The sequence below is a fragment of the Stenotrophomonas sp. genome, assembly GCF_032061965.1.
GTDB lineage: Bacteria > Pseudomonadota > Gammaproteobacteria > Xanthomonadales > Xanthomonadaceae > Stenotrophomonas.
In genome coordinates, this window is sequence record NZ_DAMBEF010000024.1 from 1 (window position 1) to 50,612 (window position 50,612).

Annotated in this window: 50 protein-coding genes; 9 read left to right on the forward strand and 41 right to left on the reverse strand. The window is 64.0% G+C overall.

The features are described from left to right. Nucleotides 1–272: 272 nt before the first annotated feature. On the forward strand, nt 273–668 hold the full coding sequence (locus RT460_RS12920) for a hypothetical protein (RefSeq protein ID WP_313319368.1): 396 nt from the start codon (nt 273–275) through the stop codon (nt 666–668). Nucleotides 669–701: 33 nt separating this feature from the next. Here the strand turns inward: RT460_RS12920 and RT460_RS12925 are convergent, their stop codons facing one another. After that, nucleotides 702–3,569, reverse strand: coding sequence for an ATP-binding protein (locus tag RT460_RS12925; RefSeq protein ID WP_313319369.1), 2,868 nt, complete (start codon nt 3,567–3,569; stop codon nt 702–704). A 270-nt stretch (nt 3,570–3,839) separates the two neighbouring features. On the opposite strand from RT460_RS12925, the gene RT460_RS12930 reads away from it, so the two are divergent. Next, entirely contained in the window at nt 3,840–5,072 is a 1,233-nt protein-coding gene (locus RT460_RS12930) for an EAL domain-containing response regulator (RefSeq protein WP_313319370.1), read from the forward strand. Between the two features lie 170 nt (nt 5,073–5,242). Next, the gene (locus tag RT460_RS12935) at nt 5,243–5,920 is read left to right on the forward strand and encodes a response regulator transcription factor (RefSeq protein ID WP_313319371.1); all 678 of its coding nucleotides are present in this window, start codon (nt 5,243–5,245) and stop codon (nt 5,918–5,920) included. 27 nt (nt 5,921–5,947) lie between these two features. Here the strand turns inward: RT460_RS12935 and RT460_RS12940 are convergent, their stop codons facing one another. Then, nucleotides 5,948–6,175, reverse strand: a complete 228-nt coding sequence (locus tag RT460_RS12940; protein ID WP_313319372.1) for a hypothetical protein — start codon at nt 6,173–6,175, stop codon at nt 5,948–5,950. Nucleotides 6,176–6,384: 209 nt separating this feature from the next. On the opposite strand from RT460_RS12940, the gene RT460_RS12945 reads away from it, so the two are divergent. Beyond that, nucleotides 6,385–6,681: a hypothetical protein gene (locus tag RT460_RS12945; RefSeq protein ID WP_313319373.1), complete on the forward strand. Its 297-nt coding sequence runs from the start codon at nt 6,385–6,387 to the stop codon at nt 6,679–6,681. A 108-nt stretch (nt 6,682–6,789) separates the two neighbouring features. On the opposite strand, the gene fliP is transcribed toward RT460_RS12945, so the two are convergent. From fliP to RT460_RS13130, 37 genes are all read right to left on the reverse strand, one after another. Further along, the gene (fliP, locus tag RT460_RS12950; RefSeq protein WP_313319374.1) at nt 6,790–7,572 is read right to left on the reverse strand and encodes a flagellar type III secretion system pore protein FliP; all 783 of its coding nucleotides are present in this window, start codon (nt 7,570–7,572) and stop codon (nt 6,790–6,792) included. Between the two features lie 2 nt (nt 7,573–7,574). Continuing rightward, nucleotides 7,575–7,982 (reverse strand): flagellar biosynthetic protein FliO, encoded by a 408-nt coding sequence (gene fliO, locus RT460_RS12955; protein ID WP_313319375.1) that lies wholly within the window; start codon nt 7,980–7,982, stop codon nt 7,575–7,577. Beyond that, the gene (gene fliN, locus RT460_RS12960) at nt 7,979–8,326 is read right to left on the reverse strand and encodes a flagellar motor switch protein FliN (RefSeq protein ID WP_313319376.1); all 348 of its coding nucleotides are present in this window, start codon (nt 8,324–8,326) and stop codon (nt 7,979–7,981) included. Before fliN ends, fliO begins: the two co-directional genes overlap by 4 nt. Beyond that, complete coding sequence (gene fliM / locus RT460_RS12965; protein ID WP_313319377.1) at nt 8,319–9,335, reverse strand: flagellar motor switch protein FliM; 1,017 nt, start codon at nt 9,333–9,335, stop codon at nt 8,319–8,321. The genes fliN and fliM overlap by 8 nt, the downstream gene beginning before the upstream one ends. A gap of 9 nt (nt 9,336–9,344) precedes the next feature. Then, nucleotides 9,345–9,860 carry a flagellar basal body-associated FliL family protein gene (locus tag RT460_RS12970; protein ID WP_313319378.1) on the reverse strand — a complete coding sequence of 172 codons (516 nt, stop codon included), beginning with the start codon at nt 9,858–9,860 and terminating at the stop codon, nt 9,345–9,347. Nucleotides 9,861–10,014: 154 nt separating this feature from the next. Beyond that, nucleotides 10,015–10,497, reverse strand: a complete 483-nt coding sequence (locus RT460_RS12975; RefSeq protein WP_313319379.1) for a transposase — start codon at nt 10,495–10,497, stop codon at nt 10,015–10,017. Between the two features lie 180 nt (nt 10,498–10,677). After that, nucleotides 10,678–11,718, reverse strand: a complete 1,041-nt coding sequence (locus RT460_RS12980; RefSeq protein ID WP_313319380.1) for a flagellar hook-length control protein FliK — start codon at nt 11,716–11,718, stop codon at nt 10,678–10,680. Continuing rightward, entirely contained in the window at nt 11,715–12,185 is a 471-nt protein-coding gene (gene fliJ / locus RT460_RS12985; RefSeq protein WP_313319381.1) for a flagellar export protein FliJ, read from the reverse strand. The genes RT460_RS12980 and fliJ overlap by 4 nt, the downstream gene beginning before the upstream one ends. Continuing rightward, nucleotides 12,182–13,567 carry a flagellar protein export ATPase FliI gene (fliI, locus tag RT460_RS12990; RefSeq protein WP_313319382.1) on the reverse strand — a complete coding sequence of 462 codons (1,386 nt, stop codon included), beginning with the start codon at nt 13,565–13,567 and terminating at the stop codon, nt 12,182–12,184. The genes fliJ and fliI overlap by 4 nt, the downstream gene beginning before the upstream one ends. Further along, nucleotides 13,564–14,205: a FliH/SctL family protein gene (locus RT460_RS12995; protein WP_313319383.1), complete on the reverse strand. Its 642-nt coding sequence runs from the start codon at nt 14,203–14,205 to the stop codon at nt 13,564–13,566. Before RT460_RS12995 ends, fliI begins: the two co-directional genes overlap by 4 nt. Beyond that, nucleotides 14,202–15,188: a flagellar motor switch protein FliG gene (gene fliG / locus RT460_RS13000; RefSeq protein WP_313319423.1), complete on the reverse strand. Its 987-nt coding sequence runs from the start codon at nt 15,186–15,188 to the stop codon at nt 14,202–14,204. Before fliG ends, RT460_RS12995 begins: the two co-directional genes overlap by 4 nt. A gap of 10 nt (nt 15,189–15,198) precedes the next feature. Further along, on the reverse strand, nt 15,199–16,842 hold the full coding sequence (fliF, locus tag RT460_RS13005) for a flagellar basal-body MS-ring/collar protein FliF (RefSeq protein ID WP_313319384.1): 1,644 nt from the start codon (nt 16,840–16,842) through the stop codon (nt 15,199–15,201). A 12-nt stretch (nt 16,843–16,854) separates the two neighbouring features. Continuing rightward, nucleotides 16,855–17,211 carry a flagellar hook-basal body complex protein FliE gene (gene fliE / locus RT460_RS13010; protein WP_313319385.1) on the reverse strand — a complete coding sequence of 119 codons (357 nt, stop codon included), beginning with the start codon at nt 17,209–17,211 and terminating at the stop codon, nt 16,855–16,857. 499 nt (nt 17,212–17,710) lie between these two features. Next, entirely contained in the window at nt 17,711–19,177 is a 1,467-nt protein-coding gene (locus RT460_RS13015; protein WP_313319386.1) for a sigma-54 dependent transcriptional regulator, read from the reverse strand. After that, complete coding sequence (locus tag RT460_RS13020; RefSeq protein ID WP_313319387.1) at nt 19,170–19,550, reverse strand: response regulator transcription factor; 381 nt, start codon at nt 19,548–19,550, stop codon at nt 19,170–19,172. The genes RT460_RS13015 and RT460_RS13020 overlap by 8 nt, the downstream gene beginning before the upstream one ends. A 14-nt stretch (nt 19,551–19,564) precedes the next feature. Beyond that, nucleotides 19,565–20,974, reverse strand: coding sequence for an RNA polymerase factor sigma-54 (rpoN, locus tag RT460_RS13025; protein ID WP_313319388.1), 1,410 nt, complete (start codon nt 20,972–20,974; stop codon nt 19,565–19,567). Nucleotides 20,975–21,230: 256 nt separating this feature from the next. Beyond that, nucleotides 21,231–21,863, reverse strand: coding sequence for a response regulator transcription factor (locus RT460_RS13030; RefSeq protein ID WP_313319389.1), 633 nt, complete (start codon nt 21,861–21,863; stop codon nt 21,231–21,233). A gap of 79 nt (nt 21,864–21,942) precedes the next feature. Beyond that, the gene (locus RT460_RS13035; protein ID WP_313319390.1) at nt 21,943–22,512 is read right to left on the reverse strand and encodes a PilZ domain-containing protein; all 570 of its coding nucleotides are present in this window, start codon (nt 22,510–22,512) and stop codon (nt 21,943–21,945) included. Next, nucleotides 22,509–22,820: a hypothetical protein gene (locus RT460_RS13040; protein ID WP_313319391.1), complete on the reverse strand. Its 312-nt coding sequence runs from the start codon at nt 22,818–22,820 to the stop codon at nt 22,509–22,511. The genes RT460_RS13035 and RT460_RS13040 overlap by 4 nt, the downstream gene beginning before the upstream one ends. Nucleotides 22,821–22,824: 4 nt before the next feature. Further along, nucleotides 22,825–23,244 carry a flagellar export chaperone FliS gene (gene fliS, locus RT460_RS13045; protein ID WP_313319392.1) on the reverse strand — a complete coding sequence of 140 codons (420 nt, stop codon included), beginning with the start codon at nt 23,242–23,244 and terminating at the stop codon, nt 22,825–22,827. A gap of 131 nt (nt 23,245–23,375) precedes the next feature. Next, nucleotides 23,376–24,737, reverse strand: a complete 1,362-nt coding sequence (gene fliD / locus RT460_RS13050; protein WP_313319393.1) for a flagellar filament capping protein FliD — start codon at nt 24,735–24,737, stop codon at nt 23,376–23,378. A gap of 226 nt (nt 24,738–24,963) precedes the next feature. Next, a complete protein-coding gene (locus RT460_RS13055) occupies nt 24,964–26,172 on the reverse strand; it encodes a flagellin (RefSeq protein WP_313319394.1) in 1,209 nt (402 codons plus the stop codon). A 170-nt stretch (nt 26,173–26,342) separates the two neighbouring features. Then, a complete protein-coding gene (locus RT460_RS13060) occupies nt 26,343–26,594 on the reverse strand; it encodes a hypothetical protein (RefSeq protein ID WP_313319395.1) in 252 nt (83 codons plus the stop codon). A 52-nt stretch (nt 26,595–26,646) separates the two neighbouring features. Further along, nucleotides 26,647–27,876 (reverse strand): flagellin, encoded by a 1,230-nt coding sequence (locus RT460_RS13065; RefSeq protein WP_313319396.1) that lies wholly within the window; start codon nt 27,874–27,876, stop codon nt 26,647–26,649. 259 nt (nt 27,877–28,135) lie between these two features. Next, a complete protein-coding gene (locus tag RT460_RS13070) occupies nt 28,136–29,347 on the reverse strand; it encodes a flagellin (protein WP_313319397.1) in 1,212 nt (403 codons plus the stop codon). Nucleotides 29,348–29,428: 81 nt separating this feature from the next. Continuing rightward, entirely contained in the window at nt 29,429–30,631 is a 1,203-nt protein-coding gene (flgL, locus tag RT460_RS13075) for a flagellar hook-associated protein FlgL (RefSeq protein WP_313319424.1), read from the reverse strand. Continuing rightward, entirely contained in the window at nt 30,628–32,505 is a 1,878-nt protein-coding gene (flgK, locus tag RT460_RS13080) for a flagellar hook-associated protein FlgK (protein WP_313319398.1), read from the reverse strand. Before flgK ends, flgL begins: the two co-directional genes overlap by 4 nt. A gap of 11 nt (nt 32,506–32,516) precedes the next feature. After that, a complete protein-coding gene (flgJ, locus tag RT460_RS13085) occupies nt 32,517–33,707 on the reverse strand; it encodes a flagellar assembly peptidoglycan hydrolase FlgJ (protein WP_313319399.1) in 1,191 nt (396 codons plus the stop codon). Between the two features lies 1 nt (nt 33,708). After that, nucleotides 33,709–34,833 (reverse strand): flagellar basal body P-ring protein FlgI, encoded by a 1,125-nt coding sequence (locus tag RT460_RS13090; protein ID WP_313319400.1) that lies wholly within the window; start codon nt 34,831–34,833, stop codon nt 33,709–33,711. Between the two features lie 8 nt (nt 34,834–34,841). Next, on the reverse strand, nt 34,842–35,531 hold the full coding sequence (gene flgH, locus RT460_RS13095; RefSeq protein ID WP_313319401.1) for a flagellar basal body L-ring protein FlgH: 690 nt from the start codon (nt 35,529–35,531) through the stop codon (nt 34,842–34,844). 23 nt (nt 35,532–35,554) lie between these two features. Then, nucleotides 35,555–36,340 carry a flagellar basal-body rod protein FlgG gene (gene flgG, locus RT460_RS13100; RefSeq protein WP_313319402.1) on the reverse strand — a complete coding sequence of 262 codons (786 nt, stop codon included), beginning with the start codon at nt 36,338–36,340 and terminating at the stop codon, nt 35,555–35,557. A 404-nt stretch (nt 36,341–36,744) separates the two neighbouring features. Then, nucleotides 36,745–37,494, reverse strand: a complete 750-nt coding sequence (locus tag RT460_RS13105) for a flagellar basal body rod protein FlgF (protein ID WP_313319403.1) — start codon at nt 37,492–37,494, stop codon at nt 36,745–36,747. Nucleotides 37,495–37,676: 182 nt separating this feature from the next. Further along, nucleotides 37,677–38,897, reverse strand: coding sequence for a flagellar hook protein FlgE (gene flgE / locus RT460_RS13110; protein WP_313319404.1), 1,221 nt, complete (start codon nt 38,895–38,897; stop codon nt 37,677–37,679). A 32-nt stretch (nt 38,898–38,929) separates the two neighbouring features. After that, nucleotides 38,930–39,601: a flagellar hook capping FlgD N-terminal domain-containing protein gene (locus tag RT460_RS13115; RefSeq protein ID WP_313319405.1), complete on the reverse strand. Its 672-nt coding sequence runs from the start codon at nt 39,599–39,601 to the stop codon at nt 38,930–38,932. Nucleotides 39,602–39,624: 23 nt separating this feature from the next. After that, the gene (gene flgC, locus RT460_RS13120; RefSeq protein ID WP_313319406.1) at nt 39,625–40,032 is read right to left on the reverse strand and encodes a flagellar basal body rod protein FlgC; all 408 of its coding nucleotides are present in this window, start codon (nt 40,030–40,032) and stop codon (nt 39,625–39,627) included. A 9-nt stretch (nt 40,033–40,041) separates the two neighbouring features. Continuing rightward, nucleotides 40,042–40,443 carry a flagellar basal body rod protein FlgB gene (gene flgB, locus RT460_RS13125; RefSeq protein WP_313319407.1) on the reverse strand — a complete coding sequence of 134 codons (402 nt, stop codon included), beginning with the start codon at nt 40,441–40,443 and terminating at the stop codon, nt 40,042–40,044. Between the two features lie 147 nt (nt 40,444–40,590). Then, nucleotides 40,591–41,544 carry a chemotaxis protein gene (locus RT460_RS13130; protein ID WP_313319408.1) on the reverse strand — a complete coding sequence of 318 codons (954 nt, stop codon included), beginning with the start codon at nt 41,542–41,544 and terminating at the stop codon, nt 40,591–40,593. A gap of 111 nt (nt 41,545–41,655) precedes the next feature. On the opposite strand from RT460_RS13130, the gene flgA reads away from it, so the two are divergent. The 4 genes from flgA (at nt 41,656) to RT460_RS13150 (ending at nt 44,295) form a co-directional block, all read left to right on the forward strand. After that, complete coding sequence (gene flgA / locus RT460_RS13135) at nt 41,656–42,300, forward strand: flagellar basal body P-ring formation chaperone FlgA (RefSeq protein ID WP_313319409.1); 645 nt, start codon at nt 41,656–41,658, stop codon at nt 42,298–42,300. A 63-nt stretch (nt 42,301–42,363) separates the two neighbouring features. Then, entirely contained in the window at nt 42,364–42,666 is a 303-nt protein-coding gene (gene flgM, locus RT460_RS13140; RefSeq protein WP_313319410.1) for a flagellar biosynthesis anti-sigma factor FlgM, read from the forward strand. Beyond that, the gene (locus tag RT460_RS13145) at nt 42,663–43,001 is read left to right on the forward strand and encodes a flagellar protein FlgN (protein ID WP_313319411.1); all 339 of its coding nucleotides are present in this window, start codon (nt 42,663–42,665) and stop codon (nt 42,999–43,001) included. The genes flgM and RT460_RS13145 overlap by 4 nt, the downstream gene beginning before the upstream one ends. Before the next feature lie 73 nt (nt 43,002–43,074). Beyond that, nucleotides 43,075–44,295 carry an ATP-binding protein gene (locus RT460_RS13150; protein ID WP_313319412.1) on the forward strand — a complete coding sequence of 407 codons (1,221 nt, stop codon included), beginning with the start codon at nt 43,075–43,077 and terminating at the stop codon, nt 44,293–44,295. Between the two features lie 19 nt (nt 44,296–44,314). Here the strand turns inward: RT460_RS13150 and RT460_RS13155 are convergent, their stop codons facing one another. Both RT460_RS13155 and RT460_RS13160 read right to left on the reverse strand, forming a co-directional pair. Further along, a complete protein-coding gene (locus RT460_RS13155; RefSeq protein ID WP_313319413.1) occupies nt 44,315–46,045 on the reverse strand; it encodes an EAL domain-containing protein in 1,731 nt (576 codons plus the stop codon). Nucleotides 46,046–46,073: 28 nt separating this feature from the next. Beyond that, nucleotides 46,074–47,327 (reverse strand): sensor histidine kinase, encoded by a 1,254-nt coding sequence (locus RT460_RS13160; RefSeq protein WP_345785084.1) that lies wholly within the window; start codon nt 47,325–47,327, stop codon nt 46,074–46,076. A gap of 103 nt (nt 47,328–47,430) precedes the next feature. On the opposite strand from RT460_RS13160, the gene RT460_RS13165 reads away from it, so the two are divergent. Continuing rightward, a complete protein-coding gene (locus RT460_RS13165) occupies nt 47,431–50,208 on the forward strand; it encodes an EAL domain-containing protein (protein ID WP_313319415.1) in 2,778 nt (925 codons plus the stop codon). Nucleotides 50,209–50,612 lie beyond the last annotated feature (404 nt).

The following is a 50,612-nucleotide window of genomic DNA, read 5'->3' on the forward strand; positions in this document are numbered from 1 at the left end:
AACCGCTGACCTCCTGCATGCCATGCAGGCGCTCTCCCAGCTGAGCTATGGCCCCGTTGTTGCGTTGTTGCCGAGAACGAAATAATAGCGGGGCTTCTTTTTTCCCGCAAGCAATTTGTGAAAAAAAATCTTCACATCTTTGCCTGGCGCCGTGCCGCTCTCCCACACCATGCCAACTGCTGCACCCACCGCGTGCAGCGGCGGTTGCTGGCTGTATCTGCCTGATCCAATGCCGATGCTTTGGCGACCATCGACCAAGGCGCCGGAAGAGGATGAAAAAGGTCTGTGCTTTCGTTGTGACGCTGGTGCTGTGGACAGCGATGCCCGGCGCATCGGCGCAGCATGTCTTCAAATGTGAAACCGAGGCTGGGCCGGTCTACCAGTCGGCAGCTTGCGAGGGGCGCGCGTTGGCGCGTTGGGACGCGGTTCCGGAAGCCATCGACCCACAGGTTGCGCAGCGCGTAGCCGCCTTGCGGGAGGCATTGGACAGCACGCATCGGCGCGCGCCACGGTCGCGCAACCGTTCCAGCCGGGCTGCGCGTCCTGCGCTCAGCGCATGTCAGCGCGAACGTCAGGGACGGGCCAAGGCGTATGCAGCGGCGGGATTGAAACGGGACTTTGCGATGTCCAGCTATTGGGACAACCGTGTCCATGATGCGTGCCGCTGATGCGGCCTGTTCGTGGCCCGACCGGGCGGCAGGCTAGGCGGGCGCCCGCGCGTGCAGGCTTGCCCTGGCCAGTGCTTCGAATCTGTCGAGATGGTCGGTAAACGTCTGGATATCGAAAGGATGGGATTCCAGCAACAGCTCCATGCCCCGGCACATATCCGCAGCCTGGGTTTCGTGAACGAAGGCGAGCGCGCCGCGCAGCGCATGTAGCCGATTGCCGATCTCGCTGAGCGACAGGGCTGGGGTCTCTGCGAGGGTAGAGCGGATAGCCCGCACCGCAGTGTCCAGGCTGGCAAGCAACGGTGCATGCACGGTTGCCGGCAAAGGACCTTTCCCGATGGAGGCGGCGTTGTGCTGCAAGGCACTGGAAACCTGATGGTTGCCCAGGCGCTGGAAGGTCGCGACCAGTGCATCCAGCAGGATTGGCTTGGTCAACACGGCGTCGATTCCCGCATCGCTACATCTCGTGCGTTCGGTCTCCGAGGCGTGGGCGGTGATGGCGATGATGGGCACGCGTACCTGTTGATCGCGCAGGCTACGTGCCAGCGTATAGCCATCCATGCCGGGCATGTTCAGGTCGGTCATGATCAGGTCGTGTTGCCTTTCAGCGAACAGGGCCAAACCCGAGGCGCCATCTTCAACCTGGTCGGAGCTGCAGCCGAGCGCAAGCAGCTGCAGGCGCAGCAGGTCACGATTGGCTGCCAGGTCGTCTACCACCAGCACATGAAAGCCCTGCGGTATGGCCAGAGCCGGGGTTTCAGCTGCGGCGTGATGAGCTGGCTCCGCTGAGAGCGGCAAGGGTAGGGTGACGATGAACGTGCTGCCTTTGCCCGGTTCGCTGACGGCGCGAATGCTGCCGCCCATCAATCCGGTCAAACGCTTGCACAGTGCCAACCCGAGCCCCGTCCCACCATAACGGCGCGAAATGGATGCATCCGCCTGACTGAACGTCTGGAACAGGCCCTGCAACTGGGCCTGGGTCATGCCGATGCCGGTGTCGCTTACACCGATGATCAGCGCAGCGTTTTCAGCAGTGTCATCGGCCAGATACATTTCCAGCAGGACGTCGCCGTGCGCGGTGAACTTGATGGCGTTGCTCAGCAGGTTGTAGACGATCTGTGCGATCCGGTTCGGATCGCCCACATAGGCCGGTGCGATGGTTTCATCGAGGCTGAGCTCAAGTGCGAGCCCTTTGTCTTCGGCCACAGCACGAAATATGCCTGCCGCCTGCAGAGCGATATTGCGCGGATCGAACGCTATCAACTCAAGAACCATCTGGCCGCTTTCGATTTTCGAGAAGTCGAGAACGTCATTGATGATGGCTAGCAGGGCGTTGGACGATTGGCTGACGGTGTGCAGTTGCGCCCGCTCTGCTGCCGGCAGCGCGCCCCGGCCGAGCAGCTCGATGTTGCCAAGGATGGCGTTCAGTGGCGTGCGGATTTCATGGCTCATCATCGCCAGGAAAGCCGACTTGGCCGCGTTGGCTGCGTTGGCTGCGGTATGGGCGGCCTCCAGTTCGCGCTCGACTTCCTTGCGCAGGGTGATATCACTGAAGTTGCAAAGCACCACCGATTGGCCCTGGTAACGACTGCGTACAACGCTGGCGAAGAGGGCGCTATGGCTGCCATCGCGTAATGGAATGATCACTTCGCTTTCCGCCGCCACTGTGCTGCCGGCGGGTGGCGCCAAGGCCAGAAGGCGCTGATGCAGTGGAATGTCGTCCATCACCGGGCGTTCGGCGTAGGCTTGCATCACCGCGTTCTGCAGAATCACGCCGCCAGCAGGATAGGCAAGCAACACCAGGCCGAACGGCGCTGTTGCAACCATGGTTCGATTGAGGTCCTCACTCTCGACGATGCGTTGGGAGCGGACCAAGGCAGGCTTGAATACCTTCCGGTCGAGCCAGATCAGCACGGCCCAGGTGAACATGATCGCCAGCAACATCGCTCCTGCATAGACCGCAAGCCGGGGCCAGATATCGCTCAGGATCGCCCACCAATTGAAGGCCTGCACGAACTGCCAGCCTGTCGCGTTGACGACATCGCGTGCGACAAACACGCCATTGTGTTGGTGGAACCTGACCCCGGTTGCGGTAGGTGCGGCAGCAATGGCAGCGTCCAGTTCGGTTGCTGGCCGCGTTCCTGCATCCAGCTGCAACTGCAGTAAGCTGCGTCCTCCCGAATCCAGCAGGCGTGATATCTCGCCCGCGTCGGTGGTCGACAGGTACTGCGAAAAAACCTGATCCGGATAGGATGCAACAAAGGTCGCGAACGGCTGGTCATCGTGGCTTGCGGTCTGGATGATGCGGACGGCGAGGCTGTTGTTCAGGGGGTCGGTGGCCGGTGGTAGCCAGCGCAGGTCGGTTTGCGGTCCGGATGTAGCATCCTGTGGTACATCGGCGGTGAAGCGAGCGATGGTTGTCGCTGCAGGAATTTCCTGCAGCTGAGCACGCATGGCATCGGTGGCGGGTCCGATGCCGATGAAATCCCGCTCCGGGGAAAAGAAGTAGCCCGACGCGCTGAGGGCTTGGGTATAGGCGCCTGTTTGATAGCTGACCTCATCAGCCAGGCGCAGATAGTTGGCAAAGGCGGCGGCCGGCTTGGCGGCGTGCACATCACTGAGAACCAATACCGGCGGGAATTTTTCCGTACGTTGCAGGGTGATGCGGCCGTTTCCCTGGATGAAGCGCCTGAGCAGGATCGGATCCGGCGTAGGCCCGGCCGCCCACGCGTACTCCTCCTGTTTAACGCTGATGCGCATTGCGCCTTCGCGCACCGCAAACGCCGACTGCAATGCAGTGCGACGCATCACGTACTCCGCATAACGCTGGCCTAGATAGTCCGTGAGCTGGGAGTGGACGATGACCACGGTGGTGACTAGCAGGATCAGGGTGGTCAGCACCCCACCGACCCACAACATGCGCCGTTGATTGCGGTTGAGCAGGCCAAGCGTGCTGTCCGCAGCGGCTGGCGTTGGAGTGGGGCGGGGTTCGGCGGGCATCGTGAGGCTCTCGGCTGAACGCCTGTTCATCATAGGCCGGGAGCGCTCGGGGGAGTAGGCGTGGGCGCCCAACTTTAGGACTGGGCTTATATGGGAGCAGGCGCAAGGCTGGAAAAATTGCCCGGGTCAACAACAGCACCAAGAGCACCCAGTCCAGCCGGAGTCCTTCCCATGAACGTTTTTGTGCCCATCCAATCCCCCCTCCACCAGACCAGCATTGTCCGCTCCGCCTTGGTGGTGGACGGCAATGAGCTGCATTCGGTTCCGGTCAGCAACAAGCTTGGCCGCAACGGTGTGAACATGGTGGAGGTGGCTTGCAATGGTGCCGAAGCGATCAATGCGCTGCGCCGTCGGGACTGGGATCTGGTGCTGCTGGACCTGGATTTGGGGGAGAGCACCGGTCTGCAATTGATCGATGTGCTGGCCGACCGAGGTGCCTCGTCCGCGGTGGTACTGACCAGCGCCAGGCCGTGCCGGGTACTGCAGGCCGCTGCCGCCTACGCCGAAAGCCAGGGTGTGGAGGTGTTGGCGGCGGTGCGTAAACCCCTGGAACTGTCGCAACTGAAAACGCTGCTGCAGGGTCTGGCATTGGGTCTGCGCGAGGAACCCGCACCTGCCCTGATTGGAGGCGGAAAATCCATGGAATTCGGTCTGGAAGAAATGAAGGACGCGCTGCGTCTGCAGCAGATCACCGCGTATTTCCAGCCGCAGCATGCCATCCACACCGGTGCGTTGCGGGGCGCGGAGTTGTTGGCGCGCTGGCATCACCCCGACGGCTCGGTGCTGACGCCCGCTGCGTTCCTGGCGGCGTTCGAGGAGCATGGTCTACTGGAAGACTTGACCGACTATATGTTGGCCAGCGCGTTTGAATGCCTGGCCTCCGACGATAGTGCCAGCAACCGCCAGATAGCGGTCAACGTGCCCGCCACAGTCGCCAATTCCGTTCATTGGGCACAGAGCATCGCCGATCGCGCCATTGCAGCCGGCGTGGCACCGTCACGTCTGGTGATAGAGATCACCGAGGACGGCGGCATGTACTGCAACCACGGCCTGGTTGGCGCGGTCACCCAACTGCGCCTGCGTGGGTTCTCCTGCGCGATCGACGACTTCGGCTCAGGCGCATCTTCCTTGGCCCGCCTGTTGCAGGTGCCCTTCAGTGAACTCAAGATCGAGCGCGGCATGATCGAGCAGGCACGCAGCCAGCCCCACGCGCGCAGCATCCTGGCCAGTGTCATCGCGATGGCCAAGCAGTTGGTGGCCACCGTCGTTGCCGAGGGCATCGAGAACGAGGCGGATCTGGAAATGGTCCGCTCCATGGGCTGTCAGATCAGCCAGGGCTATCTGCATGCCAAGCCGATGTCGCGCGCCGACTACGCGCGCTACTGTGCCGGTCAGCTTGCCTGACGATGTTGCTGCGGCGGGAAGGTTGCAAAGAGCACAGGTGGCGGGTGAAGGGCAATATGAACGCTTCAGGATCCATCTACACCATTAGCGTCGAATAGGGCACTCTCACCTCGACGGCTGCCAAGACCAGATGCCATTCTGTTCAGGAAGATCACCCTGGAGCAGGTGGCATGAGCGGTTTGAAAATTCGGGTTGTTGTGGCTGATGACCACCCCGGAATGATCGCCGGTGTGCGCTACGAGCTTGCGCAGGTCCCGGCCATCGAACTGGTGGCAACCGCGGCTGACTCCACCGAGCTCATGCAGTTGCTGGCTGCAGAGGCCTGCGATGTGGTGGTATCCGACTACGCAATGCCGGCCGGGGATTTCGGCGACGGCATGGCATTGTTTGGCTTGATCCGACGGCGGTATCCCGATCTGCAGTTGGTGGTGTTGACCATGTTGGACAATCCCGCCGTCTTGCACACGCTGGTCAGCGGTGGGGTGAATTGCATCGTGAGCAAATCCGATGCAGTCGCTCACCTGGCGCCAGCGATACATGCCGCTTACAAGCGGGGCAAGTACTACTCACCCACCGTTGCAAAAGTTGTGGGCGGCATTGATTGGGGCGTGCGCAGCCGCAACCCGGAAGGTGTGCTGAGCCAGCGCGAGTCAGAAGTAGTGCGCCTGTATGCATCCGGCCTGACCGTCAACGAGATCGCCGAGCGATTGCACCGGAGCAAGAAGACAATCAGCTCGCAGAAGGCCAAGGCGATGGAAAAGCTATCGATCGAGCGCGATGTCGATCTGTTGCGATATGCCATCGAGAATGGATTGGTGAGTTCATCGTTGCCGGCTGCAACGTCCTAGAACGCCGTCTGCCGAAGGCGGCGCAGCTCAGTTTTTGTCGGCCGCCGCCTGCGCGGCAGTTGTTGTGCGCGTTGTGTCCCCGATGGCACGGGGTTGCATGGCGGCTTCCCATTCCTGCAGCCACCGTTGCTGGCGTTGTGGCGATGCGTACATGAAGGTATTGAGCGCATCGAGGAATTGCCTGCGGCGGAGTTTGGACAGGCGCGCGAAGGCAATCAGGAGCGCATGGATGTTGGCGGTGTGCGTGCGGGTCAATGTTGGCTCTCGCGGGCGTGCCGTTGCGACGGGTGATGGTAGGGACGTCGGTGCTTGCAAGGCAGACACGTTAAATGCGGTGCCGGCCGGCGTCTGTCGGGGCAGTGCCCATCAATGGATCGGCGGTGGCGTCAGAGCATGGCGCACGTTGCCCTAATTCGTGACGCACTACTTTATTATCAACGTGCTGAATTACCCGGATACTTCCCGTGCACCAAGACGACGACAGCCCGCCGCCCTCCAGCAATGCGCCCAAACGCGCGCGAGGTCGCCCGAAGCTCTACGACACAGCGCTGACGCCCGCCGAACGTGCACGCCGCTACCGGATGAGTCGCCAGCGTGACAACGAAAGCCTGGCCGATTGCCGCGATGCCGTGCTGATGGAGCGGCTGCGTTGGGCGCTGAAGAACAAGGGTACCGATGAAGAGGCGCAGGCGGCACTGGATCTGTACCTGGATGAGTTGGTACGGCGACATCACAGCCGCGGCGCGGGCCGATTGAAGTAGGGCTATCGGCGGGGTCGAATGGCCTGCGCGTATTCGCAGTCGTCAGCGACGGTGAATACAACGGCCCGTTGGGCGTTGTGAGCGGGGCGCCAGCGCGCCCCATCACCCTTAGACGGCATTGAAACTGGCGGCCAGGGTGCCGACCACGAGTACCCAACCGTCCACCAGCACGAACAGCAGGATCTTGAACGGTGCCGACACCAGCATCGGCGACAGCATCATCATGCCCATGGACATCAGCACGCTGGACACCACCAGGTCGATGATCACGAAGGGAATGAAGATCAGGAAGCCGATCTCGAAGGCGGTCTTCAGTTCGCTGGTCACGAACGATGCGACCAATACCGGGAACGGGATTGCCTCTGGACTGGCATAGGCGCCGTGCCCGGCCAGGCCTGCGAAGGTCATCAAGTCGGTTTCGCGCACCTGTGCAAGCATGAAGGCGCGCAGGGGTTCGGTCGTCAGTTGCCAGGCTGTCTGGAAGTCGATCTGGCCATCGAGATAGGGCGCCATGCCGGTCGACCACGCCTTGTCCCATACCGGCATCATGATCATGGCGGTTAGAAACAACGCCAAACCCAACAGGATCTGGTTGGAAGGCGTCTGGCCGGTACCCATTGCCTGCCGCAGCAGGCCCAGCACGATGATGATGCGGGTGAACGCGGTCAACACCAGCAGCATCGACGGCAACAGGGTGATGGCCGTCATCAGCAGCAGCGTCTGCAGCGGCAAGCTGACCGGTTGGCTACCGATCTTGCCAACGTTCACATCCGGCAACGCCGGCATCTGTGGTGCGGCAGGCGCGGCCCAAGCGAACAGTGGCAAGGCCAGCATGGCCAGCAGCAACAGCAGCTGCCAGCAGAAACGGGGGTTGAAGCGATGGACCGGCATGGTCAGGCGTCCTTGCGCAGCTTCTGTTGCAGCAGCTGCGCGAAATTCGGTAGTTGTTTTAGGTTGGGCAGTGCCGGCGGTGCTGTCTGCGGCAGAGGCTCGGGTAATTGGTGCAGGTTGCTGATGCCACCGGCGGTAACGCCCAGCAGCAGCTGCTGGCCATTGACGTCGACTACCACCACCCGTTCCTTGGCGCCGATAGTGAGGCTGGCGACGATCTTCAGCCCCTCGGCGGGGCGGAAGGCTCCCCCAGGCATGCGCTTGAGCAGCCAGCCCAGGCCGATGATCAGGCCCAGCACCAACAGCAAGGTGAAGAACGCGCCGAACAGACCGGGTGAACTGGCCGCGTGCTGGCCCACCGGCGTCGCTGCTTTTGCAGCAGGTGCGGCATAGGCAAGCAGCGTGATCAACGCAGTCTCCGGATCCGCTCGCTGGGGCTGACCACGTCGGTCAAGCGGACGCCGAAGCGATCATTGATGACAACGACCTCGCCATGTGCGATCAGGGTGCCGTTGACGAACACGTCCAGCGACTCACCGGCGCCACGTTCCAGCTCCACAACCGAGCCCTGGTTGAGCTGCAGCAGGTTGCGGATGGGCAGGCGTGCGCGCCCGACTTCCAGCGACAAGGTCACCGGTACGTCGAGGATGACATCCAGGTCCAGGTCGGTGCTGCTGCCGCTGTCGGCCTGCAGGTTGGCAAACTGCGCCGGGGTGGCGGCGTTGCCGTTGTCAGGGGAGGGGATGTCATTCATTGCTGTTGTCCTGAATCACGGGAACGGTGGGACGCCGGCCCGGTGGATGGGTGGCGGTGATCTTGATCGCGTTGCGTTCGTTGGCGACGCCGAACTCGCCGGTAAACACCGGGATGCCTTCGACGCAGAGCGGAACTTCTTTGGGCATTTCGATGGGAAGAACGTCGCCGATCTTCAGTCGCGTCAGTTCGCGCAGGCTCATGCGGCGCTTGGCCAGCACGCTGGACAGCTCCACTTCGGCGGTGTCCAGTTGTTCGCGCAGCATCTTGGCCCAGCTTTCGTCGCGGTCGTTGCGATCGCTCTGGATGCCGGCATCAAGCAGTTCGCGAATCGGCTCCAGCATTGAATACGGAAGGGTGATGTGGATGTCGCCACCGCCGCCATCCAGCTCGACGTGGAAGCGGCTGACCACCACGTACTCGCGCGGGCTGACGATATTGGCGAAGTGGGGGTTGATCTCGGAGTTGATGTAGTCGAAGTCGACATTCATCACTGGTCCCCAGGCCTCGCGCATGTCTGAAAACGTCTGCTTGAGCATCAGCTGGATCACCCGCATCTCGGTCGCGGTGAACTCGCGGCCTTCGATACGGGTGGGGTAACGCCCATCACCGCCAAAGAAGTTGTCGACGATGGCAAACACCAGGGTCGGTTCAAAAACGATCAGCCCGGTGCCGCGCAGCGGCTTGAAGCGGATCAGGTTGAGGTTGGTCGGGACGTACAACGAGTGCAGGTAGTCGCCGAACTTGATCAGCTCGATGCCACGCACCGACAACTCGGCCGAGCGCCGGATCAGGTTGAACAGGCCGATGCGCCACAGGCGGGCGAAACGCTCGTTGACCATCTCCAACGTTGGCATGCGGCCGCGGATGATGCGGTCCTGGCTGGCGAAGTCGTAGGCCCTGGCTTCCCCCGGCGCGGGGCCGGGCTCGGCGGTGTTGACCGTGCCCGAATCCACGCCGTGCAGCAGGGCATCGATTTCGTCCTGTGATAGCAGGTCGTTGATGCTCATCGTGTCGCCTTACTGGGTGACGAAGCTGGTGAACAGCAGGTCTTCGGCGCTGTTGTTGCCGGTTTCGGCCTTCATCAGCTTCTGCACTTCGGCCAGTGCGCCGGCCTGCAGTTTTTCCTTGCCCGCGCGGTCGGCGATCTGCGCCGGTTCGACTTGGGAGAACAGCATCAGCAGGCGAGCACGGATGGCCGGTGCGTGGGTCTGCAGGGCGGTCAGCGCCAAGGGATCGCGGGTCATCACCTGCACTTCAACCTGCAGATAGCGGGGGCCATCCAGCGGGCCGTTGAGATTGACCACGAACGCCGGATCGAGCGCGAAGTACTGCGCGGGCGCAGGCGTGTTGGGCTTCTTTGCTTCGGCCGAGTGCGTGTCGGCCTTGCCCTGGGTCAGGTACCAGACCGTACCGCCGGCGGCAGCGGCAGCGAACAGGGCGATCAAGGCCGTCACCATCAAGGAGCGACGCGGCTTTGCGGGCGCGTCCTTGCTGGCTTCGGTTTTGCGGGACTTGTCTGCGGCAGCGGCCACGTAGTGCTCCTGAGGATTGCTGCCCAACACGATGCAAGCGGCGTGCCGGAATGCCGACGACGGGATTCCGGCACGTCCGCCAGCAGCGGCGTCAGCGCCGCGGAGCCACGGAGCGATTGCCATGCCTGGCCGCACCTTTGGCCAGCGTCGCGGCTCACGCAGCCCCTGCCGGGAGCCAGACTGCGTCCCAGTACGCGTATGTCCTTGGAGAGTCGGCAATGCCGGCGCGTACCGGGTTCATGATGATCTGACGAGCGACTGCCTTGAGCTTCTGCTCACGCCGCAGGGCATGGTCATGGAAGCCGTGCTCCCACACCGGCCTGGCAATCAGCTCAGGCAGCACCCGTGCGGTATGGGTCTTCAAACGCCCGACCACCGTGCGCAGACAGCCCGGCTCGCCAAGTTGGATCAGGGCGTGCCAATGATCCGGCATCAGGACCCATGCCAGCAGCCAGGCGTCCGGCCATAAGCGACGATCAGCGAGCGCTCGGCACATGGCGTGGGCCACGGCATGGTCTGCAAACAACGGTAACCTTCCGCAAGCGCAAAGGGTCACAAGGTAGGCCTGCCCGGGCTGGGAAGCAGGGCCTCGGCGGCGCGCCGCGGGACCAGGGCGTAAAGGAGCGAGAGTGTGCATCGCTGGACGATGACAAGAGCTGGCTACACGTGCTGTCCGCTTCCCACAGTCGCAATCGTGAGAGAACACCGCGAACGACTGGGTTGGCAGGTGCGACCCCAGCCGCGAAGCCACCAATCCGCAGTCAGGAGATGGGGCAGGCTGCCAGTTTCGTGGCTTGCGCAGCTGGCACCGGCGGGATCAGGCGTAGGCGTCCAGAAGCCCGCGCATGCGCAGTGTCCGGCTGGACGTGATCTCCGCGGCTTCGGTCGTGCCGCCCATGCCGGGCGCATCGTTTCCCTGATTGCCCGATTGGGGCGACGAGTTCTGTTGTTGGCCAACATCCGCATGCGCCAGTTGCATGCCTTGTTCGCCCAGCATTTCGCGCAGGCGGGGCAGGCTGCTTTCAAGTGCATGACGTACGTCGGCGTTGGCGGCGGTGAAGCTGGCATGCACGCGGTCGCCGTCCAGTTGCAGTTTCACCTCGATCTGGCCCATGTGGTCCGGGCTGATGCGGATATGGGCGTGGCCGATCTTCTGTTCGGCCAACCAGTTGACGCGGGCGCCGATGGCATCGTCGAAGTCGTCGCTACCCAGTTCGGGCGTGGCGGTGGGGGCGTCGATGGCGGTTGCGGCGGAGAGCGCCCGCAGTTCCGGTACCGATTGGCTGTGCAGCACCTGCGCGAAGTTTGCCGGGGTGGGAGTATCGACATCCCTCTCCTCGCTCAGCGCTTTGGTGGCCAGCTGCTGGATGGCTTGTGGAAGGACGACGTCCTCTGCCACTGCCGCGGTTGTTGAAGCGGTAGGCATGGCCGCGGCCTGAGCGGGATTGAGTACTGGCGGCAGCGACTTGTCCTGCACCGCGCCAGCAGGAGGGCTGGAAACGGCGGCGACGTCGATTGGCTTGATCTCGACTGGGGCGGCCAGCATGCCGCCCAAGCCCGGCGGTGGCCAGGGTGCATCGGGTGTGTCGTCGCGATCGCTGGCTTCCTGTTCTGCAACAGGCTTGTCCGTGGCCGCCGCAGACGGCTGGGGTTCCTCGGCGGCGTCGGCATCCTGCACCGATTGCCTGTGTTCCGTGCCGTGGTCGCCGCTTGATGCTGCTGCCACGGGTTCGCCTGCTGGCTTGTCATGCAGCAAGGCATCGAACTGATTGTCGCCGGCTTTCGCCGCGGTACCGGCGGAGCGCGACGACGAGGGCATATCAGCGCTGCCAACAACGCCTGGGCTCAGTACATTCATCGCGCACCGCCTTCAGCGCCGCCATTGGCTTCAGCTTCGGCCTTGGCCAAACGGGCGCGGCGGGCACCAACGTCATCCATCTCGCGTTGGTCGCGTCGGTCAGCTGCCTGCTTTTCCTGCGCACGGTAGCTGGCTGCCAGTTGCTCAAGCACGGCTTTGTCGCGGCTGGCCAGCAGCAGGCGGGCACGTTCGGCTTCGACGCGCTCGTGGTTGCTGTCCACTGTCTTGCTCTGGGCCAGGACGGCATTGTCGAGGCGATCCAGGAATGCCCGCCGGTTCATCAGCTGGGCGGCACTGGTCGTGGCCATCTGCGCAGTGGCGTACTCCTCGGCGTACTGGCGCAGTTCGGACAGGCGTGTCTGGTGCATGTCCAGCGTGCGCTGACGTTCGGCCAGGGCTTTGGCAACTTCATCTTCGTGGTCCTGCGCGCGGCGCAGTAGGGGGTCCAGGCGACGGGAGGGGCTCATGCGGTGTTCTCGCTGTCTACCAGTTCTTGCAAGGCGGAGAGGCTGTGCTGCAGGTCGGCGGCGTTGTGCACGTCCTGCCCAAGGAATTCCATGATCTCCGGCCAGCGCGCCAATGCTTCATCGGTTACCGGATCATTGCCGCGCTGGTAGGCGCCGATGGCGATGAGGTCACGGTTGGCCGAATACGCCGACACCAGGCGCTTGAGCTTGCGGATGCGGGCACGCCAGGTGTCATCGGCGATGTCCTGGACCACGCGGCTGACCGAGGATTCGACATCGATGGCGGGATAGAGGCCGCTATCGGCGACGCGACGCGAAAGCAGGATATGGCCGTCGAGGATGGCGCGTGCGGCGTCGGCAATCGGGTCCTGGGGGTCGTCACCTTCGGTCAACACGGTGTAGAACGCGGTGATCGAGCCACGCCCCTTGGCGCCGTTGCCCGCGCGCTCAACCAAGGCGGGCAGCTTGGCAAACACCGACGGCGGGTAGCCGCGGGTGGTCGGCGGCTCACCCACGGACAGGCCGATCTCGCGCTGCGCCTGGGCGAAGCGGGTGAGCGAATCCATCAGCAGCAACACGTTCAGCCCCTGATCGCGGAACCACTCGGCGATTGCCGTCGCGCGGTAGGCGCCGTGCAGGCGCGCCAGCGGGGGGCGATCGGCCGGACTGGCAACGACCACGGCGCGGCGCAGTCCTTCCTCGCCCAGGGTGGTCTCGACGAAGTCGCGGACTTCGCGGCCACGTTCGCCAATCAGCCCCACCACGATCACATCGGCCGAGGTATAGCGGGTCATCATGCCCAGCAGGGTGGATTTGCCGACGCCCGAGCCTGCAAACAGGCCCACACGCTGGCCGCGGCCGATCGGCAACAGGGCGTTGATGGCGCGTACGCCCACGTCCAGGGGCTGGGTAATCGGTTCGCGTGCCAGCGGGTTGATCGAAACGCCCGCCATGCCGACGTTGCCCTCGGCGCGGATCGGGCCCTTGCCATCCAGCGGCACGCCGTCCGAATCAATCACCCGCCCCAGCAATCCTTCGCCGACGTCGACACCGCCACGGCGGTAGGACGGCACAACGCGGGCATTGGGCAACAGGCCATGCAGCTCAGCGCTGGGCATCAGATAAGTGCGGTCACCGGAGAAACCCACGACTTCGGCTTCTACCCAGCCGCCATCGATGATCTCGACCTTGCAGCTGGCCCCCATCGGCGCTTCGCAGCCCACCGCTTCCAGGGTGAGGCCAACCGCACGGCGCAGGATGCCTTCGCGAACCAGGCCATGGCCGTTGTTGGCATCCAGCGTGATCGCGTCCAGACGCGAGGCCAGGCGCAGGTCGCGGGCAGCTGCCCATTCGGCCGGTGCGGGTGAGGGCGTGGCATTCATTGGCTGGCCCCGGCGCGACGCAGCACAGTTCCCAGCGCTGCGCGCAGGCGTGCGTCGAGGGTGCCGTCGATGCGCACGGCTTCGGCATGCACGCGCAGATCGCCACGGCTGAGGCTGCTGTCGGGGGCCAGGCGCTGGCCTTCGGGCAGCGACAACAGGCTTTGCAGGGCGGCGATATCGTCCGGGTGCAGGCGCACTTCGACGTCGCGCTTGGCGCCGCCAACGGTATCCAGGGCCTCGTTGACCAGGTCTGCCAGCAGGGCGGGGTCGGCCTGGTAGGCGCGTGCGAGCAGCGACCCGGCAATACGCACCGACAGTTCACCCAAGGCGCCGACGACTTCGTTTTCCAACCGAACCAGCGGGCGGCTGAAGTTGTCCAGGATGCCTTCGATCTGCGCAGTGAGGCGGCGGACTTCGGCCTGGCCCTGGGCATAGCCTTCGCCATGGCCCAGCTGGAATCCTTCTTCCTTGGCAGCGTCGCGGATGGCCTGGATTTCCTCCAGGGTCGGCAAAGCCAGCGGCGGAGGCGGTGGCTCGGCAACCACCGTCTCGATCGGGTCGGTGATCGTCTCGATCGTGTCCGGCACGAACGCACGGGCGTTGAGGTCCGGGGCGTGCCAGCGCACGACATTGCTCACAGCATGGCCTCCGCAGCGCCACCGATGGTGATGGTGCCTTCATCGGCCATGCGCTTGACGATGGCCAGGATCTCACGCTGCGCGCCTTCCACATCGGACAGGCGTACCGGGCCGCGTGCTTCCATGTCCTCGAGCAGGATCTCGGCGGCACGCTGGGACATGTTGCGGGTGATCTTGTCGCGGACCTTGATGTCGGCACCGCGCAGGGCCAGGCCCAGCCGCTCGCCGCTGACTTCACGCAGCACCAGCTGCATCTCGCGATCATCCAGGTCGACCAGGTCGTCGAAGACGAACATCAGGTCCTGGATGCGGCTGCCAAGCGGCGCATCGATGCGCGCGATCTCGGTGAGGATGGTCTGGTCCTGGCCGCCATCCATGAAGTTGAGGATGTTGGCGGCACATTGCACGCCGCCGATGTTCGACGACTTGAGGTTCTGGTTGCCGGCGAACTGGCGCTCCATGATCTCGTTGAGCTCGTTCAACGCATTGGGCGGAATGCCGTCCAGGGTGGCGATACGCAGCAGCACGTCGACGCGGGTGCGCTCGGGCAGCAGCTTCAGCGCCTCGGCGGCCTGGTCGGTTTCCAGGTGGGCCATGACGATGGCGATGATCTGCGGGTGCTCGTTGCGGACCAGGTCGGCGACGGCGCGCGGGTCCATCCACTTCAGGGCATCCAGGCCGGTGGTGTTGCGGCCCAGTAGGATGCGGTCGATCAGGTTGCTGGCCTTCTCGTTGCCCAATGCCTGCACCAGCATGTTGCGGATGTAGTCATCCGAACCGACGCTGAGCGAGGTCTTGTTGCCCAGCTCATTGCCGAAGTCATCCATCACCCGCTGCACCTGCTCGCGGGTGACGTCGGTCAAGGTGGCCATGGCGATGCCGATTTTCTGCACCTCCTTGGGTTCCATGTGACGCAATACTTCAGCCGCGTCGGCTTCGCCCAGCGATAGCAGCAGGACAGCAGCGCGCTGTACGCCGGTCATCGGGATTACATCAGTCATTTGCCACCCATCCCTTGACTACCTGGGCCACGCGCTTGGAGTCGGTCTTTACCGCTTCACGTGCCATGCGCAGGCGTTCTTCATAGGCGTCCACCGGCAGCGCCAAGGTGGGCGTGCCGTCCAGCTGCAGGCGATCAGCAGCCAGGGCCGGCATCTGGGTGCCGTCATCGAGGACCTGTACGTCAGCACTCAGCGGGTCGTCCAGCGCACCTGGCAAGGCCTTCGGTGGACCGGCGATCTGGCGCAGGGCAGGGCGCAGCACGCCGAACAGGAGGGCAAGTACGACGATTGCACCCAGCACCAGACGCAGTGCGTCACGCACCTGCGGGTTCTCCCACCAGTTCGGGGTTTCAACCGGCATGGCTTCGCGTACAAAGGGTGCGTTCATCACCGATACGGTGTCGCCGCGTTCGGCATTGAAACCCACCGCCTGCTTGACCAGGGCTTCGACACGGGTCAACTCGGCCGCACTCAGCGGCTGGTCGGTGGTCTTGCCGTTGGCACCGGCGCGCGGCACGTGATCCACCAGCACCGCCACCGATACGCGGTTGACGCGACCGGCCGGCTGGCGGGTGTGCTGCAGGGTACGGTCCAGCTCGTAGTTGCGGGTAGCGTTCTTCGAGGTTTCTGTCGGTGTTGCCGCGGTCGTGGGTGCCGCCGCCGGACCCGGCGGGGAATTGCTGGCTGCGCCAGGGACGCCTTGTGGGCCAGGCACGTTGCTGCTGTTCTCGCTGATCTGCTCGCTGCGCACTTTCTGCGGCTCGCCGTTGTAGATCTCGCGGGCTTCTTCAACCACGGAAAAATCCATGTCCACGCTGACTTCCGGGTTGACCCGGCCGGCGCCGGTCATCGGCTCCAGCAGTTCGCGGATGCGCTGGTTGTACGAGCCTTCAAGGCGGCGGACCTGGTCGAACTGCGCTGCGTTGAGTGCGGCATCGCTGTTGGGATCGGCAATGGTGAGCATGCGCCCGCTCTGGTCCACCACGGTGACCCGCTCGGGTGCCAGGTCCGGGATGCTGGAGGCGACCATGTGGACGATGGCATCCACCTGGTTGCGTTCCAACTGCTGGCCACCGCGCAGCTCCAGCACAACCGAAGCACTGGCGACGTCCCGCTGGCGGGTGAAGGCGCTGGGCTTGGGAATGGCCAGGTGCACGCGTGCATCGCGCACCGGCCGCAACGCGGTGATGGTGCGCACCAGCTCGGTCTCGAGTGCATGCTGGTAACGCGCGTTCTCGACAAACTGGCTGACGCCGAAGCCGGGATCACGCTCCATCAGTTCAAAGCCCAGCCGGCCACTTTCGGTCAGGCCGGAACCTGCAAGCTTCAGGCGGGCGTCGTGGACGTTCTTTTCCGGCACGGTGATGGCACCGGTGGCGGCATCCAGTTCAAACGGGATCTGCGCCGCCCGCAACAGGTCGGTGGCCTCGGCGGTAGCCTTCTGGTCGAGCCCCGTATAGAGCGGCACCATGGGCGTTTTCTGCGCCCAGAAGAACACGGACAAACCGGCCGCCACCGCCACGGCGATCATTGCCATCAGCCCCAGCCGACGGGTGATCTGCAGGCTCTGCAGACGATCGAACCAGGCCCCGGCCTGTTCGGAGTTCAACGACTCTTTGGACAGCGCGAATGCCATGCGTATCTATCCTTACAGCGGCATGTTCATCACGTCCTGGTAAGCCTGGACGAGACGGTTGCGGACTTCCACCGTGGCGCGGAACGCCAGCTGGGACTGTTGGGAGGCGACCATGACCTTGGCCAGGTCGGCACTGGCATCACCACGTTCAAATGCCGCGGCCAGTTGGCCGGACTTCTGCTGGGCTTCATTGACGCCCTTCAATGCACCTTCCAGGGTTTGACTGAAAGAGGGCGCAGTGACGGCGTTGCCTTCGGTCAAACCCTGGATCGCGTTGCTGCGCGGCAGGTCAGCGGTAGGCGCCACCTGGCCCACCTGGCTCTGCAAGCTGCGGATCTGGGAAAGAACGGAGGTAATGGAGTGGGACATCGGGTGGGGTTCCGTTAGAGAGCTTTCGATCTTCACGGTTGCAAGTGCCGTGCCATTCATCTGAAGCGGTTTATCTGTCGCCGGGGAACCCTGGAGCCGGCTGCCTGTCGGCACGGTGCCGGGATTCCGTCGGTTCACGTGGTAAAGCGGCGGGCCCGTCGGTGAATGGGCAGGATTTCTGGCGCAGCAACCCATCGCCGTCACGACCAGTACTAAAAGGACGCACAAGGCGCGCCGTTAGCCGCCTGGACAGCAAACTATTGGAGAGTGATCGGTTGGTGCGTGGTGCCCAATGCCGCTAGCGCAGCGCCGCGTTCAGAATGGCGTGGCGTGATCGCCGGAGTGGGAGTGGCGACGGCCGCGAGCGGGATCAGCGTGTCTGAGTTGGCGCGATTGGACAGCGCCAGGGCGACAAATGGAATCAGCAGTAGGTAAGGATCGACCAGAACATGCCGTTGTTGCTGCGGCGCCAGCCTGGTGACTGGCGCCGGTGGTCGGATCAGCCGGCGGCCTCGACCGGCTCACGCTCGATGCCGTACTTGCGCAGCTTTTCGACCAAGGTGGTGCGGCGCAGCCCGAGCAACTGGGCGGCATGGGCAACGACGCCCTGGGTGCGCTCCAGCGCTTCGTTGATCAGGGTGAGCTCGATGCCCGCCATGTGGTCACGCAGGTCCAAGCCCTCGGTTGGCAGGTTGACCAGTGCAGCGATGCCGGTGGCGGATGCCTGCGAAGCAGGCTGTGCCGGCGCCATTACCTGGCCGAGCAACATGGGCCGTTCCTCTTCCTGCGCCGGCACGGATGCGGTGATCTGCTCGCCGCGGTAACGGCTGGGCAGGTCCTGCACACGCACGTTGCCGCCCGGATGCAGCACCGCGAGACGCTCGACCAGGTTGGTCAGTTCGCGCACGTTGCCAGGCCACGGATAACCGGCCAGCGCCTGCAGCGCCTCGTGGGTGAAACGCACTTCTCCGCGCCCCGTACGCGCCAATTGGGTGGCAATGGTTTCGACCAGGGCGGGGATGTCAGTGGTGCGTTCGCGCAGCGCCGGTACATCAATGGGGAAGACGTTGAGGCGATAGAAAAGATCCTCGCGGAACTTGCCGTCGCTGATGCGCGATTCCAGATTGCGGTGGGTCGCGGCGATCACCCGCACATTGCAGCGGATGGTCTGGTTGCCGCCAACGCGCTCGAAACTGCGTTCCTGCAGTACGCGCAACAGCTTGACCTGCATCGGCAGGCTCATGTCGCCGATTTCGTCCAGCAACAAAGTGCCGCCTTCGGCCATCTCGAAGCGTCCCTTGCGTGCCGTCAGCGCGCCGGTGAAGGCACCTTTTTCGTGGCCGAACAATTCGCTTTCCAGCAGATCCGGCGGAATTGCGCCGCAGTTGATCGCCACGAACGGACCATCCCGACGCGGTGAACGCTGGTGGATGGCGCGCGAAACAACTTCCTTGCCGGTGCCGGATTCGCCAAGCACCAGCACGGTGGTGTCGAAGTTCGCGACCTGGTCGATCAGCTGCCGCAACTCGGTGACCGCCGGGCTATGGCCGGTAGGGCCGGTGTCGTCATTGCTGCCGGCCTGGTGCTCTGCATCCAGGCGCTTGAGGCTGGCACGGCGCAGCAGGGATTCGACCTGGGCGTGACGCATCGGCTGCTCAAGCGGCCAGACATTGGCTTCATGCAGGCCGTAGTGGCGCGAGAACGCCAGCGGGTCACCTTCGGCCAGAAGGATCGGCGGCGGCAGCGAAGCACTTGCCAGCCAGCCGAAAAAGCCTGCGGCACGCTCGGCGTCCTCCAACGCACCCACCACGATGGCCATCCAATCGTTGCCGCGGTGGCGGGTCGTGTCGATGTCCTGGGCGTCGCTGACCCAACGCGGGTTGAAATCCATGAACTCCAACAAGGCGAGCGTGCGTTCGGCGCGGACGCCGTCGGCATCGATCACCAGGATGCGTGATTCACTCATGGCCCTTCTCCTTGAGCGCTTCCAGGATCGGCATGACTTCCTGGATGTAGGACAGCTTGCTGACGAAGTTGTCGGCGCCGGCGCGCAGCGCGTGCTCGCGGTGCTCGGAATCATCGAAGTGGCTGGCAATGACGATGTAGGGCGCGTCATCCTGGGTCTTGATCAGGCGCGTGGCCTGCAAGCCGCCCATTTCCGGCATGGCCAGGTCCATCAGTACCACCTGCGGGCGGAGTTCTTCGGAGCGTTCGATGGCCTGCAGGCCATTGGCGGCGCTGCCGACGACCTGCATCCACTCGATCTTGCGGAAATGGCGCATTGCGGCGTTGATGAAGCCTTCATGGTCGTCGACCAGCAGGACGGTGAGCTTGTTCATGGCGATTCCTGGTTTCAGCCCACACGGGCCAGCTGGGGCTTGGCGACCTGCCGGCGACGTTCGCGGGCGGGAGCGATATCAAGCTGTTCGCGATATTTTGCGACGGTTCGGCGGGCGATGTTCACACCTTGGCGTGAGAGCAGGCCGGCAATGGCGTCGTCGGCCAGTGGCCGCCCGGCCGGTTCGGCATCGATCAGGCGCTTGACCATGGCCTTGACGGCCTGCCCGGAGACGCTGGCGCCTTCCAGCCGCACTGCGAAGAAGTGCTTCAGTTCAAAAGTGCCCCGCGGTGTCTGCAGGTACTTGCCGGAGGTGATCCGCGAGACCGTGGATTCGTGCATGCCGATGGTGTCGGCGACTTCCTTCAAGGTCAGCGGTGCCATGGCTTCGTCACCATTGACCAGGAAGGCGGCCTGGCGCTCGATGATCACCCGCGCCGTGCGGATCAGGGTGTCATAGCGCATCGACAGGCCGCGCGTGAGCCAGCGGGCTTCCTGCAGCATCTCGCGCAGCGGTTGCGAGGCTTCGCCGCTGCTTTCGCTGACCACGCGCTCATAGCCGGCATTGATGCCAAGGCGCGGCGTGGTGGCCGGGTTGAGCGCGACCCGCCATTGGCCATCGGCATGCCAAGCCACCACATCGGGAATTACCGCGGCATCGATTTCCGGCAGCAGCGCGTCACCCGGACGCGGACGCAGCGACAGCACGAGGCGGAAGGCTTCGCAGATGTCTTCCAGCTCGGCATCCAACTGCTTGGCAAGGCCCGCGTAGTCGTGCGCCGCCAGCAGTTGCAGGTCGGCACCGAGCAGGCGCTGGGCGAGGTGGCGAGCCGGTACGTGGCCGGGCAGGGCTCGCAGCTGGGCCTGCAGACACTCGCGCAGGTCGACAGCGGCGATGCCGGCCGGTTCGCCGTGCAGCAGGCGCTGGCGAATGGCTTCGAGATCGGCGCCTGTGCGGTCCAGGCGGGCGCTGGCCAACTGCGTCAATTGCGCCAGCGGTGCCTGCAGGTAGCCTGCATCGTCACAGTTCTCAAGCCAGAACGCCGCTGCGGCGAGATCGGCCTCGTCAAGCTCCAAGGCCAGTGCATTGAGGATGCGCAGGTGCGGGTCGCTGGATTCGCCGGCGGCCACGCGTGCCATGCGATCGTCGTCGACGCCATTCCAGCTGGCGCCATGGACATCCCACATCGAACTTTCCGGCAGTTCATCGAACGCGGCGGTATCGGTCTGGGCCTCGGCATTGGCGCTGGCCGGCGTCTCCTGTTCGGCTTCTTCATGCAGCTCGAGCAACGGGTTGCTCTCCAACGCCTGTCGCACTTCCATCTCCAACTGCATGCCATTGAGCTGGAGCAGGCGGATGGATTGCAGCAGGGCCGGTGTCAAATGAAGTTGTTGGCCCAGCTGTGCGGACAGAGTGGTTTTCATGCGTTTCCCCGAGCGCCGTGAAGGGCGCGTTATGGAACGCATCTTGCGTGCCTGCTGTCGGGGTAAAAATAGGGGTCACCCTGATGGCTGTGGTGTCAGGCCTGACCGGATGTAGGGGATCCCCTTACATTGCGACGGTATTCTGACGCATGGCGCGTCCGCGAAGAATGTAAGTAATTGATTTTATTTGCCGATTGATTTGCGGTGCCGGAAATCCGATTTTGTGACCCGCAGCAAATCCGATGTGCCGTAATGATCAGTTCAAGTCGTTTTCGTGGCGCACAGCCAGCAGCAACAGCTCGTTGGCGCGCCGACAACCCAGCGCTTCCATCATCCGCGCCCGGTGGGTTTCCACCGTCTTGACGCTGATTCCCAGCTCGGCGGCGATCTCCTTGGTGGTCTGGCCACCCCCCAGCCGCCGCAGGATTTCCTTCTGTCGCGGCGACAAGGCGTCAACGCCGGTGGGGCGCTCGCGGCTGATCAGCGGGGCAAGCATCTTTGCCGATATATGCGGGCTCAGGAAAATCTGCCCGTTATGGGCGGCGCGCAATGCCAATTCCAGTTCTGCCGGAGCGGCGTCCTTGACGATGAAGCCGGCAGCGCCGCGATCCAGCGCATCGCGGACATGCGCACTGTCGTCGTGCATGGACATCACCACGATGCGCGCGTGCGGCAGGCGCATGCGGATGTCGGTCAAGGCTTCCAGGCCGCTGCGGCCGGGCAGCGACAGATCCATCAACACCAGGTCCGGGACGTGGAACAGCGCCATTTCCAAGGCCTGATCGGCATTGCTGGCTTCGGCGACCACCTGGACACCGTCAAAGGTCTGCAGCAAGCGGGTGAGGCCGGCGCGGACAAGTGTGTGGTCATCGACAATCAGAACGCGCACGGGAAATAAGCTGAATAGAAGAGACTGCACCTTAGCCGAGCCACCGTCAGCGCGCCAGCAGGCCAAAAGTAGGGGGTGCTCAACGGTTTCGCCTGCTGTCTGCGATCTGCTTGCGATGCAGGCGGAACAGGTGCTTGTCCAGTGCGGAAGCAAGCGGCTCGCTGACAGGATCCAGGCGCAACCAGAGTTGGCAACCTTGCACGGACTCCGCCGTGGCCAGGACCGTAACAGGCAGTTCGATCTGGTCAGGCAACCACTCGGCAGGTTGCAGCCGCAGTACACCGGTTGTGCCTGCTTCCGGCGCGCGCGGGGCTGCCTGATCGATCCGCAGACCGCGACGGGACCAGCGCAGTGCCGTGCTTGCTGGCGCTTGGACGCTGTCCTGCAGCAGTCTGCCCAGCAGCACCAGCACCAGATCCATGCGTGCTTCCAGACGCTGCAGCTGGGCGCTGTTGTCCGTGCGTTCTTCGCCATCGTCTGTTGTGCGCGCGTCCTCGACCATGGCGACGCTACGCAGCAGCATTTCCGAGGCGCCAGGACGCTTTACCTCAGCGCCGGGCAGAAACTGCGCGGGCAGCACCAGGTCACAGCTGAGTACGTCATCGAACAGTTCCGCTTCCGCGGTCGCGGCGGGATCCATGGCGTTCATGCGAGCTGACCGGCCTGCTGGTAGGCGCTGGCGACGCGGCTGGACTGACGCTCCTGGCGCAAGTGGTCTGCAGCTTCATCGCGCAGTTGGCACATCATCAACGTAAGAGCGTGCTGCTCCTGCAGGACACCTTGCAGTGCGGCCGGGTCCAGGCTGCTGCCGCGGTCATTGACATGGGCGCGCAGGCGTTGGTCATGGGCGGAAATGATCTGCTGCGCCAACGCATGATCTTCGGCCGCAATGGCGTTCTTGAGCTGTTCCAGATCCAGCTGCAACGCCTGCAATGACGTTGGGGTATCCGATGTCATGGCATCAAGCATCCTTGTTGGGCGGCATGCCGCGCTGACCGACGGGGATCGCATTCCAAGCGCCCTCTATTTCACCCAGCAGATGCAGGCATTCCTGCAAGGCGTCGGCATCGTTGTGCAGGTTCCCTTCGGTCAACCTGCGCGAGACATAGTCATACAACGCGGCCAGATTGTCAGCAATCTCGCCGCCGGCTTCGTGGTCGAGGGAGCCGCTGAGGTGGCCAACGATGGCGCAGGCCTCGCCAATGGCTTTGCCCTTGCGCGCCTGGTCGTTCTGCGCAAGGCAGGCCACCGCCAGGCGGATGCGCTCGCAGGCGCCACCCAGCAGCAACGCCACCAGCTTGTGCGGATCAGCGTCATTGACGCGGGTGGTGACGCCGACCTTTCGGTAGTGCTCGGCGTACTGGCGGTTGGTGCTGTACATGGTGTGTCTCCTTGTGGCTTGCGGTGCCAGGTCAGCGCGAAGGCGTTGACCTGACAGGCGCAGGCGCAGCAATGCGGGTGTTTACAGATGCTGCCCGCGGCCAGGGCTGGGCCCGGGTCGCTGATTCATGATCAGGATTTGGATGACTTCAACGCAGACAGCTGCTCGGTCAGGTAATCACTGGTGCTCTGCATCTGCGTTACCAGCGTATCCATCGCGGTGAACTGCGCGGTATAGCGGGCGGAGACTGCCTCCATGCGCTTGTCCAGTGCGTCCAGATCACTTTCGAGCTTCTTGATCTGCTTGTTGAGGCTGTCGGTGCGCTGCACCAGGGTGCCGGTGGTGCTGTCCAACTGATTCTTGAGCATGCTGGACATCGAGCTGTACAGCGAGCCGCTGGTGCCCAGCAGCTTGTCGACGGATGCCGGATCAGCGGCAACCGCCTTGTCGAAGCTGGCGCTGTCCATGCTCAGGGTGCCGTCCTTGTTGATCGACACGCCCAAGGCCTTGAGCTGGACGACGTTGCCACTGACCTGACCACGCAGCTGTTGCTGGATGCCACGCACCAGCGAGTCGCCTGTCAGGGTCGATGCGGTATCGGTGGTGCTGTCGTAGGTGCTGGAGGACTTGAGCAGGCTCACCGTCGAGTTGTAGGCGGCCACGAACGCCTGCAGGTTGGTCTTGAGGGTGGTGTTGTCCTTGGCGATGGTCAAGGTTGTGGTGGTGCCAGCGGTGGCCTTGCTCAAGGTCAAGGTGACGCCGGGGACCAGGTCGGAGATCGTGTTGCTGCTGGAAGTGCGTTCATGGCCGTCGACGCGGACCACCGCGTCGCTGGGCGCCGTTGTCTGGCTCAGGCCGCCAGTAGTGCCATTCCAGGTCAACCCGTCAAGGCCGCCATTGCCGCCGCTGCTGGTAAGCGTCAAGGCGCCTTCGGTACCTGCATTGACGGCATTCAGGACCAGGTGCTGGCCGTCATCGGCAGTGATGACGCTGGCATTGACCCCGTTGCCGCCGGCTGCCTTGTTGATGGCGGCGGCGATATCGGCCAGGGTGCTGCCTTCCGGTATCTCGACGTCGAGCGATTGCTCACCCCAGGCCACCGTCAAGGTGCCGTCGCCCACCGCCGCGTCCTTGGCATAGGCCGCCGAGCTGAGCTTCTGCGACTGTGCAAGGCTGACAACTTCAACGCTGTAACTGCCGGCGCTGGCCAGGGTCTTGCCGGTGCTGGAGTCGGTAACGATGCTGGCCGAGAACGCCGAGGTATCGGCGACCGTGGTCTTGTAGCTGGGGATGCTGGCGCTTTTGCCAAGGCTGGTCAGGCTGCTCTGCAGGCTGCTCAAGGAGCTCTTGATGTTGCCCAGCGCCGACAGCTTGGCGGTGGCAGCGGTGCCTTGGTTGTTGATGCGGTTTTCGGTCGGTGCACGCTCGGCCGCAACAAGCTGTGAGACGAGGGTGGGTACATCAAGGCCGGAGCCTATGGTGCTGAGTGCCATGGTTTATCCCTGCAGTGGCGTCGACCTGTGCCTGGCCCGTTGAGGGCATGCATCGGGTATCGGCCGTGACAGCCCCGGCTTTAGGCCTGGCTGCCACCTGGTGGTAGTTGCAGGTGAGCAGGCAAGAGCCGTGCCAACCGGTGCTTGGGACCTGTGCCGGTGGCGGAACGAAGACGGGGCCGCTCCAGCTGAAGCGGCCCCGTCATTCACACCGTGCCGCCCGCGATTACTGCAGCAGGCTCAGCACGTTCTGGGTCGAGCTGTTGGCCTGGGACAGCATGGCGGTGCCGGCCTGCTGCAGGATCTGCGTGCGGGTCAGCTCAGCGGTTTCCTTGGCATAGTCGGTGTCGCGGATACGGCTGCGCGAGGCCGACAGGTTCTCCGAGGTCGTGCTCAGGTTGGCGATGGTGGAGGTGAAGCGGTTCTGGATCGCACCCATGTCGGCGCGCGAGCTGTTGACCGCAGTCAGGGCGGAGTCGACGATCGACAAGGCCTGCTGGGCGCCGGCGATGCTGGAGATGTCCAAGTCGTTGGCGTAGCTGGCGCTGGTGGCGACGGCGATGGTGGGATCGGTTACACCCGTGACGGCTGCTGCAGCGGTGTCGTCGTCCTTCCACGTACCGGCATCGACAGCGACTTCACCGTCGGTGTCGTCCTTGATCGACGTGAACACCACCTTGGTGGCGTCGGTCTTGTCGACGCTCGCATACACGCCGGTCTGGTCCATCTTTTCGTTCGCGGCGGCTGCAATTGCCTTGGCGACGCTGGCCTTGGTGTCGGCATCCGTGGCGCCCGCTGCTACCGAAATGTTGCCCAGGGTCACGTCCTTGCCGTCGGTGCCGGTGATCACCATATCGGTGATGTTGACGCCCTTGCCGGCGGTCACGGCGGTGCTCAGGGTGCCGGAGCTGAACTTGGAACCGCCCAGCGCATCGGCACGGGCGTTGACGATGGTATTGATGCCAATGGTCTGGCCAGCATCGGCACCGACCTGGAACAGTGCGCCGGAGAACGAACCGTCGAGCAGCTTGGTGCCGTTGAAGTTGGTCTGGCGGGAAACGCGGTCGATCTCGCTGACCAACTGGTTGACTTCGGCGTTGAGCGCGTCACGGTCGCTCTGCGAGTTGGTGGCGTTGGCCGACTGCACGGCCAGCTCACGGATGCGCTGCAGGTTGTTGCCGATTTCGACCATCGCGCCTTCGGCGGTCTGGGCGAGCGAAATGCCGTCGTTGGCGTTGCGGGTGGCAACGTCCAGGCCGCGGATCTGGGTGGTGAAACGCTCGGAGATGGCCAGGCCGGCGGCATCGTCCTTGGCGCTATTGATGCGCAGGCCAGAGGACAGGCGCTGGATGCTGTTGGCCAGGCTGCTGCCGCTGGTGTTCAGGTTGCGCTGAGCATTCAGCGACATCACGTTGGTATTGATTACTTGTGCCATGGTGGCTGCGTCCTGTGTGAAGGGGAATCCAGCACCGCGCCTGGAAGCGGATTGGCAGGGCGGTAGGCCACTGCAGGTGCTGATAGTGATAACGGCAGCGTTGCGGAAGGCTTTAGTTGAAAACAGCTTGTTTGTGCTTCAAATCAGCTGCGATGGGCGTAGGAAAGCCGTCAGAAACCAGTCAGGTTCGGGTGGCGCGAAGGTCTAAGCGCGCTTTGTTTCAGGGGGGCGGCAATTGCCGAGGTAGCCACGGCAAATTTCGATTGATCTGGTGAGCAGGCGTGCTGCTTGCTGGCCTTTGGATGGGGCGTGCGCTTGGGCTCGGGTGTCCATGCTTGTACTTTCTTGAGCGCCGCTTCGCTGATCTGCCGCGCATGGCTCGGCACACCGAAGCGATGGGGCGTCAGGCTGGCTTTGGACATGAAAGAGCCCTGTCTTGCGACAGGGCCCTTTTGTTGCAGCTGTGCCTGCGAATTACTGCAGCAGGCTCAGCACGTTCTGCGTGGAGCTGTTGGCCTGCGACAGCATTGCAGTGCCGGCCTGCTGCAGGATCTGCGTGCGGGTCAGCTCGGCAGTTTCCTTGGCATAGTCGGTATCGCGGATGCGGCTGCGCGATGCCGACAGGTTCTCCGAGGTCGTGCTCAGGTTGGCGATGGTGGAGGTGAAACGGTTCTGGATCGCACCCATGTCGGCGCGCGAGGAGTTCACCGAGGTCAGCGCCTTGTCGACGATCGACAGCGCCTGCTGAGCGCCGGAAACGCTGGAGATATCCAGGTCGTTGGCGAACTGGGAGGTTGCCGTGGTGGTTGCGGCCGTGTTGGCGGTCATGGTCGGACCGGTGGTAACCGCGCCGGTCCAGGTGCCGGCAGTGAGGGCGATGCCCTTGTAGCTGCCATCGCTTGCGATCGAGTTGGTCACCGAGGTCAGGTTGACCTGGCCTGCGGTCGTGCCGTCGACTTCCGCGTACACGCCGGACTGGTCCATCTTCTCGTTGATGGCGGCGGCAATGGCCTTGGCAGCGGCCTCCTGGGTAGCCGCCGGGTCGACGCCGGCCTTCACCGAGATGTTGCTCAGGGTGTAGGCAGTGCCATCCGAACCGGTGATCTTCATGCCCTTGATGGTGATGTCGCCATTGGCGGCGGCGTTGGCCGGCGCGCCGACGGTGAACTTGTTGCTGTCAAAGGTGACGCCGCCCAGCGCATCGGCACGGGCGTTGACGATGGTATTGATGCCGATGGTCTGGCCAGCATCGGCACCGACCTGGAACAGCGCGCCGGAGAACGAACCGTCCAGCAGCTTGGTGCCGTTGAAGTTGGTCTGGCGGGAAACACGGTCGATTTCGCTGACCAGCTGGTTGACTTCGGCGTTCAGCGCGTCACGGTCGCTCTGCGAGTTGGTGGCGTTGGCCGACTGTACGGCCAGCTCACGGATGCGCTGCAGGTTGTTGCCGATTTCGACCATCGCGCCTTCGGCGGTCTGGGCGAGCGAAATGCCGTCGTTGGCGTTGCGGGTGGCAACGTCCAGGCCGCGGATCTGGGTGGTGAAACGCTCGGAGATGGCCAGGCCGGCGGCATCGTCCTTGGCGCTGTTGATGCGCAGGCCCGAGGACAGGCGCTGGATGCTGTTGGCCAGGCTGCTGCCGCTGGTGTTGAGGTTGCGCTGGGCGTTCAGCGACATCACGTTGGTATTGATTACTTGAGCCATGGTGGCGATTCCTTTTTGACGTTTGTTCCGGCCCTGGTGGGCATCGGTGCCTACGCAGAGGAGGGGCCGTGAGCCGTTGCCGCTGCTGATACCAATAACGGCACAGGTTGGCGTGGCTTTAGCCTGTCAAAGAGCAAGTCCAGCGGCGGGAGTGGCGGTTCCTGTCGGACGGGGGAGGGGCGCTGGTGGCGCGATGGCAGGGCCATGAACGACAAGGCCCCTCGTTGGAGGGGCCTTGTCGTGGAGCCGGTTTGTCGCCTTACTGCTGCAGCAGGCTCAGCACGTTCTGGGTCGACGTGTTTGCCTGGGACAGCATGGCGGTGCCGGCCTGCTGCAGGATCTGCGTGCGGGTCAGCTCGGCGGTTTCCTTGGCGTAGTCGGTATCGCGGATACGGCTGCGCGAGGCCGACAGGTTCTCCGAGGTGGTGTTGAGGTTGGCGATGGTGGAGGTGAAGCGGTTCTGCAGCGCACCCATCTCCGCCCGCGAGGAGCTCACCGCGGTCAGTGCGGCGTCGACGATGTCCATGGCCCGCTGCGAACCTTCGAAGGTGGTGATGTCCAGGTCCTGTGCGGCCACGGCGGTGGTGGACAGCTGGCCAGCCGTGGCTGCAGCGCCGACCAGGCCGTAATCGGCCAGGGTAGAGGCACCGGCACCGGTGCCGGCAGCGACGGCAAACGTCTGGCCGCCCTTGACCGAGGCCAGGGTCAGTTCACCGGCTGCATTGGTCTTGGCATAGATACCGGTCTGGTCGAGCTTGGCGTTGAATGCCTGGGCAACGGCAGTTGCAATTTCCTTATCGGTCGCGCCCGCCTTGTAGTCGATGTCGTCGATGGTGATCGCGGTGGCATTGCCGTCGGCGTCGGTAACGGTCAGCTGCAGGCCGGTGAGGGTGCCCGCCGTCGTGGTAGCGACGGCCGGTGCCGCATTGGCTACGAAGTCATTGGCGAAGTAGCTCTTGCCGATCTCGTTCGCGCGGGCATTGACCAGGCTGTTGATGCCGATGGTCTGGCCGGCATCGGCGCCCACCTGGAACAGGGCGCCGGCGAAGCTGCCATCCAGCAGCGCGGTGCCGTTGAAGTTGGTCTGGCGCGAGACGCGGTCGATTTCCGCAACCAACTGGTTGACTTCGGCGTTCAACGCTTCGCGGTCGGAAGCCGAGTTGGATGCATTGGCCGACTGCACGGCCAACTCGCGGATGCGCTGCAGGTTGTTGCCGATTTCGACCATCGCGCCTTCAGCGGTCTGTGCCAGCGAGATGCCATCGTTGGCGTTGCGTGCAGCAACGTCCAGGCCGCGGATCTGGGTGGTGAAGCGCTCGGAGATCGCCAGCCCGGCAGCGTCGTCCTTGGCGCTGTTGATGCGCAGGCCCGAGGACAGGCGCTGGATGCTGGTCGACAGGCTGGCGCCGCTGGTGTTGAGGTTGCGCTGAGCGTTCAGCGACATCACGTTGGTGTTGATTACTTGTGCCATGGGACTTCTCCGTTATGTTCGTTCTTGCCAGCTTTTCAGTGGACGCGGGTAGGGAAGGCAGGCGACCTGCCGTTATGGGGATCAGCGGATCATGTTGAACAGCGACATCGACTGCATCTGGGTAAAGATCGTCTGGGCCGCCTGCAGTGCCGCACCCTCGAGCTGGTATTGCCCGATGGCTTCGGCATAGTTGAGGTCGCGCATTTGCGACAGGGAGGTCTGCAACGTGACCGAATTGGCCTCGCGCAGGGATGCTGCATCATCGACAGCCTTGAGCTGCGAACCACCGGCCGCCCGTGCATCGATCATTGCTTCAGCGGCCCGCGACACATCGCGCAGACTGGCCTGCAGGCCGTTCTGCTGGGCGGTGACACCGGCCAGAGTGGTGGTATCCATTTCCAGGGTTTGCACCAGCCGGTCGATGGTGGTGAATACGTCACGAGTACCGGCAGCGCCGACCGTGAAGCTGTCACCTGCAGCTGGCTCACCTTCGATTTTTACCCGCAGGCCCTGGACGAGAATATCGTCGCCACTGCTGTAGGTGCCGGTCCCGATGACGGCGTTGTTGGCATCGAGTACGTCGTAGCTGTCACTGCCGGTGAAACGCAGGGTGTAGCTGTTGCCATCCCAGCTGCCGGAGCCGTCGCGGCTGATGTCGGTGAGCACGGCCTGGCCGGTGTTGCCGGCAGCGGCACTGCCGTCGACGGTCCCGTTGCCGGTGCGTATACGCAGGAAGATCTCGCTGCCTGGCAAGGCATCACTGACGAAGGTACCCGGTGCTACCTCGACCTGGCGCTGGGTCTGGTCGCCGTTGTAGGTGATGCTGCCATTGCTTGCAGTGAACGGGGCATCGGCATCGGCGGCGCCACCGAACAGATAGCGGCCGCTGCCATCCTTGGTATTTGCCAAGGCAAGCATCTGTTCCTTTATGGAGCGCAGTTCGGTCGAGATCGCTTTCTGGTCATCGGCCGACAGTGCGGCATTGTTGGACTGGATCGTCAGGTCCGAGACGCGCTGCAGCAGTTCGCCTGCTTCTGCCAACGCATTTTCCTGCAGGCCAAGGCGGTTCTGCACGGTACTGGCGTTGCTGCCGAGTTTTTCCAGTTCGGCCAGGACGCGATCCATGCCAACCGCTGTGCCGGAGGCAACCGGGTCGTCCTTGGCGCTGACGATCTTCTTGCCGGTGGCCAACTGCTGCTCCAGGTGGTTGAGCTTGCTCTGCTTGGACAGCATCAGCGCCACCGACTGGTCGTACATCATGTTGCTGGAAATGCGATTCATCAGCCCACCGCCTTGAGGATTGTCTGGAACATGGTGTCGGCCGTTGAGATGAGCTGTGACGCAGCCTGGTAAGCCTGCTGCAGCCGCAGCATGTCGGCGGCTTCCTCGTCCAGGTTCACACCGGAGATGGAGTCGCGGCTGGCCTGCGCGTTGTCATTGATGACCTGCTGGGCCTGCAACGAATAGCTGGCTGCGCGCGCCGCCGAGCCGACCTGGGTGGTCAGGCCCCCGAGTGCGCCATTGAGGGTGACGGTGCCGGCGCTGAAGACCTTGGCGTCTTCTACCGCCGCCAGGCGGCTGGCATTTCCGTTGTCACTTGAGCCGGCTGCGGTGCGGCCGACGTTGAAGCTGTCACCTGCGGCGGGCTTGCCGTCCAGCACCACGCTCCAGCCGTTGGCGCTGATGGTCTGGCCGGCGGTATACGCGAAGGGGCCGTTGCCATCGATCGTGTATTGGTTGGCATCGATGAACTCGATGCTGGCCGCATTGAGCAGCGCCGGGTCGTCCACATTGGTGACGTCCAGCTTGCCCAGCACGCCGGTACCGGTATTGCCCAGGTCCGCGCCGGCCTTGATCGGATTTGCGGCGGCAATACGGGACGGGTCGGTGATCGCAACCGACAGGCCATTGATGGCGCCGCCGGTGGGTTGCAGCAGGAAGCGGTCATTGGCTGCGGCACTGCCACTGACCACGAATTGCACACCGTTGATAACGAAGGGGTCCGCGGTTGTACCGCTGCCGGTCATCGCCACGCCCGCGCCGGTGTCGGCGCGACTGGCTTCCCAGCTGCTGCCGTTGAACTTGATCAGCAGCGGCTGTCCATCCAACGCGGTGGTATCGCCGTAGCTCGCGGTCAGGCTGACGCTACCGGCATTGCCGGTATTGGCAGTGATCTTGGGTGCACCGATGTTGAAAAAGTCGCTACCCATGTCCCCATAGAGGTCCATGCCTTCACCATGGGCCTGGTTGAACTGCAGCGCCATGCCGACGGCAAGGCGACCGAGTTCGGCCTGTGCCGGTGTCAGTACGCTGTCACGGAACTCCAGCAGGCCGCCCATCTGGCCGCCAACGGATTTGTTGTCGACGGTGACGGTTACGCCCTGCGTCTTGATTGCCAGCTGCAGGCGTTCGGGCTGGTAGGGGTCGGGGGCGGTGGTGATCTCGGACGCGGTGGTGCCGACGACCAGCGCCTGTCCGCCCGCGGTATAGACGTTCATGATGCCGCCGTCCTGGATCACTGCCGTCCCGCCGGTATAGCCGACCAGCTGGGAGATCAACTGGTCGCGCCGGTCCAGCAGGTCCGGCGACGCTGCGTTGGCGTCGCTGCCGATGGCACCGTTGAGCTGGGCGATTTCCTTGGCCAGGCGATTGACCTCGGTGGTCCCCGCGATCAGGCCGTTGTTGACTTCGGTATTGAGCGTATCCAGGTTGCTGTTGAGTTGCTTGTAGCGGGCAACCAGCGTGGATGCGTTGTCCAGTACGTCGCGACGGTCAGCCGTACCCGCGGCATTGGACGCCAGGCCGTTGATCGAGTCGAAGAAGTTGGACCAGACGCCGTTGATATTGGTAGCCGTATCGGAGAACAAGGTGTCCACGCGATCGGCCATCGATGACAGCTGCTGCAGCCGCGCCAGCTCGCCGCTGCTGTCCAGCAGGCGAGAGATGGCCAGCTGGTCGGCTACCCGGCGGATATCCGTGATCTTGGTGCCATTGCCGACATCGCCATAGCCCATGTCGGTCGAATTGCGTGTGGCAAAGTCGACCTTTTGACGGCTATAGCCGTCGGTATTGATATTGGCCACGTTGTGGCTGACGGTGGACAGGGCCCGCTGGAAAGCGATCAGCGCACTGGTACCGGTGGAAAGAACATTGGACATGGACGGCTATCTCAGCGACGGGTAAGGCCGGTCACGCCGGCTGCACTTGCAAAGGTCTGGCCCAGGCGCAGGCCGGCATCACCGATGGCGGCGACGGCGCGCTCGATGGTCGGACCGGCGGCGATGGCGGCGATCTTGTTGGCGTAGGCGGGATCGGTGGCATAGCCGGCTCGTTGCAAGCCCTGTGCAAAACCACGCACATCGCTGCCGGCCTTGAGTGCGGACTGGTAACGCGGACTGTTTTTCAGCATCCGTACGTAGTCACTGAAGCTCTCCGCCACCGAACCATAGGCGCGAAAGCTGGCAACTTCATTGCGGCGCTGACCGTTGACGTATTCGTGCGTACCGGTCGTGGCGCGTTCGCCGGTCCAGCCGGTGGCCTTGATGCCAAACAGATTGTGGCTGCTGCCACCGTTGTCGCGCTTGATATGGCGCTTGCCCCAGCCGGTCTCCAGCGCTGCCTGCGCCACCAGAGCGCGTGGGTCCACACCGAGCTCGCGCGCGGCGCGTTCGGCATGCGGCCATACGCTGGCGACGAAGCCTTCCGGCGTGTGCGTTCCCAGTTGGTTGGCGGCCAGGTCGGCGGTGGTGGTGTCCACCGCACCGCCACGTTCCGCGGCCGAGACCTTGGTCCAACGGTCATTGCTTGCCGCTGACCAGTCGGCCTCGCCCGCCAACGGATCGACGCTGGCGTAAGGATCGTTGTTGCCCAAGGCGGCATGCATCTGGCTGCTTTCGCGTCCAGCAATCAGATCCAGCGCCTGGACCTGCGGGTCGAGCAGGGCGGAGCGCTCGCTGCCGGGCATGCCTTGCAGGGGATCAAGCAAGGCAGGCTTGTCATCGCGAAGCGGCAGGGCGGTGGCGTCCGGGCTGGCCAAGCGATAGGCGCGGGCAGCAGCCTCCGGTTTGATCGCCGGATCCAGTGCCTGCGCCGACGCGTCGCCGCCAAGTTGACGGGCAATCATCGAAGACAGGCCCAAGCCACGGCCCCGTGTCATTGCCTCGGCGATGCGCTGGTCATACATCTCGCGGAACATCTTGTTCTCACCCGGGAACAAGGAGTCGCCAAAGCTGGCTTCGCGCATGCTCTTGATCAGCATCTGCGCGAACTGGCCTTCAAGCTGGCGCGCAACCTTGTCGATCCGTGCCGGATCGTTGCTCGTGGTTTGATTCAGATCGAGCGGGGCGGCGGCGATGCGCATGTCAGATGACCTCCAGCTCGGCACTCAGTGCGCCGGCCTGTTTCAAGGCCTCCAGGATCGCAATCAGGTCGCCTGGCGCGGCCCCCACCTCGTTCACCGCACGCACGATCTCGTCCAGGGTGGCGCCGCCGTCGAAACGGAACATGCGGCTGCCTTCGTTGCTGGCGGTGATGGTGGATTGCGGGGTGACGACGGTCTGGCCGCCACCGAAGGCGTTGGGCTGACTGACCTGCGCCGACTCACTGACGGTCACCGTCAACGATCCGTGGGAAATGGCCGCCGCACCCACCCGAACCTGCGCACCGATCACGACCGTGCCGGTACGGGAGTTGACGACCACACGCGCCGGCGCCGCGCCCGGGGACAGCTCGACATTCTCGATACGCGCCAGCATGCCGATGCGTGCACCGGGATCGGTCGGCGCGTTCACTGCGACGGTGACACCGTCGACCGCACGCGCTGCGCCTTCGCCGAACGTGGCGTTGAGCGCGCTGACCATGCGCGAGACGGTGGTGAAATCATTCTGATGCAGGTTCAGGGTGATCTCGCCGCTGGCACCGAAGACATCGGGTAGTGCACGTTCAACCGTTGCACCACTGGGGATACGGCCCACGCTCGGGATATTGACCGACACCCGCGAACCATCCTTGCCTTGTGCGCCAAAGCCACCCACCACCAGATTCCCCTGCGCAATGGCATAGACCTGGCCATCGGCACCTTTCAGCGGTGCCATCAGCAACGAGCCGCCGCGCAAGGACACCGCATTGCCGATCGAGGACACGGTGATGTCGATGGTCTGGCCAGGCTTGGCAAAAGGCGGCAGTTCGGCGTGAATGGCAACGGCAGCGACGTTCTTCAGCTGCGGGTTTACATTCGCCGGCACATTGACGCCCAGCTCGCCCAGCAGGTTCTTCAGGCTCTGTACGGTGAAGGGTGCCTGGCTGGTGCGGTCGCCGCTGCCATCCAGGCCAACCACCAAGCCGTAGCCGACCAGCGCGTTGCCGCGCACGCCACCCACCTGGGCCAGGTCCTTGATGCGTTCAGCATGGGCGGGCAGGGCAGCGCAGAACGACAATGCCGAAGCCAGGGCCAGCAGCGCGCAATGGAGAAAGGAAGGAATACGCATGGTCATGTTCAGAACAGCGCGAACGCCGAGTTGAAGAAGCGGCCCAGCCAGCCCATCGCATTGGACTGCGCCACGGCGCCACGCCCGCCATAGGCGATGCGCGCGTCTGCGACCTTGCTGGAAGCAATCGTGTTGTCGGCAGCGATGTCGGCGGCGCGGACGATGCCCTGGATCTGCACCAGTTCATCGCCCTGGTTCAGTCGCAGGTTCTTCTGGCCCTGCACGACCAGGTTGCCGTTGGGCAGGCGCTGGATCACGGTGACCGTCAGGCTGCCCTGCAGGCGGTTGCTCTGCGCGCTGTTGCCCTTGCCGCTGAAGTCGCGGTCCGACGCCGCCGAGGCGCCGAGGATGTCCTTGCCGCCAAGCGTGACCGGTGCGCCGAACAAGGTGGGCGTGCCCATCTCGATATCCGACTTCTTGCTGATCGCCGTGCTGGCGGTGGTGGTCGCGGTGGTGTTCTCGACCAGGGTGATGGTCAGCAGGTCGCCGACGTCACGCGCACGACGATCACCGTACAGGTTCAATCCCGGGCCTGCGGCATAGATCGCGCCAGCGCTCGGCGCCGCCGACGGGGCGATGATCGGTTGGATCGGTGCCATCGGCTGGTAGGGGCGCACGTCACCGGCCAACGTGCATCCACCGGTGAGGGCGATGCACAGCGTGGCACAGAGCAGGGACATGGAGCGGGTAGGGTGCATGACGTTGATCCTCGGGCGCCCGGTCAGACGTTGTTGTTGAGATAGCCGAGCATGGAGTCGGTGGTGGAGATCGCCTTGGCGTTCATTTCGTAGGCGCGCTGGGTTTCGATCATCGACACCAGCTCTTCCACGACATTGACGTTGCTGCCTTCCAACGCACCCTGCACGACACTGCCAAGACCGTTCAGGCCCGGCGTGCCGTTCTGGGCGGGACCCGAAGCGGTGGTTTCCAGGTACAGGTTTTCGCCCTTGGACTGCAGGCCGGCCGGGTTGATGAAATCGGTCAGCGTCAGGGAACCGATTTCGACCGACGCGGCTTCACCTGCCATCTGTACGCTGATCGTGCCGTCGTTGCCGATGGTCATCGACTGCGCGCCTTCGGGTACCTGGATGCCCGGTTGCACCGGGTAGCCACTGTTCGTCACCAGCTCGCCCTGGGCGTTGATCTGGAAGCTGCCGTCGCGCGTATATGCCGAACTGCCGTCTGGCATCATCACTTCGAAGAAACCGCGACCATTGACCATGACGTCGAGCGCGCGACCGGTCTGCTGCTGGCTGCCCTGTTCGAAATGCTTGGACGTCGCCACCACGCGGACGCCGGTGCCCAACTGCAGGCCGGTCGGAAGCTGGGTCTGTGCCGAAGAAGAACCACCCGGCTGACGCACCTGTTGGTACAGCAGGTCTTCAAAGCTGGCGCGATCGCGCTTGAAGCCTGTGGTGTTGGTGTTGGCCAGGTTGTTGGACACAACCGACATGCGCGTCTGCTGTGCATCCAGGCCGGTCTTGGCGACCCACAGTGCCTGATTCATGGTGTGCTTCCTCTGCTGCTGGTGCCGGCCTTTCGGCCCTTGTCCAGTGCAATGCATGCGGCGTGCCAGAACCGGGTGACGGGATGCTGGCGGCATCGGAGGGGCAGTCGGTTGGCTGCGGCACGGCTTCCAGCAGTACTCTGGAAACGAGGGTGTTGCTTGCTGCACTGACGTGCGCAGGCGTCGTGCTTTTTGCGCAGGCGAAGCTTGGCTGCCAAGCAGGTGGCGGCCAGGCGTACGGCATGCGAGACCCGTAGGCAGGGCTGCGCTGCCAGACGTGTGGGCAACGGAGACTTGAAGCTGGGAGCACCGGCTCCCCAAACCCTCGCCCGCACGGGCAGAAGGGCTTCGAGCGGTGCTTTGATCAGTGTTTGATGATCGGGCGGCTTGGTATGCCGAATTGCTTAACCATTCAGTCGCAACAGGCTATTGGCACTGCGCGCGTTTTCGTCGCCGTGCTTGATTACTTTGACCTGCATTTCAAACTGACGCTGCAGCTGGATCATCTGTACCAATGCGCCGGCGGCATCAACATTGCTGGATTCCAGCATGCCGCTATCCAGGGCCTTGCCCTGGGTCTGGGCGAAAGCCTGTTGCGGGTCGGTCTTGCGCATCAAGCCATCCAGGCCCCGCTGCAGCCGGTCGTCAGGCGCATCGACCACGCGCAGGCGGCCGATCATGGCCATGGTCTGCGGGCCTTCGCCCAGGGGGATGATCGACAGCGTGCCGTCATGGCCGATTTCGATCGCCTGGTGTGGCGGTATGGCGACCGGGTTGCCGTTGTCGTCCAGTACCGCATTGCCTTCCGCGGTGACCAGCTGGCCGTTGGGCGTCAACGACAAGGCGCCGCCGCGGGTATAGGCCTCACTGCCGTCCGGTGATTGCACGGCCAACCAGCTGCCGGGTTGCAGCGACAGGTCCAGGGCATTGCCGGTGATCTGCTGGGCACCCACGCGCCGGTTGAACCCGGCATCGACATGCAACGCGTCCACGCGCGACGGGAACCCCGGCCCCTGGATGCGGAAGGCCTCGGTGTTGGCCAACGCCTCCTTGAAGCCCGGGGTATCCGAGTTGGCAAGGTTGTGCGACACCGTGGCCTGGGCCTGCAGCGAGGCGCGGGCGCCGGTCATGGCGACGTAGAGGGCTTTGTCCATAGGGCAGGGATTCGGGAGTCGGAATTGGGGACGCTGATGCGGGAGGGTTGGCGGGGTGCCGGGAGCAGCACGCCAACCAAAAACGTTTCATGAAGGACCAAGACTGCGGAAAGACAGTGGAGGATGCGGGAAAGGAACCGACCCAGTGCGGGCCAATCATCTATCCCGATCCCCTCCCGGCCTCAGCGGATGTTGATGATGGTCTGGGTGACCTGGTCCTGCGTGGACACCATCTGTGCGTTGGCCTGGAAGTTGCGTTGGGCCACGATCATGTTCACCAGCTGCTCGGTCAGATCAACGGTGGATGCCTCCAGTGAACCGGACTGGATCTGGCCGAGGTCTGAGCTGTCCGGTGCGCCGGTACGCGGGCTGCCGGAGGCGTTGGTTTCCGACCACACGTTGTTGCCAAGGTTCTGCAGGCCCTGCGGATTGTTGAAGTTGGTCAGTGCGACCTGGCCCAGGGCTTTGTCATCGCCATTGGAATAGCGTGCGTACACCACGCCGTCATCGGCGATGCTGATCTCGGTGAGCTTGCCCGAGGCGTAACCATCCTGGCGCGTATCGCGCAGCGCGAACTTCTCGCCGTACTGGGTGGACCCGGTTACGTCGAGGGTCATGTTGAGTACGCCAGCGCCGGTGCTGGGGGTGTAGGGATCAAGCGCGATGGTGCCGTTGGCCGGGCTGACCAGGGCGCCGCTGTTGGAGAACTGCAGCAGTGTCGGCGCGCCGGCGGCCTGGCCATCGACATAGTTGTGCACTTCCCACTCGTTGGCGTTGGCGGTCTTGACGAAGTACGACGTCTGGGTGTGACTGACACCCAGCGAGTCGTAGACGGTGACGCCACCGGTTGAATGGTTGTAGCTGTTGGCATTGGCCGGATCCAGCGGCGTCACCGTCGGTGCTTCCGCATTGGCCGGCAGGGTGAAGGTGCTGTTGACCAGGCTGGTCTGCTGCGGGGGGCTGTCGGTAGTGAGCAGCTGCAGATCGGTCAGCGCGCCATCAAAGCGGGTACCGTCGGCGCTTGGCGAGAAGACCTGCAGGCGAGCTCCCTGCGGGTTGACCACATAACCATTGTTGTCGGTCTGGAAGTTGCCGGCACGCGAATAGACGCGGCTGCCGTTCAGGCTCAGCGTAAAGAAGCCTTCGCCTTCCACGGCCATGTCCAGGCTGCGACCGGTCTGGTCGATATTGCCCTGCGCGAACTGCTGGGCAACGTTGCTCTGGCGGACGCCCGAGCCGACGGCATTGCGCGCCAGACCGTAGCTGGTGGAGTTGAACATGTCGGCAAACTCTGCCCGCGACTCCTTGAAGCCGGTGGTGTTGACGTTGGCGATATTGTTGGCGGTGACGTTCAGATCGGCGTTGGCGGCATTGATGCCGGACAGCGAAACATTGAAGCCCATGGCGATACTCCTGGCAGATTGGTCGGGTTGGCTCAGCTGACGCGGAGCACGTAGTCGAGCGGGGCCGAGCCCAGGCCCTTGAGGTTGAGGTAGAGCCCATCGGTGCCTACCGTCACGCTCTCGACCGCGGCCTGCACATAGGTGCTGAGCGACGTGGTGGCGCCACTGGTGTCGGTGTGGGAGGCAGTGATGCTGTAGCTGCCGGCGGGCATGCGCTTGCCGTCGGCGTCGGTGCCGTCCCAGTCGAAGGACACTTCACCCGCCGCATCGGCGGTAACGTTGACGCTCTTGACCTTGACGCCGTTGGCGTCGGTGATGTCCACGGTGACTTGGCCCCCACTGGGCGCGGCCACGGTGCCACTGGCGCCGCCTTCGGTTTCCAGTGCCAGCTTGGTTGATGGCACCAGCACTTCGTGGCCAACCAGCCCGGCACCCTTGAGGATCTGGTCGTTGGCCATTGCCGTCTGGAAGCTTTCCACCGTCGTATTGAGATCGCTGATGCCCTGCACGGTGGACAGCTGTGCCATCTGCGCGACCATCTGGCTGTTGTCCATCGGCTTGAGCGGATCCTGATGCTGCAACTGCGTGGTCATCAGCTTCAGGAAGTCGGCCTGGTCCAGGGTGTCGTTCTTCTTGGTAGTGGTGGACGCTTGGGCAGTGAGCCCAAGCGAGCTGTACAGGTCGGAGGAGACGCTGGTGGTCATGGGGGTATCCGGAGTTGCGGGCCTCAACGGCCCATGGTCAGCGTGGCCAGGGCCAGCTCTTTGGCGGTGCTGAGCATCTCCACGCCGGCCTGGTAGTTGCGGGAGGTGGAGATCAGGTTGACCATCTGTGCGACCGGGTCGACATCCGGCGAGTACACATAACCTTCGCCATCGGCCAAGGGATGGTTGGGCTCATAGCGCTTGATCGGCGGTGCATCGCTCTGGGCGATTTCCTTGACCTGTACGCCGGTGAGATTGGGATCGTTGCGGCTGGTGACCGCCTGGAAGATCGGCTCCAGCGGCTTGTACACCGCCTCGGGCGAGCCGGCGATGGAGTCGGCATTGGACAGATTGGACGCAATGGTGCTCATGCGCACCGATTGCGCCTGCAGCGCCGAGCCGGCAATGTCGAAAATGGGCAGGTTACTCATGCGTGTTCCTTACTGGCCGGTAATGGCGGTCAACATCGTCTTGACCTTGGATTCAACGAAGCTCAGCGAGGCGCGGTATTCCAGCGCGGCGCGACCATAGGCGGCACGTTCGGTGTCCGGATCGACGGTATTGCCGTCCAGGCTGGGCTGGGCACCTTCGCGGAGCACCTGGAACGGGTTGAGGCCGTCTGCGTTGCCGATGGCGTAGTGCTGCTCAGCGGTGGCGGTCAGGCTGGCGCCGCTGGCCACGCCCTGCGCCTGACGCAGCGCCGCGTCGAAATCGAGATCGCGAGCCTTGTAGCCCGGGGTGTCGGCATTGCTCAGGTTGCTGGCGATCAGCTTCATGCGCTGCTCGCGCAGCGGCATCGCCTGGGCGTGAATGCCCAGATAGTCGGATATCAGGTTGGCCATGCGCCACCTCCCACGGAACGTTGCCGTGAATGGTGCAAGTGGCGTGCCAGAAGCCGGGGCACTGCCGGAGCAGGTGACGCCGAGTCGCGTCCGGTCGCTTTATCGTGGGTGGTCGCTGACCTGTCGGGGTGGGGCTTGCAACACGACTCAGGCGTATTGGTGGCTCTCGGCAACCTGGCGCAGGCGCTGCAGCACAAAGTCGGCCAGCTCATGCGGGCTGTACTTGGCCACGAAGGCATTGGCACCCACGCGCTCGACCATGGCGTTGTTGAATACCCCCGACAAGGAGGTGTGCAGCAACACGAACAGGCCGGCCAAGCCCGGATGGCGGCGGATTTCCGTCGTCAGGGTATAGCCGTCCATCGCTGGCATTTCGATGTCGGAGATGACCATGGCGTAGCGTTCGGCCGGGTTCTCGCCGGCTGCATGGATCTGCAGCAGATGCTCCAGCGCCTGCTTGCCGTCGGATAGCAGGGTTGCGTTGACGCCGAGTTGGTCCAGCACGCTGCGGATCTGCTGACGCGCCACCCGCGAGTCGTCCACCACCAGCACCTGCATGGGCGGGGCGTCCGCCGGCAGTGCCATGGACGGGTCCAGTACCGCCTCACTGCGCAGCTGGGCGATGTCGGCCAGCACGCTTTCCACGTCGATGACCTGGATCAGCTCGCCCTGGAACCGGGTCACTGCCGTCAGGTAGGTGGACTCCGCCCCCAATTCCGGTGGCGGCTGGATGTCTTCCACCGCGATATTGACGATGCGCTCAACACCGCTGACCAGGAAGCCCTGCACTGATCGGTTGAATTCGGTCACTACCAGGTAGCCGGGCGAGGTGTCGGCGTCCGGTTCGCGCTCGGGGTGGCCGATCGCCAGGCCGAGGTCGAGTACCGGCACCGAACGGCCGCGCACGTCGGCCACGCCGGCAAACTGGGCCGGCAATCCGGGCACCTGGAACAGTCCGGGCCGACGCAGTACTTCCTGCACCTTGAACACGTTCACGCCAAAAAGCTGACGGCCACCCAGCCGAAACAACAGCAGTGCGAGCCGGTTGTGTCCGGCCAGGCGGGTGCGCTGGTCAATGCGGTTGAGCAGGTCTTGTGACATGTCATCGGTATCGGCGGCAGGTGTCGGCAACTTGAGCGCGGTTGTTGCCCGGGTCTGGCACGCGTCTTGCCTGTGTCTAGGCAGATTCGAGCTGATCGGTGGTCATCGCGCATGCGCCTTCTCCTTTTTATATGCCTGTTGTGGCCTGTCTATGGGTTCGCCGCTGCGTTCCAGCCAGTGGAATCCATTCGCGTGGCAGCGCTGACCACGCTGGCGACGGGTGAGGAGGGCGAGGCGGGGGTCGATGCCGGCCTGCGGCTGCCAGCCTGCCCGGTGGCCTTGCAGGCCAGGGCGACCGCCAATACCACCGTTGAGGTCAGCTGCCCTCAGGCCGGCGGCTGGCGCCTGTTCGTTCCGGTGAAGGTACGCCGTGAACAGGGCGTGCTGGTGCTCAATCGCGGCGTCGCCGCTGGAGAAGTCATCTCGCTGGCCGACATCAGTACGGTGAAGCGCGATACCGCGCGCATCGCCGGTGCGGTCCTGTCGCGTCCCGAGGCGGCGGTCGGGCGGGTCGCCCGCCGCGCACTCGCCGCAGGCAGCCTGCTGGCGGCGACCGACCTGGTGGCACCGCGCATCGTTCGTCGTGGTGACAATGTCGCCTTGGTAGCCCGGCGCGGTGGGGTTGAGGTGAGGATGGCCGGCAAGGCCCTGGGTGATGCCGGGGAGGGCGACCGCGTATCGGTGGAGAACCTTTCTTCACGGCGGGTGATGCAGGGTGTGACCACCTCGGCGGGCGATGTGCTTGTCAGTCGCTGAAAGCCCTAAAGAACCCTCGGCCGCGGCCGTTATAGTTTTCGTACAGAATCAGGACTCCATCACATGAGCCAGAAAATCGACGGTGGTATCGCAGCCGCAACCCAGTTGCGCAGCGTGGCGATCAATACCAAGGTGGCCGCAGCCGGCGAGGCAAAGAGCCAGGCCGTGGCACCCGCCGACAGCGTGCGTCTGACCGGCGAGGCGACCCAGCTGCAGGCAGTGCAGCGTGAGTTGTCCGCGGCCCCGGCGATCGACCCGGCCCGCGTCCAGGCCGTCCGTGAGGCCTTGGAGAACGGCAGCTACAAGATCGACCCCGATGCCATCGCGTCGCGCATGCTGGACATGGACCAGCAGCTGCGCGGATGAACCTGAGCATGAGCGATCCGCTGGAGCGGCTGAGCGATGCGCTGGATGGCGAGCAGCGAGCGCTTGTCGAACACGATGTCGCGGCGCTGGTCGCGGCCACCGGCAAGAAGCTGGAGGCGCTGCGGGAACTGGAACGCCACCCGCCGCTGCACAATGGCGAGCGGTTGAAAGAGCTTGCCGAGCGCAACCACGCCAACGGTGTACTGCTGGCGCGGCGCCGGCGCGAGGTCAATTGGGCCCTGCGTCAGTTGGGTCGCAGTGAAGCCGCACCGTCCTACGACGCCAAGGGCCAGGCCCAGACCGTCCACGCAAGGCGGCCCTTGGCGGTTGCCTGACCGCCCGCTCTTCCCGCAGCTCGCATTCATCCGGCTATAGTGGCAGCCCCCACCGTTGCTGTGCCGGTTGCCTGTGAACGCTTCAGATCCTTCAACGCTTGCGCCCATTCCCTCCGCCGCGGCCTTGCGGGCATTGGGCGAGCGGGTGCAGCAGGGCATGCTGGTATTCAACGGCCGGTTCGAGGTCAGCGTGGCCAATGCGTTGGCACGCGATCTTTTTGGCGAGCAGTCTCCCGCCGGTGCGAACCTGGCTCGCGAACTGGAAAACCTGTTGCCGCCTTATGCGCTGCCGCAGTCGCGCGAGACCGGCAAATGGACCGGCAGTCTTCCCGTTGGTGAGCGGGTGATCACCGTGCACCTGCACCATCATGCCGATGCCGCCGGCGATGCCTATCTGGCGCTGTTCCAGCACGTGGATGGCCCAGAGGACTACGAGCGCGAACTGCAACAACGCCACGCCGAGCTGCGCCAAGCCTATCTGCGCCTCAACGGCGCCCAGGAAAAGCTGCTGCAGTCGGAAAAGATGGCCTCCATTGGCCAGCTGGCGGCCGGCGTGGCGCACGAGATCAACAACCCGATCGGCTACGTGCATTCCAACCTGGGCAGCCTGCAGGAATACCTGCGCAGCCTGTTCACCGTGATCGAAGCCTATGAGCGCGCCCTGCGCGCGCCAGATCCCAAGGCCTTGATCCCGGAGATCGACGATATCCGCAACCGGCTGGACATCGACTTCATCAGCCGCGACCTGCCGCAGTTGATGGCCGAGTCACGCGAGGGCATCGAGCGGGTGACGCGCATCGTGCGCGACCTGAAGGACTTCTCCTATTCCGGCCGCGACGAATCCTGGAAGTTGGTGGACCTGCACGCAGGGCTTGAATCGACCATCAACATCATCTGGAACGAGCTCAAGTACAAGGTGACGCTTGAGCGCCGTTACGGCGAATTGCCGATGATTGAATGCCTGCCGTCGGAGTTGAACCAGGTCTACATGAACCTGCTGCTCAATGCCGGCCATGCCATTGCCGACCGCGGCAACATCATCGTCAGTACCGGCGTGGACGGCGATGAGGTGTGGGTGGAGTTCCAGGACAACGGCGCCGGTATTTCGCCGGAGCTGCGCCAGCGCATCTTCGATCCGTTCTTCACCACCAAGCCGGTGGGCAGCGGTACCGGCCTTGGCCTGTCGATCTCCTACGGCATCATCAACAAGCACCACGGCCGCATCGACCTGGACAGCACGGTGGGCGAGGGCTCGCGCTTCCGCATCGTTCTGCCGATCCGCCAGCCCAAATGACGGTGTCGGGGTGATGGCGTCAGGTTGAACTGACGCCCTGTTTTTCATCATGCGTGCGAAATGCCTGGCGGATGTGTTCGCGCAGTTCGTCGTCGTTCCACGGCTTGGTCAGGAATCGATAGATGGCGCCGCGGTTGATGGCGTCGGTGACGGTGTTCAGGTCGGTATAGCCGGACAGCACCAGGCGGATGGTATCGGGGTAGAGCATTTTCACCCGGCCCAGGAATTCGGTACCGCTCATGTCGCTCATGCGCTGGTCCGACAGGATCACCTGCACATCGTTGATCGCCAGCAGGTCGAACGCATCGCGCACATTGCCGGCCGCCAGGATCCGGTAACCATCGCGACGGAACAGGCGGACCAGCGAGCGCAGGACGTTCTCTTCGTCGTCCAGCAACAGCAGCGTGCGATCAGGCCGGGTTTCGGCGAAGGCCTCCGGGCGCAGGTAACGGCGGCGCAGGGTCATGCCGGCGGCGTCGGCCGACATCGGCTCGCCGAACAGATAGCCCTGGAACACGTCGCAATCATTGCGGCGCAGGAAGCCCAGCTGCGCCTGTGACTCCACCCCGTTGGCAATCACAGTCATGCCCAGCTGGTGGCCCATGGCGATGATGGCGCGGCTGATGGCGGCTTCACGGTTGGCGGCCGGTGCGCTTTTGATGAAGGTCCGGTCGATCTTCAGCTTGTCCACCGGATAGCGCACCAGGGCGCTGAGGCTGGAATCGCCGGTGCCGAAGTTGTCCAGGCACAGGCTGATGCCCTCGTTGCGCAGGCTGGCCAGGGTTTCATGCACGAAATTCACGTTGTTGGTCAGCGCGCTTTCGTTGATCTCCAGGGTAAGCATGCGTGCAGGCACGCCGATGGATTGCAGCAGGGTCATCACTTCGGGGAAGAAGTTGGGCCGCAGCAGCTGCAAGGTGGAGACATTGACCGAAACATTGAAGTCCTCGAAGCCCTGGTCCCGCCATGCCTTGGCTTGGCGCAGCGACATCTCCAGCACCCAGGCGCCGATCTGCACGATGATGCCCAGCCGTTCGGCGGTACGCATGAAGCGCTCCGGCACCAGCATGCCCAGGGTGGGTGATTGCCAGCGCAACAATGCTTCCATGCCAACGACGTGGCCGTCGCGGGCACTGACCAAGGGCTGATAGCGCAGGCGCAGCTCGCCGTTGTCGATGGCATCGACCAACTGCCGGGAGATGATGCTTTCACTGTGCGCACTGCTGGGTTTGTGCAGCACATGCACATGCACGGCGTTGCCGCCTTCCCGGCTGGCCTGGTGCAGCGCATCCTCGGCCATGTCCAGCAAGGTCGTGGTGCTGCCGGCATGCTCCGGGCACAGGCTGACGCCGAGCTTGCCGGTCAGGAAAAGGGTGTAGGGCAACACGGAAAGCGGCAACTCGATCTGCTGGCGGATTTCTTCAGCCAGTTCCTCGGGCGAGGGTACGCCGCTGCCGCGCTGCACGGCGATCAGGAACTCGTCGCTGCCATGCCGCCACAGCCGTCCGCGGCCGGCGAGGAAGCCGCGCAGACGGTCGGCAATCAGGACCAGTGCCTGGTCACCCACCTCGGCACTCATGTTCTCGTTCACCGAGGCGAAGTGATCGATATCCAGGTGCATCAGGATCAGTCCGGGGCCGCCACGATAGGCCGCCTCGACCAGGGCCAGCAGTTCGGGATTGCCGGCACCCAAGCGTACGGGGCGCGCATCGCTGCGATCTGCTGGGCTGGGGCTGGGGGCGTTCCACATCGTCGAAAAAATCCTGGGCTATGGGGTGTCAGTGGGCGGCGGCGTACGGCAGGTGCAAATCAATGCGGGTGCCTTCGCCCGGTGCTGTTTCGATACTGAGGCTGCCACCGGCACTCTGCGCGCGTTCGCGCATTACGATCATTCCAAGGCCGCGGGGGCCATCCGGGTCAAACCCTTCGCCATCATCGACCACCCGCAGCTGGAGACCGCTGTCGGCATCGGCATGCAGTTGCAGCGAGACCTGGCTGGCGCGGGCATGGCGCAGTGCATTGGTCAGGCTTTCCTGGGCAATACGAAAGCAGGCCTGCTCCACTTCGTTGCTGGGACGACGGGGCAGGTTACCAACATCCAGCAGCAGCTCGACCGGTGTGGAGCGGAACAACATATTGGCCTGCCAGCGCAGCGCGGCCTCCAGGCCCAGTGCGTCCAACTGCGGCGGGCGCAGCAGCATCGACAGGTTGCGCAGCTTGGTGACGGTGCTGTCGGCCAGTTCGATGATCTGGTCGATGTCGTCCTGGCGGCGGGCAGTATCGGTTTCGTCGCGCGAGGCGCAGGCAGCCAGCTTGATCGCGGTGATGGCTTGGCCAATATCGTCGTGCAGGTCACGGGATATCGACCTGCGCTCATCCTCCTGCAGGGAGAACAGGCGCCCAGCCATGGCCTGCAGCTCCGCGTTGCTGACGGCAAGCGCAGCACGCCCGCGTTCGATCTCACTAAGGTCGTGGATGACGAACAGGTAGCAGGAGGTTTGGGCGAAGCGGATGGGCCGCGCGATCACCGAGCACTGCAGCACTTCATCGTTGCGTCCCCGCAATGACATGGGGAACGGGGTCTCGTCGCTGCAACCGGCCAGCGCAATGTCATTGGCAAGCCGCTGCGCATACGCTGGGGTATCGATGGCCAGCAGTCGCTTCGCCGCTGGATTGGCGTAAGCAAGCGTTCGTCCGTCGCTGATGACCACTGCATCGGGCATGGCCGTGGCCAGCTGCTGAAATACAGCCGCGTCCGTGTCTGCACTGGGAACAGGGCGGAGCACCCTGCGTGTCAGCAAGCCCAACACCACGCACAAAAGTAGTGCGATGGCCGTCACGCTTTGCCAGCCCGTACGCTGCATGACAGCGATTGCGAGCACGGCGCCAGCGAGCAGCGCCGCGACAATCAGCGAGGCCAGCACTGGCAGCCGAAGGCAGTGCCGGCGCTGGCCAGAGGCCGCAGCAGTAGGGGAAGAGGCAGGGGCCGGGCCGGCGTCCATGGGCAGGGGATTTGCGGAGCGTCGCGCCATCTTAACGAGTTGTGCGGATATGGCACGACGTAGTGCTCAATTCTCCCTATCCGATGCCGCTATGGATTAGGTCCCCGAATTGCCGGGTGTGGAGATCGAACGCGTGGATCGCGGCCTTATAGCAACCCTGCTTCGTCACCCGTTGAGCGCAGCGCTGGTGCTCCTCGACCCGGAGGGCCAGCCGTTGGCCGCCAACGGCCAGGCCCGTGAGCTGGGCTTGCCGGCCACCTTGTCGCGTTACAGCGCCCAGTTGGCAGGCAGTCGCGTGGCAGCCGCCGAGCAGGACTTGGTCGCTTGCCTGCTGCCGGCGGGTTGCAACTGCATGGAAGGAGCGCTGAGTGCCCTGCGAGCACCCGACGGCAATGCTCTGGGCTATCTGTACACGTCCGCCGCAAGCGACGCGCAGCGCAGTGAGCGCTGGATGCAGGCCATGCAGGCCGCCGGCCATCGCTTGTGGGACTGGGACCTGGGAGCAGACCACCTGGTAGTGACGCGGCCGGACCAGGCACCCGTGGATATGTTGCCCGCGCTGGGCCTGTTGGATGACGTGCATCCGGACGATCAGGCACAGCTACGAGAGGCGATCCTGCTTCATTTGCAGGACGCGGAGGTCCCGTTCACCTGTCAGTTCCGCGTACGCCAACCCGATGGCCGCTGGCGCTGGGTAATGAACCGGGGCAAGGTGGTTGCACGTGGCGGTGATGGCCGGCCGCAGCGCATGATCGGCACTTCCACCGACATCCAGCAACAGAAGCAGCTGGAAGACGAGCTACGTGCGCAGCAGGCCTTGTTGCGTCGCGCGCAACGTGTTGCCGGCATGGGCAGTTGGGCGTGGGACGCGCACAGCGGTCAGTTGGAGTGGTCCGCCGAGTTGGTCACTGCGATCGGCTGGGAGCAACCGGCCCTGCCGCGTGGGCGTCAGTGGATGCGGCAGCTGGGCGGAGAAACCCGACAGCAGCTGTTCGCTCATTGGCGGCGGTTGTTGGACGACGGCCAGCCGGGCAGCTTTGACCTTACCTGGGGACGGGACCCGTTGTACCAGCAGCATCTGCGGATCTGGCTGGAAGTCGAACGCGATGGCGCAGGGCAGCTGCAGCGGGTGCTGGGACAGGTGCAGAACATCAGCGGGCAGCGCCGCACGGACGCGTTGATACGTTGGCGCACCGAACTGCTTAACCGGGTCTCGGCGCTGGGCCGGATTGGCGGTTGCGAGATCGAAGTCGAGACCCGGCTGATGCAGTGGACCGAGGAGTGCTATCGCATCCATGGCCTGCGCAAGGCGCCGGTGACGTTGGATCAGGCGTTGGCGCTATACACCCAGGACTCGCGCGACAGTTTCGAGGCCGCCTTGACCCGTATCGCGGCCGGCGGGCTGCCGGAACAACTGGATCTGTGCTTCTACCGGCCCTCGGGTCAGCGGATATGGGTGCAGGTGCTGGTGGAACTGGACCGCCGCGACGGCTTGCCGGAGCGCTACGTTGTGCTGTTCCGCGATACCACCCGCGAACGGGAAGCCGACGAGCGGCTGGAACTGCTGGCGCACTATGACCTGCTGACCGGGCTGCCCAACCGCATGCTGCTGCGCGAACAGGCAGGCGAGGCGATGATCGAGGCGAGCGAACGCGGGGCCATTCTGGCCATGCTGTTCATCGACCTGGATGGCTTCAAGAGCATTAACGATACCTTCGGCCACGCCACCGGCGACATGCTGCTGAAGGCAGCGGCGGCGCGACTGCACCAGAACCTGCGCAATGCGGACCTGTTCGCCCGCTTCAATGGCGATGAGTTCATCGTGATCCTGCGCAACCTCGCCGAGCCGGACGATGCCGGCCATGTGGCGCGCAAGCTCATTGCTTCACTGGCCGAGCCGCTGTACCGCGACGACGTCACCCTCAAGGTTGGCGCCAGCGTGGGTATCGCGCTGCAGGACGAGACCCGTAACGATTTCGACAGTCTCCTGCGTGCCGCCGATGCCGCCATGCATGCCGCAAAGGAAGCAGGGCGCAATACTTACCAGTACTACAGCCAGGACGCGCTGGCACGCACGCAGCGTCGCCTGGACATCGAGCACGCGCTTCATGGTGCGGTGGACCGCGATGAGTTCAGCCTGGTCTACCAACCGCTGGTGGACGCGCGCGAGGGCCAGCCGCCTTCCATCGAGGCCTTGTTGCGCTGGAACAGCGCGAAGCTGGGTATCTGTCCGCCCACCGAGTTCATCCCCATCGCGGAAAAATGCGGCGAGATCGTGCGCATTGGCGACTGGGTGCTGGAAGAAGTGTGCCGGCAGGCAACGGTGTGGGAACAGGCAGGGCTGCAGTTCGAGCGGGTGGCGGTGAATGTTTCGGCCATCCAATTGCGCGAGCGAGGATTTGCCGAGCGCGTGGTGGCCATCTGCAAGCAGTACGGCTGGCCGCCGCATCGCCTGGAGCTGGAGCTGACCGAGTCCGCCTTGATCCGCGACACGGACACCTTGCGCCAATGCTTCGACATCTTCGATCAGCACGGTATTCCGCTGGCGGTGGATGATTTCGGTACAGGCTTTTCCAACCTGCACTACCTCAATCGCTTCCCGGTGCAGCGGCTGAAGATCGACCGCAGCTTCGTCCAGGGCATGCTGCATGATGCGGGCACGGCCGAAGTCACCCAGGCCATCGTGCACCTGGGCCATGCGTTGGGCATGCGTGTGGTTGCCGAAGGGGTGGAGACCACGGCAGAGGCGGCGATGTTGCAACGGCAGGGCTGCGATGCGCTGCAGGGCTATCTGTTCGCCCGCCCGCTGCGACCGCGCGAGATGGTGCAGTGGCTGAAGCAGGATCATTCCCAGGCGGCAACTGATTTGCCACAGCTACAGGCACCGGAGTACGCCCACGCCAGCCTGTGAGGCTGGCGTGGTCCTGGCGGTACTGCCCAACACGGCAGTCGTCGCCGTGCCGGGCGCGATATGGCCGGCACCCAAGCAGTGCCGAACCATGCTTGGCAGGGGCTTTACGAGCAAAGGCAAAAGCCCCCTCATCCGCCCCTGCGGGGCACCTTCTCCCGTGAACGGGAGAAGGGCCAAGGCCAGGCATCATCTGCAGACAAGGCAAGGCATCATTTGTAGTGCCGAGCCATGCTCGGCAGGGGCATTACGAGCAAAGCCAAAAGCTCCCGTCATCCACCCCTGCGGGGCATCTTCTCCCGTGAACGGGAGAAGGGCCAGGCATCATCTGTAGCCAAAGCCAGGCATCATCTGTAGTGCCGAGCCATGCTCGGCAGGGGCATTACGAGCAAAGCCAAAAGCTCCCC

Coding starts and splice junctions, on each gene's coding strand:
- RT460_RS12920 (WP_313319368.1), top strand. CDS start 273: ATGAAAAAGGTCTGTGCTTTCGTTGTGACGCTGGTGCTGTGGACAGCG.
- RT460_RS12930 (WP_313319370.1), top strand. CDS start 3,840: ATGAACGTTTTTGTGCCCATCCAATCCCCCCTCCACCAGACCAGCATT.
- RT460_RS12935 (WP_313319371.1), top strand. CDS start 5,243: ATGAGCGGTTTGAAAATTCGGGTTGTTGTGGCTGATGACCACCCCGGA.
- fliP (WP_313319374.1), bottom strand. CDS start 7,572: ATGCCGGTCCATCGCTTCAACCCCCGTTTCTGCTGGCAGCTGCTGTTG.
- fliN (WP_313319376.1), bottom strand. CDS start 8,326: ATGAATGACATCCCCTCCCCTGACAACGGCAACGCCGCCACCCCGGCG.
- fliM (WP_313319377.1), bottom strand. CDS start 9,335: ATGAGCATCAACGACCTGCTATCACAGGACGAAATCGATGCCCTGCTG.
- RT460_RS12975 (WP_313319379.1), bottom strand. CDS start 10,497: ATGCACACTCTCGCTCCTTTACGCCCTGGTCCCGCGGCGCGCCGCCGA.
- RT460_RS12980 (WP_313319380.1), bottom strand. CDS start 11,718: ATGAATGTACTGAGCCCAGGCGTTGTTGGCAGCGCTGATATGCCCTCG.
- fliJ (WP_313319381.1), bottom strand. CDS start 12,185: ATGAGCCCCTCCCGTCGCCTGGACCCCCTACTGCGCCGCGCGCAGGAC.
- fliI (WP_313319382.1), bottom strand. CDS start 13,567: ATGAATGCCACGCCCTCACCCGCACCGGCCGAATGGGCAGCTGCCCGC.
- fliG (WP_313319423.1), bottom strand. CDS start 15,188: ATGACCGGCGTACAGCGCGCTGCTGTCCTGCTGCTATCGCTGGGCGAA.
- fliF (WP_313319384.1), bottom strand. CDS start 16,842: ATGGCATTCGCGCTGTCCAAAGAGTCGTTGAACTCCGAACAGGCCGGG.
- fliE (WP_313319385.1), bottom strand. CDS start 17,211: ATGTCCCACTCCATTACCTCCGTTCTTTCCCAGATCCGCAGCTTGCAG.
- RT460_RS13015 (WP_313319386.1), bottom strand. CDS start 19,177: ATGAGTGAATCACGCATCCTGGTGATCGATGCCGACGGCGTCCGCGCC.
- RT460_RS13020 (WP_313319387.1), bottom strand. CDS start 19,550: ATGAACAAGCTCACCGTCCTGCTGGTCGACGACCATGAAGGCTTCATC.
- rpoN (WP_313319388.1), bottom strand. CDS start 20,974: ATGAAAACCACTCTGTCCGCACAGCTGGGCCAACAACTTCATTTGACA.
- RT460_RS13035 (WP_313319390.1), bottom strand. CDS start 22,512: ATGAACGCCATGGATCCCGCCGCGACCGCGGAAGCGGAACTGTTCGAT.
- RT460_RS13040 (WP_313319391.1), bottom strand. CDS start 22,820: ATGACATCGGATACCCCAACGTCATTGCAGGCGTTGCAGCTGGATCTG.
- fliS (WP_313319392.1), bottom strand. CDS start 23,244: ATGTACAGCACCAACCGCCAGTACGCCGAGCACTACCGAAAGGTCGGC.
- fliD (WP_313319393.1), bottom strand. CDS start 24,737: ATGGCACTCAGCACCATAGGCTCCGGCCTTGATGTACCCACCCTCGTC.
- RT460_RS13055 (WP_313319394.1), bottom strand. CDS start 26,172: ATGGCACAAGTAATCAATACCAACGTGATGTCGCTGAATGCTCAGCGC.
- RT460_RS13060 (WP_313319395.1), bottom strand. CDS start 26,594: ATGTCCAAAGCCAGCCTGACGCCCCATCGCTTCGGTGTGCCGAGCCAT.
- RT460_RS13065 (WP_313319396.1), bottom strand. CDS start 27,876: ATGGCTCAAGTAATCAATACCAACGTGATGTCGCTGAACGCCCAGCGC.
- RT460_RS13070 (WP_313319397.1), bottom strand. CDS start 29,347: ATGGCACAAGTAATCAACACCAACGTGATGTCGCTGAACGCTCAGCGC.
- flgK (WP_313319398.1), bottom strand. CDS start 32,505: ATGTCCAATGTTCTTTCCACCGGTACCAGTGCGCTGATCGCTTTCCAG.
- flgJ (WP_313319399.1), bottom strand. CDS start 33,707: ATGCGCATCGCCGCCGCCCCGCTCGATCTGAATCAAACCACGAGCAAC.
- RT460_RS13090 (WP_313319400.1), bottom strand. CDS start 34,833: ATGCGTATTCCTTCCTTTCTCCATTGCGCGCTGCTGGCCCTGGCTTCG.
- flgH (WP_313319401.1), bottom strand. CDS start 35,531: ATGCACCCTACCCGCTCCATGTCCCTGCTCTGTGCCACGCTGTGCATC.
- flgG (WP_313319402.1), bottom strand. CDS start 36,340: ATGAATCAGGCACTGTGGGTCGCCAAGACCGGCCTGGATGCACAGCAG.
- RT460_RS13105 (WP_313319403.1), bottom strand. CDS start 37,494: ATGGACAAAGCCCTCTACGTCGCCATGACCGGCGCCCGCGCCTCGCTG.
- flgE (WP_313319404.1), bottom strand. CDS start 38,897: ATGGGCTTCAATGTTTCGCTGTCCGGCATCAATGCCGCCAACGCCGAT.
- RT460_RS13115 (WP_313319405.1), bottom strand. CDS start 39,601: ATGACCACCAGCGTCTCCTCCGACCTGTACAGCTCGCTTGGGCTCACT.
- flgC (WP_313319406.1), bottom strand. CDS start 40,032: ATGAGTAACCTGCCCATTTTCGACATTGCCGGCTCGGCGCTGCAGGCG.
- flgB (WP_313319407.1), bottom strand. CDS start 40,443: ATGGCCAACCTGATATCCGACTATCTGGGCATTCACGCCCAGGCGATG.
- RT460_RS13130 (WP_313319408.1), bottom strand. CDS start 41,544: ATGTCACAAGACCTGCTCAACCGCATTGACCAGCGCACCCGCCTGGCC.
- flgA (WP_313319409.1), top strand. CDS start 41,656: ATGCGCCTTCTCCTTTTTATATGCCTGTTGTGGCCTGTCTATGGGTTC.
- flgM (WP_313319410.1), top strand. CDS start 42,364: ATGAGCCAGAAAATCGACGGTGGTATCGCAGCCGCAACCCAGTTGCGC.
- RT460_RS13145 (WP_313319411.1), top strand. CDS start 42,663: ATGAACCTGAGCATGAGCGATCCGCTGGAGCGGCTGAGCGATGCGCTG.
- RT460_RS13155 (WP_313319413.1), bottom strand. CDS start 46,045: ATGTGGAACGCCCCCAGCCCCAGCCCAGCAGATCGCAGCGATGCGCGC.
- RT460_RS13160 (WP_345785084.1), bottom strand. CDS start 47,327: ATGGCGCGACGCTCCGCAAATCCCCTGCCCATGGACGCCGGCCCGGCC.